The following is a 57,671-nucleotide window of genomic DNA, read 5'->3' on the forward strand; positions in this document are numbered from 1 at the left end:
GAAAGATGTCATTAATTCCATCTCTGTTAGGCGAAAAGGCGGTGGGGATAAACAACGAATGCCGCTTATCTACATATACTGTCACAGTATCTGATTTGATACAGTTTAATCCATTCATCGTAAAGACAACATAGGTCGTACTCTCCGTCGGTTGTGCAATCGTGGTCGGACAATCCGTACAACTCAGTCCACCGCCCGGATGCCAGAAATAGTCAACTGCATTGATGGCATGCAGTTCTATCTTTTCTCCCAGTGCGATAGTAGTATCGTGGTTTGTAATTCTAACGGGAGGAACATCCACGTTATTGAGCGTTACAGCGTCACTGGCGGTACAGCCATTGGCATCTGTAATGGTAGCGGCGTAGTCTCCTGCCTGCAGATTTCTCACATCGGCGGAGGTTACAGGCTCGCCATTGACCTCATAAGAATAAGGTGTGGTACCGCCTGTCCCGGTCAGCTTCAGCGAGCCATTCTGTATACCGCAGGTCTCATGTCCGGCGGTGATGTCCAATGTAACGGCGGCTGGTGCTACAATGGTGACTTCGGTACTATCAATACAGCCCCCTGCTTTTCCGTAAATAGTGTAAGTCCCTTCGGGAATATCCTGGAAATCGTTGCCTGTCTGATATGGACCATCTCCCAGCGCAAACTGGAATGGTGGTAGACCGCCTGTTGCTGTCACTTTGATCTCACCATCAGAAAGCCCGTTACAGGTGGGCCCTGCTGCCGCAACAACAAAGTCAAAGTAGGTATTCGGATCCACAGTAATATCGACCAGGTCAGATACGGCACAACCGATAGAGTCGATCACTCCAATGTTATATGTGCCTGCATGCAACTGCCGGTAGGTGCTGAATCTGCTGGTATCGGTGCCATTCAACGTGTAGGTAAACGGTGGTATACCTCCCGCCGGCTTTATCATTACCTGTCCGTCTCTGTTCTGACAATCTATCTTCGTGATGTCGAAAGCAGGGTTTATTGGCTTACTGATTCTTACATCAATATCACTTCTGGCTGCACAACCGCCGCCGTTGGTAACAGTTACCGAATATCTTCCACTGGTATCAACGTTATGGGTTTTACCACCGGAGCGATCTGACCACTCATAAGTACTGAAACCATTGCCTGCATCCAATACTACAGGTACGCCATTACAACTGTACAGCGGTCCTGTTCCCAGATTTACGACGGGCGGCGGTACTACTACTATCTGCTGACAAGCAGCCCGCTGGTACGGTGTACCCTCATCCATCACCATATCTATTGTGTATGTACCTGGTTGCGTATATCTGTATGTTGGCGGAGTATTCTGTATAGAAGAAGGGATCTTGCCGGTGCAGGCGCTGAACTTCAGCCTGACTACTGTATTATTAAACGCATTCGGCACAAAAGTTACCAGGTCATCGCCGACGCGGAATACTCCGGAAAAGCCATGAGGATACCTCAATGCGCTACTGGTATTACCATAAGAAGTGGCGGTAACTGCACCTGTAATACTGCCTCCGTCGAAGTTCAGACGTAGAATATCATCTCCATCCCCGTTGGCTACCAGTCCGAATACGCCGTTACAATCATTCACTACATGGATGTCACGTGGCCGGTTCAATAAACCACCCACATTACCCAGGTTCACTGCCGTAGGGGTATTCAGTAAAGAATTACCAAAATCAAGACGGGTGATAGTATTACCCTCACTATTAGTAACAAACATATACCAGCTGTCATTGTTATTAAGCACAAAAAGACCAGTGGGGAAATCGAGGTTACCCAGGTTACCAAGATTAACGCCGGTAGGCACATTCGCCAGTGAACTACCAAAGTTTAACCGGGTAATTGTACTGCTTTCGGCATTGGTCGTAAAAGCATAATAATTGCCATCTTCCTCGAATGTGTAGATATCCGTAGGATAGGCCATTGCTCCAGGTCCTCCCCTGTTCGTACAGATCGGGGTATTAGCCAGACTGGTACCAAAATACAGTACTGCCACACTAGGATTGCCAGAACCGGCGTTACCACCAACTACTACCATGTGCCACCCATGGGCATCCTCCACAATCTGGAGTCCCTCTGTAAGCGGTGGAAGCTGTCCGCCGAAATTGCCCAGGTCTTCTGACGTGGGGGCGTTGAGCAGGCTATTCCCGAAGTTAAGACGTACAAGGCTTTGTGCATTTGTCGTTACAAAGCCGTAATAATTCTGGCCATCTTTTGCTATCTCGATGAAGACGGGAACATTCAGCATACCATTGAAATTACCAAGATTCTCGCCTGAAGGAGGCTGATAAAGTTCTCCTGAACAGAAGTTCCAATAATAAGATGTACCACCCGCAGATGTATTAGTGAGGTTAACGGGTTCGTTGACACATACGGTGTCAGGGGCTGTAAAAGCTGCTTGTTGCGCCAATACCGGTAAACCGCGGAGTAGGGTAAACAACACGCAGACCTGCATGAAAAGTCGTCGCATAGAAAAGTCGAAAAAACCTAAATAATCAAATAAACCTGCCGGAGGGGTTTGGGTCTAACGGCCAATAAGAAAATTGTCTAAAATGCGTTTATCTGATAGGAAGCTGGCAAAATTATGCCGGTAAGTTAAGGAATGATATTTAATTTGAGATATCTCATATTAGTAGGTCTCGACACTTTTTCAGATTCGTAACATCCAAATAATTATAACATCGTACCTTTTCAATAAAAATAAGCTGACAAGCAGTAATTTACCTTTCAAACTAGAACCTTGCGCAATTTTACCCTTTTTATCCTCGTCCTCCTCTATGTTATACCAGCATCAGGCCAACGTAAATGCGGTACAGAAGAAGCTATGCAACAATTTATAGCTGAGCACCCGGCATTTCAGAAAGTACGTGACCGAAAAGAGAATGTATTGCAGGAGATGACCCGTTCTGTTAAACAATTAAGGGCGCAGTCCCGTACCACATATCCGGTTGTAACAATACCCGTTGTTGTACATATCGTATTAAGAAATCCTGAACAGGTAACTGACGCACAGGTCCAGTCACAGATAGATGCCCTTAACCGGGACTATGCGGCCAGCGCTCCAGACATCGCTAACCTCCCTGCGGCATGGCGGGCAAGACTCGGCCAGGCTAACATACAGTTCTGCCTCGCTCAGCGAACTCCCGATAACAATCCTACCAATGGTATCGAAAGAATTACCACCAACCGTACCTCTTTCTCTATCTCCAATTCTGCCTCCTCAGTGAAACACGCTGCTACCGGTGGCATAGAATCCTGGAACCCGGCTAATTACCTTAATATATGGGTATGTACCCTGTCTGATAATTACCTGGGTATCGCTACCTTCCCGGATGGCTTTGCCGGAGATGAACAGGGTGTTGTCATCACACATACTGCCTTCGGCACTACCGGAAGCGCTGTTGCACCTTTCAATGTAGGCCGTACTACTGTACATGAGATAGGACACTTCTTTTCCCTGCGCCACATCTGGGGTGATGAATCTGCCTGCGCTGCCGATGATGGTATAGACGATACCCCCCTTCAAGGTACGTTCACCTATAATTGTCCGCGGTTCCCACTTACTGACAGATGTACGGTTGACTCACCGGGTATCATGTTTAACAACTTCATGGACTACTCTGATGATGCCTGTATGCTGCTGTTTACCTCCGATCAGGTAGACAGAATGCGCCTCACCCTTGAGAATGACAGATCTTCCCTCCTCTTTTCTGACGCGTGTACGCCGGTAAACCTGCAGGAGAATGATGCCTCTGTGCTGACGGTACTGTCTCCTGCCGGACAGATATGTGAGAACAATATCGTACCGCGCATTGTCCTGAAAAACCAGGGCAAGAACAGACTGACTGCCGTAAAGATCTATTACACAGTGGATAACGGACCAGTTCTTACCTACAACTGGACGGGTAACCTCGCGGCATTAAAGAATGATACACTGAGCCTTCCGGGCAGCACGCCAGGTGAAGGCCTCCATCTGCTGAAGGCCTATACCGGTTCTCCTAATAATATAGAGACGGACGGAGATCCTTCCAATGACACGGCCTGGTCAGCCTTTCAATACTACAGAGACGCTATCGCCCCATATACAGAAGGCTTTGAAGGCAACACCTTCCCTCCGGAAGGCTGGGAAATCAAAAACTATGATAACAGCTTTAGCTGGGAACAGACCTCCGACGCAGCCAAATCAGGCAGCAAATCTATTGTGATGCGCAACCTGGCCTATAATACCAACGATGCTATTGATGATATACTGACGCCTACCTTCGATCCTACAGGTAAAGACTCTGTCTTCCTGTTCTTTGATGTCGCAGCGGCAGCCTACTCCAATCTGAACGGATCGAATACCGTGTGGGATAGCCTGCAGGTACTGACCACGTCTGACTGCGGTGTAACCTTCGACAGCCTCTATAAGAAAGGAGGCGAATCTCTCCTTACCCGCAGACAGCCAGTTACCACAGACTATATACCTACAGCCTCCGAGTGGCGCAGAGACTCTATCAACCTTACTCCCATTATCAAAAAAGGACGTTTCAGAGTCGTATTCAGAAATATCAGTAATGCTGAGAACAATATCTACCTGGATAACATCAATATCGTTACGAAGAACACCCTCCCTTATCTGAAGGAAAAAGGAGTGGTAATAGGGCCGGTTCCTACATCCAATCAATTATACATCACCTTCCTTGAGGTACCTAACGATCTCGACTTCATAGCCATCTTTAATACTGCCGGACAACTGGTCGCAAGACAGCCTGGCTCATCAATCAACAATAGCAACCGTTTTATCTTTGATTTGGTAAATGAGCCAAATGGTATTTATTTTGTAAAATTAATATACAGGAATAACGTCAAGACTATTAAGATAACTAAAGTGAATTAAGCGAGATGACGACCAGAAATGACCATCCTGCGATAGCAACGCTGTTACAGGACACAAGATTGGATAAAGGGTTGAAAACCATTGGTGAGAAAGTATTATCAGCAGAAAGACTAACGCCGGAAGATGGTTTGCTTTTATTTGAAAAAGGAGAGCTTGGATTCGTGGGCGCCCTTGCCAATGCTGTGAGAGTTCGCTTGCATGGTGACAAAACCTATTTCAACCGGAACTTCCATATAGAGCCTACCAACGTCTGTGTTTTTACATGCAGATTCTGCTCCTACTCCAAATTATACAAGAACCGGGAAGAAGGCTGGGAACTCAGTATCGATCAGATGCTCGATATTGTAAAGAAGTATGACGGTCAACCCGTTACAGAGGTACACATCGTTGGAGGTGTACACCCTAAGATGAACCTGGACTTCTTCGTAGAGCTGCTTCAGAAGATAAGAGCGCATCGCCCTGATCTGCATCTGAAAGGTTTTACCGCAGTAGAGCTGGACTATATGTTCCGCAAAGCCAAAGTAAGCGTAGAAGAAGGTATGCGCATCCTGCACGACGCCGGACTGCAATCCATGCCAGGCGGTGGTGCAGAGATCTTCCACCCTGATATCCGTGCCAAGATCTGTCATGACAAGGTAGATGCGGATGGCTGGCTGCACATCCACAAAACAGCTCACCTCTTGGGTATGCACACGAATGCAACTATGCTGTACGGTCACCTGGAAGAGTTCTGGCACCGTGTAGATCATATGGAGCGTTTACGCAGTCTGCAGGACCAGACCAGGGGTTTCAACACCTTTATTCCACTGAAATTCCGCAACGGAGACAACGAAATGTCTCATATTCCGGAGGTTTCTGTAGTGGAAGACCTAAGATTATACGCTATTGCCCGTCTATACATGGATAACTTCCCCCACCTGAAAGCCTACTGGCCGATGCTGGGTAGAAATACCGCACAACTGACCCTGTCCTTTGGTGTAAATGACCTGGATGGTACTATTGATGATACTACCAAGATCTACTCCATGGCTGGTGCAGAGGAACAAAATCCTTCCATGAATACAGCGCAACTGGCTATGCTGATCAAACAGGCAGGCAGAAGACCAGTAGAAAGAGATACCGTGTATAATGAAATCAAAGATTATACGGATGTCGTATTCTCCGAAGAGGAATTGATGGCCCGTTAAAAACAAGTGTCTTATGGCAGTGTCACGATGGTTTATATTCAATGCAGGACTCATTCTTTATGTAACCGGCTGTCATACCAAAAACAGTCAGCCGGCAGCAAACAGTAATAGTGGCTCCGACGGGAATACCATCAGTGCCACTGCTGATAGCGGCCCTCCTTTCAAAAAAGAAGGTGTACTGTACTTCCTCAGTAAGGTAAATAACGACACTATACGGCAGATTGATATTGAATTTGCAGATACTGACGAAGAACGCGCCAATGGACTGATGAACCGTCGGTCTATGCAGGATTCGCAAGGTATGCTGTTCATCTTTCCGGCAGCAGAAGAACAGTCCTTCTGGATGAAGAACACTTACATTTCTCTGGATATCATCTATCTGAATGAACAGAAAGAGATTATCTCCGTCCAGAAGTATACAACGCCATTATCAGAGGAAAGCCTCCCGTCTTTCAAAAAAGCGCAATATGCACTGGAGGTAAATGCTGGATTCTGCGATAAGTATCATGTAGCATATGGCGACAAAATTGCATACACGAAGCGTGAAGATTAAGGTAGTCTGACGCGGGCATCCGCCGACAACTAAAAGCCTTTTGTATGACAGCTGCTATCGGAGTGCAAATTGAAAACAACAGGAAGTACAGGTGCTGTAATATGAAACAGCCGGCCACTTAAACAGAAAGGGATAACTGTGGATGAGCAGTGCCGACTGGCATCCTTTTATAACAGTTATACTGTTGATTGAATAAACAGGCTACTTATATAATATATTGAACCGTTCCGGGTAACCGGGGCGGTTTTTTTGTTTTAACAACACCTGATCTCCCATTCCTAAGCTGTTCCTTTCATTTAGCTGCTAATATCTATTGCCGGCATTTCGCCCTCCGGGATATGGTAAGGTGTCGTCTTGATAGGCATATTTACACTACACTATAAGGTCACTAAGAGGTCACTTGAATATCCCGGGGATATTCAAGTGACCTCTTAGTGACCTTATAATGATGGGATCATGTAAAAGATAAGACGATACCAGATCCTGTCAAAGTGAAGAAAATAACCGCCTTTCAAGATGAAGTGGCAGGGATGTTTACCTGAAAATTGATGACAAATTGAGTGGGAGCGGCGGGCGAAACTATCGTTTCCGACTTATAATTAGTACGAAAATGACGACCTAATACACACTATAAGATATTTTTTACTAAATATTGATTTTTAATCACTTACCATTAATTATCTATAGTGACGCATGAAGCAAATAGACGGTTTTAGGGTACATTGAGCACCTACAGATTGAACAATTACTTACAGCTGGCTGTTTGTTGATAACGGGCCTAAAAGCTTACCGCGTCCAACAAGTGAAAATGAATACGCAAATGATATGACAGATGTTTATATGGCCTTGAAAATGAACGTGGAATGGAGGCTCAATTCTTTTTGGTTAGACACAATATTTCGATACCTTTATGGCAGCCATAACATCTGACACCGTCTGAAAGGCTGCCAACAAATGCAAACTTTATTGGCCGTCTGATAATATACCAACACCTTCCTCCCCATTTATCCCGAGCCAACAGTCACTACTTAGTTTAAGTAATAATGTTCGTATCTCTTTAAGGAACTTATATTATTCATCTCTTAATCTTAACACGTGAAAACTATCCTGATTGTCGATGATGAGATCCAGATCTGCACCTTGCTGACTAAAATTCTCAGTAAAGAAGGGTATGAAGTTGACCATAGTGTGTCGGGTACCGGTGCCCTGAAGATGCTGAAAGATAAGACCTATGATGCTGTATTTTGTGATTACCGCCTTAAAGACAAAGAAATAGACGGCAGTGTGCTCTCTCTGAAGATCCGGGAATTAAGTCCGGCGACCGGTGTCATTGTCATGACCGGCTATCCTGATGTAAGAATTGCCATTCAGCTGATCAAACAAGGCATCTACGATTATGTGGTGAAGCCATTGAGTGCGACGCAGGTTATTCTGCTGGCGCAAAAGGTGATATTGCATCAGACCCTCTCATCCAAAGAAAAAAGTATTGAACATACCCCTCCGGCAGAAACGCCTGTATCTACGCTGGTGTCTCCCAAGGGGCAGCTTAGCCAGTTCGTTTATGGCAACAGCAATGCATCCAGGGAATTACATGTGCAGATTAAACTGATTGCGCCAACCGATTATAGTGTCGTTATTCTCGGAGAAACCGGGACGGGTAAAGAGTCTGTTGCGCATCTGATACATACCCAAAGTAAACGTAAGAACAAGCCTTTCGTAGCTATTGATTGTGGTAGTCTGTCAAGAGAACTGGCTACCAGTGAATTGTTCGGACACGAGAAAGGTGCATTCACAGGCGCAATACAGGCCAAGATCGGTGCATTCCAGGAGGCGGAAGGGGGCACATTATTCCTCGACGAAATCGGTAACCTGTCTTACGATGTGCAGACTACTCTTCTACGGGTGATCCAGGAAAGGGTGGTCAGGCCGGTAGGTACGACGAAAGAAATACCGGTGGATATCCGGATCGTTGTAGCCTCTAATGAAGACCTGCAACAGGCGGTACTCAACGGGCGTTTCCGGGACGATCTGTATTACCGGCTCAATGAATTTACCGTTAATGTTCCTTCATTGCGGCAGCGCACAGAAGATCTGCCATTATTTGTAGCGGCATTCAAGCAACTGGTGGAGACAGAGTTAGGAAGAAGCTGCGGAGATATCACGGAGGAAGTATACCAGGTGTTTTGTCATTATGCCTGGCCGGGGAATATCCGGGAGCTGAAGAATGTCATGCGCAGACTATATCTGTTGTCTACCGACAATGCCCCTGTTACCACGGCACATCTGCCCGAAGAACTACAACCGGCGCAGCTGCAAAGCAGTAGTTTTATACCGGGTAATGAGGCAGACCTTAAAAATGTCTCGCGTCAGGCAGAATATAAGAAGATCCTTGATGTGCTGCAGCAGGTAAGATTTAACAAGTCTGAGGCAGCGAGATTGATGAACATAGACCGGAAAACACTTTATAATAAACTCCATACCCTCAATATCTTATTATAGGTCCGGCCAGCCGGAACAGGACAGCGCCACAGCTATTTATGCTGAAAGCAGCTGTATGCTAATTACCTGATTCTCTTTTTACAAGGGTAGAAAGGCAGTTGCTTTTATTTTGGGCAGCTGATAGGTTTAACATATATATTTGATACCTTTGGTGAAGTCATAGAAATTTAATCTTTCTCATGGACTGCGCCAATGCTCTTCTTTTCTTCATCTTCGCAGTCGTATTGTTTCAGGTTTTGCTTTTATTTCTCTTCTATTCATTCCTACCCCAGTCATTTAATCGAGTCATATTATGATCTTTCGATCTTTTTTATAGCCCGCTGATATCTGACATTGTTCATTGAACAAGGTTGCTTATACATTACAGCAGCCCAAACTCAAAGCACTTAATTATTCAATTTTATAAATTAATCAACATGACACTTTACGTATCAAATCTTATGTCCAATATAAACGAAGATGATCTGTACGCCTCTTTTTCTCCATTTGGCAGCATCATTTCATGCAAAGTCATCAGAGATAAATATACCGGCAGTTCGAGAGGTTTCGCTTTCATTGATATGGAAGAAGAGGAAGGACAGAAAGCTATCAGCGGTATGGACAGACAGGAGATCAATGGTCGCCCTGTAAACGTTTCTGTAGCGCGTGAGCGTGCGCCAAGACCTAGCGACAGACGTTACTAATAGTTTCCGTTTCCGCTTCTTCTATTGTTTACCTCATAATCCGCACATATGCAATCGATCCTTGTCATAGATGACGAAATCAATATCTGTACGCTGCTGTCCACCATACTCGGCAAAGAAGGGTATCATGTGGAATACAGCCTTTCCGGCGCTAACGCGTTGAAAATGATGAAAGAAAGGTCTTTTGATCTTGTTTTCTGCGACTACCGGTTAAAAGACAAGGAGATTGATGGCAGTATGATCGCGCGTAAAGTATCGGAGGAACATCCTTCTACCAGCGTGATCATCATGACCGGGTATCCGGATGTAAGAATTGCGATACAGCTGATCAAAAGCGGTATTTCGGATTATGTAAGTAAACCATTTAACGCGGGCCAGCTGGTACTATTGGCTAAAAAGACATTGATGCGGCAGCAGACAGCTGCTGCATCTACCCCCTCACTTCCTTCCAACTTCCCTCCTGCAGCACCTGCCCCTCATCCGGTAGTGAAAAAAGCACCCGTTAATACTTTCATATATGGAGACAGCCGGGCGTCCAAAGACCTGCATGAGCAGATCAGACTGATAGCCTCGACAGATTACAGCGTCATCATTATGGGAGAAACCGGTACCGGCAAAGAGTCGGTGGCTCACCTCATCCACAGTCAGAGTAAACGCAAAGACAAACCTTTTATAGCTATAGACTGCGGCTGCCTATCCAGAGAACTGGGATCCAGCGAGCTGTTTGGTCATGAAAAAGGCGCATTTACAGGAGCAATAGCCGCTAAAACCGGCGCTTTTGTCGAAGCAAATGGCGGTACCCTCTTTCTGGATGAAATAGGTAATCTTACGCATGATGTGCAAACTACCCTGCTCCGTGCGATCCAGGAAAGGCTTGTGAGAGCGGTTGGAAGTACCCAGGAAATCCGGGTAGATATCCGTATCATCGTTGCTTCTAATGAAGATCTTCAACAGAATGTACTGACCGGTAAATTCCGGGAAGACCTGTATTACCGCCTGAATGAGTTTACGGTAAATGTTCCTCCGTTACGGGAACGGCAGGAAGACATGCCGCTTTTTACGCAGCTTTTCAAGCAGATGGTAGAACAGGAGCTGAGTAAGACATGCGGCGACTTCCAGGAAGAGCTGCTGGAAGCACTTTATAGATACCCATGGCCTGGAAATATCAGAGAACTTAAAAATGTTATCAGGCGTCTGTGTCTGCTGGCTGGATCGGGCGAGATCATTTCATGTCGCCACCTGCCGGAGGAGATGCAGGAGAAAGCGCTGGCACCTGTGGCTGTACAGGAAGCCCCGTTTGACCATAACGTCAACCTTAAAGAGGCTTCCAGGTTAGCTGAGTACAACAAGATCATCTCCGTATTACAGAAGGTGCGGTACAACAAATCGGCCGCCGCCAGGGCGATGAATATAGACCGTAAGACGTTATATAATAAACTTCAGTCGCTTAATATATTATTATAGTCTGGCTATTGCAGCTCAGCCATTGTAAATGACTTCTGTCTGCCCTTATAACGTTTCCTGACATCCTGGATATCTTTTTCTGTTACTTTGCCGGCGCGGTTGCTCCATGCCCCCCGGATATAACTGATTACTTCCGCAATATCCTTATCTGAAAACTCGTCGTTACTGCCAATACCTGGCATGTCGCCACTGATCTCAGGCGCTTTATAGTGTTTGCCGGCAACAGTTACCGGCCCGGTAAGTCCGAATAATACGATGGCCGTCAGCCTATACTTATCTCCCGTTACTATTTCTGACTGATTCAGCGGAGGCGCGAGTGACTGTATACCATCTCCATCTGCACCATGGCAGGTCTGGCACACAGTCTTAAATAACATGGCCCCTCTGGGATAAGTCTTCTGCAGACTTTCATCCATACTAGCCTTTCTGTGATTCTCTATATCCTTCATCACACGTTTCAATCGTTTAGCCAGGACCAGCGTTGTATCCGGGTTCAAACTTTTCAGCTGCTGCTGCAACTGGGTTTCTTTACCTGCCATAGCCGCAATCACCGCATCAGCAACATATGGATCATTGGGATATCTGGTCATCAGCTGCTTCTTCAGTGGCTCCGCATCTTTATATAGCTGAGGCGGTAAAGCAGGCAGTAGTAGCGCTACATAAGGTGCCAGGAACACGTTTTCTTCCATACGGGCCAGTTCATCTATTGCCTCTTTACCATTGGCAACATTGATGACAGATGGCAAAGCCGCCAGGCCCTGAGCCTGTAAGTAGGGATTTGCCTGCCGCAGCAATACCATCACGTCTGACAACTGTAATGCACCAAGACCTTCCAGCGTCCAGAGCGCATGAATCTGTGCGTACAGGCTATCTTTCTGTTGCAATAACGAACGTAAAGCCGGAACCAGCGATATATGCCGGTGATCTATTATCATCTGCTGCGCTTTATCTCTGAGCCAGCCATTGTTGTTGCTAAGTAATGCCAGCAATACAGCCGGGTTGTTGTCGATTTTTACCGGTAAAGGGTGTGTGCCGGCGGGTACAATCCGGTATATACGTCCGCAGTTCAGGGGGTTAGTGAGGTTACGGCTCTTTATTTCATTCTTCAGATAGGGCGTCAGGTAGGTCTTATGCTGGATGATACCCCGGTACATATCGACAATATATAAAGCCCCATCGGGACCGTCGTATAGACTTACAGGTCTGAAGCGCTCGTCTGTACTGGACAGAAATTCTTTATTTGGATAAGCCTGATGGCCTTTTACGATGTATCCGCTGTCTTTGACGATATTCCTTTTAATGAGGTTGGCGGAAGGTTCAGCCACGAAGATGTTATTGTCTAAGTCTTTCCCGAGGAGGCCGCCACGGTATACCAATGGACTACAGGCAGCAGTCATTTTGACGAGGCGGAGGCTGTCATTGAGCGTACCTTTCATATATCCCCTGTTGACACCGGTAGTTGCCCTGGCAGGATATACCCGGTTATCAGGTACGATCTTCTCATCATAGCCTGACACATTTTTCTGTTCGGTGTTATTAGCGCCAAGTCCTGGAGGGAAGTAATCACCGATTACATTTTCAGAGTTGTTATTGTAATAAAGTCTGCCGAAGTTATCCTGGGAAATCCCCCACTGTCCGCGGAAGTGAGTCTGCTGTTTTAGCCATTTGTCTCCAACTCTGCGATAGCGTTTATCAGACTTGGCATTATATATCCAGTTATCTACAGCGCGTAGTAGTCCGTTGGGCTGATGCTCTACATTACCGCCTTCTGTGTATTTGTTATCCACCAGGGTCCGTTTACCTGGCTGGTCATTGTTGATTTCCACGAACCAGAGTCTGGGCGGTTCTGCCACCAGGATACCATTTTCTACCAGGCAGATAGCCCTTGGCAGCACGAGGGAATCCATGAATACAGTACGTTTATCTGCTTTCCCATCCTGATTGGTATCTTCCAGTATCACAATTTTGCCATTGGGTATATCTTCTCCTGTTCCCAGCGTATCAGGCATATAACCCGTCATCTCGACAACCCACATACGTCCTTTTTCGTCAAATGTCATGGCCACCGGAACAGTAACTAACGGTTCGGCGGCGACGAGTTGTACTTCCAGGCCTTTGTCTACCGCCATATGGGAAATAGCAGTAGTAGCATCCAGCACAGCGGATACAGCATACTTTTCACGTATTGCCAGAGAGTCAGATTGTTTGTCCGGCGTCTTACTTGTATCTGTGTGACATGCTGAGAGCCATAAGCCGATCGCTAGAAGATATAACCTGGAATACATGATGAATGAGAAATTAGGAATTAGGAATGGGGCAAATATAAGAGTCGGACAGGGAAAGTGGTAGCCATTCGTGTAAAGAAGACAGTAAATTTGCAAATTGAGAATTAACCCTCTTGCCTATCTGTTTCTGCGAGGGTTCAAATTCTGATTTACTAAGTCCTAATTCCTAATTGTTCTTTATCTTCGTTGTTTACAACCACTTTTATCGCGCTTATGGGACGTTTCCAAGGACTGATCGGGATAGTATTTATTCTCGGGCTGGCTTATTTAGTGTCAAACAACAAGAAGAAGATCAATTTCAGGCTGGTACTCAGTGGCATCGGCTTACAGGTATTGATTGCCTTACTTATATTTAAGGTAGGATTCGTGTTTCGCTTTTTCCAGGGAGTGGGTAAAGCGATGGGTAAACTGGAAGATTTTGCACGTCAGGGAGCGGCCTTCGTATATGGGGGCATTGCAGTAGAGTCCAAGCCGGGCACCGTTGTTAACTTTCTGAATGGCGGGTTTGTATTTGCATTTAACATCACAGCAGCTATTATATTGGTTTGTTCGTTGGTAGCCATTCTGTATCACTATGGGGTGATGCAGCGGATTGTGGCGGTTATTGCCAGAGCGATGAACGTGATTATGCGCGTGAGCGGCGCGGAGGCATTGAGTAATGTGGCGAGTGCATTTGTAGGGCAGATTGAGGCCCAGGTAATGATCAGACCCTACCTTCCTTACATGACACGCAGTGAACTGCTGGCGTCGATGAGCGGTAGTCTGGCGTGTATTGCTGGGGGTATACTGGTAGTATATTCCAATATGGGCAAGGCGGCAGGTATGGACCTCGCCCCTATGCTGATTACAGCGAGCCTGATGGCAGCGCCCGGAGCATTGGTGATTTCCAAGATTGTATTCCCCGAAACGGAGGAGTCACAAACGATGGGCAAAGTAAAACTGGAGGTTAAGAGCCAGTATGTGAATGTGATCGATGCGATTACACATGGTGCAGGCGACGGCTTCAAGATAGCTATGAACGTAATTGCGATGATCATCGGCTTTATAGCGCTGATCGCATTCCTCGACTGGGGACTGGGAAAGATAGGTTTATTGTTCAACCTGGATTTTACGTTAAGTCTGAACTGGATATTCGGGAAATTGTTCTACCCGATAGCCTGGGCAATGGGGGTACCTACTACAGATGTAAATAGTGTAGCAACCTTATTGGGACAGAAGCTGACAATCAATGAGTTCATAGCGTTTAAAAACCTGACTGATAAGACTGTTCCGGTAGTAACAGAAAGGGGGCTGCTGATTGTAAGTATTGCAGTGTGTGGTTTTGCAAACTTCAGCAGTGTAGGAATGCAGATTGGTGGTATAGGTGTGTTAGCTCCGGAGAGACGTGCGGATCTGGCATCGCTGGGATTGAAGGCGTTGTTTTGCGGTACGCTGGCTTCTTATTTGTCAGCTACTATTGCCGGCATACTCATTTAAGTAATTACATATATATAGCAACAAAATCCGCCTTATCTTCTACCGGGTACCGGTAAGAGGATAAGGCGGAGCTCTTTTATAGTTGGTTTAAGCTAAACGCTTAAATGCTTAATCTTTTAACAAGGTCAGCCAGTACAGCATCCCAGCTTTCATACTGTCCTTCTTCGGTTCTTACATCTTTCATTTCAGATGTAACGCGGATCTTTTCTACAACAGCTACTGCCAGTTTACGGAGAGCCGGAGTGGCCAGCAGGTTGAGTGAATCCAGGTTATCCAGCGGATCTTCCGGAAAGTCATCGCTTGCTTTACCGGCGAGGGCTGCAACTACTTCAGCAGCGGCCAGTGCGTCTTCGCATTCGGATGTATCCAGTACGCCATCCTTGTTTAAGGAGAACTGAAGCGTGTCGGCAACCATGCCGCCATCTTTGTTGTCCATCATTTCAAATACCCAGTCTTGAGAGCCATCATTTTCGAAGTTTCTGGTACCCCATGTGCCCATGATATGTATTTTTTTGGTTTGCTTTATTGATTAACTTAGTTAAGGCTTCTGAAATCCACAGGTACCAGTTTACTTACACCCGGTTCCTGCATGGTTACCCCGTAGATCACATCCACAGCTGCCATTGTTTGCTTATTATGCGTAACAATAATGAACTGGGAATTATCAGAGAACTTACGGATCATGTTGGTAAATTTCCCTACGTTGGCATCATCCAGCGGAGCGTCTACCTCATCCAGGATACAGAACGGCGCAGGTTTGATCAGGTAAATTGCAAACAACAAAGCGGTTGCAGTAAGTGTCTTTTCTCCACCGCTCAGCTGTGTGATGGCAGCCGGACGTTTACCCTTTGGTTTGGCAATGATTTCGATACCAGTATCAGCCAGGTTTTCCGGATCATTCAGTATCATATCACACTGGTCTTCTTCGGTGAACAATGCCTTAAATACACGTACGAAGTTTTCTTTTACCTGGTTGAATGTATCCAGAAATTTCTGATTAGCAGTCGCTTCCACTTCCTGGATGGTGGCCATGAGGGATTCTTTGGCTGTAACCAGATCTGTCTTTTGCTCAAGGATAAACTCGTATCGTTTCTTCATTTCCATGAAGGCCTCGATAGCTGTAGGGTTGATTTCACCCATATTTTCCAGCCGTTTCTTGAGTCTTTCCGCACTACCCTGTAATTCGTCTACCGGCAGGGCTGAGCTGCGCTGTTCGTCAATAATCTCATCCAGGTTCACTTTGAACTCCACGCTTAGTCTTTCCTTCATGGAAGCCAGTTGCAGTTTAAGCTCATTCACCTTGTCTTTGATGACGTTCAGGGACTGTTCCAGCTCCTGTTTAGCGCGTTGGCGGGCACGAAGCGTGGTCTCTTTCTCCTGCAACTGATTCCGGAAGTTATAATATTCCTGATCTTTTTCGTTCAGTTCTTTCTCTTCTTCCTGTTTTCTGCGGAACAGGTCAATCAGACCTTCTTCTGCGTTACCCAGTTTGTCTTCGGCAGCAGCGATATTGGCAACCGCGTCTTCTAACTGGGATTTATTACTGGTGATCTGCGTATGCAGGTCAGATAATTGCTTGCGTTTGAAGTCCAGTTCCTGTCTGAGGGCCTGTACTTTACTCTGCTGACGCGTTTGCTGCAGGTTCTGGTTATTGAACTGTACATTGGCCTGATTGTACTGGTTTTCTGCATCTGTGGCTGCTCTTTCGGCAGCTGCGATACTATCGTGCAGGGCATATACCTTTTCATTCAGCTCCTCCAGCTCTTCCCTGACGCCTTTAATACTTTCCTGGTTAGCTTCCAGAGAGTCCTGCATTTCGAGCAGGCGCTTCTCCCCGGCTTCTACAAGGTGACGGAAGTTCTCAATACGGTTCTGCAAGCCGAACACCTGGTTGTTTAACTGGTTGATCTTCTCACGGGCTGCATTGATCTTATTTTCATTCAGCTGGCTATTATAACCAAGTACCTGGTTATGTTTCTCCTGGATCTGGTGACGGAGGGTGGCTACTGTTTCTTCCAGTAACTTGATCTCTTCATCCAGCTTTTCCAGGTTTTTAGCACGACCCAGTTTCTTACCTTCAAACAAGCCGACTGAACCACCACTAAAACTGTACCGGCCACGGTTCATGCGGCCGCTTTTTTCTATAAGCAGCACATCCTTGTCGGTCAGCTCTTCAAACTGCACAGTGCTGACGTCATCTGCAATAAAGACTTTACCCAGCAGGTAATACCCAAGACCTTTATAACGTTCTTCTAACTCTACAACATCGAGGGCCGGTATAGTACCTGGAGGTGTAGCAGGAACCGCTGGTTGCTGATTGAACTGATCAAGGATAAAGAAATTAGCCTTTCCTTTTTTGTTCTCGTCCAGCAGGCGTATCGCTTGAACGGCTTCCGCCGCATTATTTACAACATAGTAGTTCAGATAAGGTTCAAGCAGGTTCTCTACGCAGGTTCGGTATTCTTCCCTACAGAAAAAGATGTCGCTGAGGATAGGCGCGGCATTATTCCACTCGTTGTTCTTTTTGAGGAATTTGATACTTTCCGGGTAACCTTCCAGGCTGTCAACCAGAGATTTCAGCAGATCGTATTCATTCTTTTTCTGGTCGAGCGTACGGTTCTGATCAACCAATCTGTCGCGGAGCCCTTCTATCTCACCCTGAGTAGCTAGGATCTTGCCTTTGGTCTCCTCCTGGAAAGCAATCATGTCTTCCAGATCGGCCTTTTGGTCCTGCACGGTTTCCTGCAATACCACCCGTTCCTCTTCCAGCTGCGTGATCTGCTGCTGACGACCGGCTTTTTCTTCCTGTAACTGCTGGATACTACGCTGTAGGTTCTGTACGGAGGTATCGGCTACCGCTACCTTCTTTTCCGCTTCAAACTGCTGGCGTTGCCATTGCTGCTGATCGCGGCGCAGGGTTTCCAGGGACAGTTTCTTCTGATTAAAGGCTTCTTTCTTCTCGTCCACCATATCCTGCAGTCCCTCCAGTTGATCCCGCAGGGTTTCAAAAGCTTCCTGTTCTTCCTCTACCTGGGTTTCGGTAAAAGCGATGGAATCAGTCAGTCCCTGTAGCTGTCCTTCAGCATTGGTAAGGAAATGGCTGATGTTCCGCTCCCTTTCTTTGAGGTAGGTCAGCTGCTGGGTAGCCAGGTTTTTATCGTTCTCTTTGGTACGGATAGTGGAAACGAGTTCGTTGAAAGACTTCTGCAGGACCTGCAGTTCTCTTTCTTTTGCGACGAAGTGGAGTTTATCTTCCTCAACACTGGCTTCGGCGGTGGTAATCTCTGTTTCCAGGGCCAATTTCTTATCGCTTTCTGCCTGTTGTTCGTCAGTGAGTTCCTTGAAGGTGACGTTAAATCCTTCGAGGGCTGCTTTTGCCAGTTCGATGCTGACTTCGCGGTACTCTTTTTTCACCTCATAGAAGCGTTCCGCCTTACGGGCCTGGGCTTCAAGAGTCTTTAAGTTATTGTTTATCTCAAAAAGCAGGTCCTCAATACGGTTCAGGTCTCCTTCAGTAGCTTCGAGCTTGGACTTTGCTTCTTTTTTACGGGTTTTATATATAGAGATGCCGGCAGCCTGTTCAAGCATTCTGCGGCGGCTGTTTTCTTTGTCTTTGATGATATCGTCCACCATGCCCAATTCGATGATGGCATAGGAATCTGTACTGACACCGGTGTCCATGAAGAGGTTATGGATATCTTTCAGGCGGCAGGCCACATCGTTCAGGCGGTATTCGCTATCGCCATTTTTGTAAAACTTACGGGTAATAGTTACAGTGGTAAACTCAGTTGGCAGGACGTTGCGGGTGTTCTCGAAGGTAAGACTAACTTCCGCCATACCACTTGCAGAGCGTGTTTTAGAGCCATTGAAGACAAGACCGGACTGATTCTCTGAACGCAGGTTACTGATCTTATGCTCCCCGATCACCCAGCGAATGGAGTCGATAATATTACTTTTGCCACATCCGTTGGGGCCTATAACCCCGGTTACCCCTTCGTCGAAGTGTAATACGGTTTTGTCAGCAAAACTTTTGAAGCCTTTTATTTCTAATGTTTTTAAACGCACAATTGCTCTGCTTTGTTTTTTTAAGCCGTCAAAGATAACTATGATTTCTTTGATTTATGCCCCGGATTTGCCTTATCATACTATAATAATGCATTTTTACCAGATTATTTATCTCCGGATTCTGATTTCCAGCATTTTACCTGGACGGCTATCTTTATTTTTCCAAAGAAAACAGTAATTTTTAAGAACACCATGTACCTGTAAAAATTTAATTATACACAGTTGTGTATAAATTACAATATGGACATAGCATAGTGAATGGAACTGCTGTAACCCCGGCGGCAATCCTAGAATATGGGGAGAGACCTATAAATACCACCTACTACCTGATGCTGAGGCTAATAAGGGCATTACTCCAGCGGAAGATTTGCTGTGCATCAGGAGTAAATATTGTATCACGGACAGGAAATAGCATTCTTTTTGCTTATCAGCGATTTGAATAACTTTGCATATATTAAAATTTCCAGATGCGGCATTGGATTCAGGAAGTCAGGAATTTCATCTATAGTTACCATTTCAGTACCGGGTTACGTACGACCATCAGTGTGGTGGTACCCTCAGTCGTGTTTTCGATGATGGGCGACCTGCCGATGGGTATTGTGGCATCTCTGGGCGCGCTGGCCACGGCACTGTCTGACGTACCAGGTACAGCACTCCATAAACGTAACGGTATACTCACGGCGATCGCGTTTATATTCCTGACAGCACTGGGCACCTCCCTGATAGCCCCCTATCCCCTGCTAATGACCGCCTGGATACTAGCCTGCTGCTTTGCCAACGGTATGCTGCTGGTATATGGAAACCGGGGCGGCAATATAGGAATTGCCTGTATGCTGGTAATGGTATCTATACTAGGGGAAACACCAGTTGGTCCGGCGGAAGCCCTTGTACACTGCCTGGTGATACTGGGCGGTAGTCTCTGGTATGGCTTCCTGGCACTATTGCTCTGGCAGATACGCCCTTATCTGAGCGTACAGCAGATGTTGTCAGAATGTATTATGGAAACTGCGCGCTACCTGGAGGAAAGAGCCGCATTTTATGAGAAAGGCGCAGATAAAGATTTCAATGACATCTATAAGTCAGTACTGGCACAGCAGGTAATTGTCAGCGAGAAGCAGGAAGCAGTACGCGAATTGCTGCTCAAACGCCGGTCAGCCCAACAGGGATCTACCAGTATCAACAAAAGTATGGTATTGATCTTCCTTGACATCACAGACCTGCAGGAGCAGATCATGGCATCTCAGACAGATTACTTTGCCCTACAAAAGGATTTCGGAGACATGGAGATTTTGGAGAAGTTCCATGCGCTGATAATGGAATTTGCAGGAGAAGTGGCCCTGATCGGTACCGCAGTCGCCGCCGGACAAAGATCCTTGCCTAAAGCTAATTTACGCCACGAAATAGACAAGGTACAACATGCCCTTACAGCAATACATAACTCATTACCAACCCTAAGAGAGCGGACAAAACTAATCACCCTGACTAATATCCTGCATAACCTGCAGGACATGACGCAGCGTATCTATAACCTCCATCGCCTGACCAGACTGGAAAGGGTAAAGGATGAAGTGATAGATCCGCGGTTACAACTGGCCAGCTTCACTACCCGTAACCGGTATGACCTGGAAACGCTGATGAACAACCTGACGTTTGAGTCCCATATCTTCCGTCATGCGTTACGTGTAAGTATAGCAGCCGTAACCGGCTACCTCGTAGGGCAAGTCTTCCACCTGAACAGGGTATACTGGATCCTGCTTACTATCGTGGTAATTCTGAAGCCAGGCTTTGGCGTCAGCAAAACACGCAGTTACCAGCGTATTATCGGTACCATCACCGGAGCCTTGTTTGCGGCCGGCGTATTATTCCTCACTACCAATACTACTATCATTTTTATCATAATGCTGCTATGCATACTAGGTGCATATAGTTTTATGACGCAACAATATACATTGAGCGTGTTTTTTGTGACACCTTTTGTTATTTTCCTGCTACACTTCCTGCACCCTGCCCATTTGCAGAATGCAGAGCTTCGGGTATTGGACACATTTATCGGCGTTACTATTGCTTTTACAGCCAATCTGTTACTATGGCCAAGCTGGGAGCATAACTACCTTCCCAGTCATATGGCTAAAATGGTAAAAGACAACGCCCGCTACCTGGATCATGTCATGCGGCTGTTTACCAGCAAAGAGTTTGTCATGAATGACTATAAGCTGGCCAGAAAGGATACTAATGTGAGTGCGGCAAACCTGATGTCGGCTTTTCAGCGTATGCTCTCAGAGCCTAAAAGTAAACAGATTCACGGGTCAGAGGTCTATCACTTTGTGGTATTGAACCATTCTCTGATGTCACATACAGCGGCCCTGGCTAATTATGGGTTACTGCATGGTATACAGTACCCCAAAGCTGAGTATACACAACTCAATGATTATCTGCAGATATACTTTAATTGTATTGCGGAGCTGATAGAGGATCCGAAAGCTACGCCGACGCCGCCACCTCCCACCCTGGATGCGCTGGAAGCCTTGGATGGTACATTGGAGAAACTTTATCAACGCAGGCAGGAAGAAATCAATAATGGAAAGGGCGATACACCCGTGCGGGAGGAAATGCTCGAGACCAAAATGGTGCGGGACCAGATGCATGCAATATTCTCCTTACTGAAGGATATGAAGAAGACAATTGACAAAATGGGAGATATAGATGCATAAATGACTAAGGCTGTATCTACTCGTATTAGGAGATACAGCCTTAATTAGATGATAGCGTTCGGTATCCTGGGTATATCCAGAATACTTCAACAATTAGTCTTTCTGATAAATGATCCCGAATTGGTCTGACAATGGGTCCATATTTTCCAGTATAAGATCAAAAAACGCAGGCCCCATGCTAATGTACCACGGCATGAAGTTCTCCTTCCGTTCCTGAAGAGAGTGGGCTGGGAACAACTTTGCTTTCAGCGCACGAATCTGCTCTGATTGCCAGGTAAATTTCTTCTTCTCAGCACGGAGGAATTTATGCTCCAGCTTACCGATAGATTTAACCGCCCGGGTACGTTCTGCACCGACAGAAGCCTCCAGCGTTACATCAATACTGGTAGCTTTTCTTACCAGATCATCAAAGAGCTTTTCGATAGCCGCATACTCATCTTTCAATACCAGTTCTGCATTGGTGTGTTCTTGCACGAAACGGTTAATCAGCACTTCTGTATCTTCAAAGAGATCGGTAATGGTTAGTCCCAGTTTGTTTAACCGTTGCAGGGAATTATTGTCTGTCAGCAGGAAGGAATTACGCAGTATCAATACCGGATAAGGTACTCTATAGTGCTCAAACAGCTGCTGTAGCTCCAGCCAGTAAGCAATCTCTCCCCCACCACCTATAAAGGCGATATTAGGTAATATGGTCTCCTGAAGCATACCGCGCAGGATCACATTGGGACTGAAGCGCTCCGGGTGATCTGCTAACTCTCTTTCCAGGGCATCAGCAGTAAACTCAATACTGGAGTGTAGTACCTTCCAGACATCTCCTACTCTTACAATGCGCTCCCGGGAGGTATCTGTAAGATAGAACAGGTTGATTTCCCGAGGGTTAGCCTGTACCTTATGGTGCTTTGAGATAGCTGCAATCGTATCATTGACAATACCGAAGGAACGCTGATGCAACAATTCATCCCGCATTACCGGCACAAACAGCTTTTTCAACATGGCAGAATCAGGTACCAATATCACCAGGCCATAGCGGCCAAACAGTTCATTTACAAGATATAATGTTGCTTCCTGGATGTTATTATGTTCAAGGTATGCTTTCTGCAACAATGCAATCAGCTCCTCCGCATAGGGGCCATAACCCAGGGCTTGCTTAACCTGTTCGATCAGCTCTTCAAAACCTTCAGGGCGCATCTTACCTACTGCCCCTTGCTGATCGGTGGGCCAGTTTATTGTCTTCCCGTCAATATATACATGTCCCAGTTCATCCAGGTCAGCGTCTTCACTACCCATATAATATACGGGTACAAAGTTATACTTCGGATATTGTGACTGCAGCTTATCTGCTAACTTGATGGTTTGTAATATCTTATAAGCAAAATACAGGTAGCCGGTGAAGATGTTCGGCTGGTGTGCTGTGGTGATCGTGAAGGTCTGCTGATCCAACAGACTTTCGATATTATGCTTGACTTTGTCTGTGATTTCCAATCCCTTATACTGTTCCCGCAGGGCAGCTACCAGTGTTTCCCTTTGCTGGGGAAATGCCTTTTTGGCTGTTATAGCTTCCTCGAAATCAGGCGTTACGGGAGAATGTTTATAGAAGGGACGAAGACTTGGATGCCCGGCCAAAAAATCTATGACCAATTGATTGAAATACCCGGTTTTACAATACGGGATACTACTTACAGGTTGCTCCATACGCTAAGCTCTGATTCTTTTAGATGCACGAAGGTAGGGAATGAATCAGGAATGATCAATTAGGAATTACGAATGGTAAAAAAGCAGTATTAATCAGAGGTTAATTAATTAGAAAGGAGGAGTCTTCCGGAAGGGAGAAGCTGAATAAAACTATGCGGCGGAAGCACTTCTTTCAATAAAAAAGGCGCTCCGGTAACCGAAGCGCCTTCTGAAATAGTCAATCAATTAGATTACAAAGCCATCTGGCAGTACCATGCCATTTTTGATAACCACGATGCCATCCTTCACTGCATATACTTCATGATCGCCATCTGGTAACGGATCTCCTACGTTAATCTGTACATTGTTGCCGATGCTACAGTTCTTGTCGATGATCGCGTTATTGATACGGCAGTTGTCGCCGATACCCATTGGCGGATGACCCTTACCTTTTGCTCTATCCAGGTCTTCCAGCGTCTGATAGAAATCACTACCCATCACATAACTGTTGGTAATGACAGAGTTACGCCCTATCCTGGTTCTGATACCTACTACACAACGTTCCAGGTGACTATCGAGGATGATACTACCGTCTGAGATAATGGTATTTTTTAATGTACCAGATATCTTCGCCGGCGGCAGCATACGAGCGCGGGAGTAGATAATATGAGACTCGTCGAAGAGGTTGAACTTCGGAATTTCATCTGTCAGTCCGAGGTTAGCTTCCCAGAATGAGCTGATATTTCCGATATCTGTCCAGTAGCCGGTATATTGGTAGCTTACTACCTTCATATCTGCATTGATTGCGTAAGGGATCAGTTCTTTACCGAAGTCGGTTGAGGACTGCTGCCCATTCAGCAGGTCATACAGGGTTTTTCTGCTGAAGATATAGATACCCATGCTAGCCAGGTAGATCCTGCCTTCCGCCTGCATTTCGTCACTCACCGGAGAAGCCCATGGCGCAAGTACATCCTGTTTCGGCTTTTCTGTGAAGGAAGTGATCAGGCCTTCATTATCCGTTTTAAGGATACCGAAGTCAGATGCATCTTTCGCATTCACCGGGATGGTGGCAATAGATACTTCTGCCTGGCTTTCTATATGGTGCTGCAGCATCTCGCGGAAGTCCATCTGATACAGCTGGTCACCGGATAGGATGAGCACATATTCAAATTCATAATTATCAATATGATGCAGACACTGACGTACGGCATCGGCGGTACCCTGATACCAGGTCGGGTTATCCGGTGTCTGTTCAGCGGCCAGAATATCTACAAAAGCTTTACTAAAGTGGCTGAAATGGTAAGTATTTTTGATATGCTTGTTTAACGAAGCCGAGTTAAACTGGGTCAGCACAAAGATACGGTTCATGTCAGCGTTCAGACAGTTGGAGATAGGAATATCCACGAGGCGGTATTTACCTGCAACTGGCACGGCTGGCTTTGAACGCTTGCGCGTTAGGGGGTAAAGGCGGGTACCTGATCCGCCACCTAAGATAAGGGAGATGACTGCGTTAGACATATATTACGATTCTTTGTTTCAGTTTTTGGGTTTAATCAGCGAACTACGATTGAGCTATATAATTGCAGATATTCAGCAGCTGCACTATCCCATGAATGATCCAGCTGCATCATTGTTTTAATAATAGCCTGCAATTTCGCAGTATCCTTATAAAGTGTTACAGCGCGTTCCACGGCCTGGCATGCGTCCCATGCTGCTGCATGAACAAAACGGATTCCGAAACCTCCGGGATCACCGAAATCTGTTACTGTATCTTTTAATCCGCCCACACTACGTACAATCGGAACAGTACCATACCGAAGGGCATACATCTGGTTCAATCCACACGGCTCAACCCGGCTCGGCATCAATAGGAAGTCACTACCTGCATATATTCTATGCGAAAGCGCTTCGTCATAACCAAACTGCACATTAAAGTTAGGCGCTGTTAACAGTTTTGTTTGTTGCAATGACCATTCCACATGTGGATCACCACTACCCAACAAGAGAAAATTCAGTTGCTGTTTCTGGTCAAAGATAGACCTGCCAATGATTTCAGGCAGCAGATCTGCTCCCTTCTCTCCTACCAGACGTCCAATGAAAGATATTAAAGGAAGTGACGGATCGAGGTTATATTGCTCACAAAGTTGTTGCTTTATGTCGCGTTTTGCTTTTGCGAACGTCTTTTGATTATAGTTAACAGGCAACATAGGATCTGTTGCAGGATCCCATACTTTGGTATCTATACCATTCAGTATACCAACGCCTTTCCCCTTTTCGTAATTCATCAGGGCTTCCAGTCCGGCAGCACTGCTATACATTTCTTCCAGGTAACTTGGCGATACGGTAGTAAACCGCCACGCACATTTGATACCTGCTGCCAATGGATTAATGGCACCTTCCCAGCCAAGCAGACCAGCCTTCCAGAGATCAAATCCTGGCAGCTGATACAGTCGGTCCCAGCCAAACTGTCCCTGGTATTGTCCGTTATGAATCGTTAAAACTGAAGCTATATTCCGGAGACGCTCATACTTGTAAGCGTGTGTCATCATAAACGGTATGAGCGCCGTATGATAATCATGGACATGCACCACATCCGGCTGGTGCTGCCATTCATTCAGCCAATCCAGTACAGCTATCTGGAACGTCAGGAAACGGTCAGTATCGTTGTGATAACCATATACCCTTTCCGTATCCAGTAAGCCTGGAATATCAATCAGGTAAAGGTCAAACCCAAGCAGGTTTGTCACCTCTCTCCATACATTGAAATGCCGCCAGGTATGTCCTAACCAGCAACCGCCCTGGTGTACCAGTTCGAATTCCTGTGAATGAAAGAACCGGGTGTTGTAAGCGGGCATCACGACCTTGGCTATATGCCCCGCCTGATACTGGTACTTGGGCAATGCCCCTACCACATCTGCCAGACCTCCTACCTTTGCTATAGGGTAACATTCCGCGCTAACGTGTAAAATCTCCATGCTAAAGAATTAAAACTGTTTCTTTCAAATTACCTTGGAAAAAGCATATTACAAAGGAATGTCCAAACTTTATTTAGAGCCCGAATCCTGCTTATCCCCGTTCATCTAAAACCCTGAGTATAGTGTAATTTAAACCAATCTCATTATATATCAGCATTTATTCCTATTCCTTTTTTAATGCATCCGTAACAGTTAGCTTTTCGCCTAGTTGTCCAATTATACCCCTAAGTGGGGCAGAGAAACCCCGGAACGCGGAAAACCCTTTGTAAATACGGAATGTATTACCTTCGGACAAAACCTCAATAGACGTTAAATATGGACTTTGGTCGTGTTGATCCGGCAATGCTGGATGAAATTGATTTTAAATTGCCTGCTGAACCAACATTTAATAAAACTGTACTCAAAGGCAAAGCACTGAAAAAACCGAAGATATACCTGGGCTGTGCTAAATGGGGCCGCAAGGAATGGGTCGGCAAAATTTACCCAAAAGGTACCAAAGAAGCCAACTTCCTCGACGAATACGTACACCACTACAACAGTATAGAACTGAATGCTACCCATTATAAGATCTATAGCCCAGCCGATATCGCTAAATGGGATGCCCGTGCTACCGGTAAGCACTTTAAGTTCTGCCCTAAAGTCCCACAGACTATCAGTCACTACAGCAGCCTTATAAATGCGGGTGCAAAGACCACCGCTTTCCTTGAAGGCGTTCTTGCCTTTGGCAAACACCTCGGTCCAATATTCCTGCAACTGAGCGACAGATACTCTCCTAAAAGGAAAGATAATCTCTACCAATACCTTGAAAGCCTCCCGCAAGACCTGCAATTCTTCCTGGAGGTACGGCATTCCGACTGGTTCAGTGACAACAAAATCAGAGAAGAGCTGTTCAGTACCTTACGTAAACTTAATATCGGCGCTGTCATCACCGACACTGCCGGCCGCCGTGACTGCGCGCATATGCACCTGCCGGTAAGGAAAGCCTTTATCAGATACGTAGGTAATAGCCTCCATCCTACTGACTACGTACGGGCAGATGACTGGGTACATCGCATCCACTATTGGTTGCAACATGGCCTGCAGGAAGTCTACTTCTTCATGCATATGCATAACGAGGAGTTCTCGCCCGAGCTGACCGTCTATATGGTCGATAAGATAAAAGCGGTCTGCGGCATCGAACTGCAAAAACCAACCTTCCTCAAAGGGTGATTGCTGAGTTCCTATCCGCCATATCGTCTGTTCCTGATTCCCCGATCCTGATTTTTAACCGCCAGGCTATATTGCATTTAGCATATCTTATCCTTACTTTTACCCTCTGAACAGGGAAGTTTAATAAATTATGCGAGATAAGCTCAGGGTATTGGCCCGTAATCTGACGGGTACTCTATACGATGATGATACGATGCGTACCTTGTATGCAACCGATGCATCTGCCTACAGGGAAATGCCATTGGCAGTAGCCATCCCGGCAAACGAAGAGGATATCAAAACATTGATTGCCTTCGCACGCGCCAATAAAACATCACTGATACCCCGTACTGCCGGCACCTCTCTTGCCGGACAGGTTGTAGGGAACGGCATTATTGTCGATGTTTCAAGAACCTTCACTAAGATACTGGAAATCAATACTGAAGAACATTGGGTAAGGGTACAGCCGGGTGTGATCAGGGACGAACTGAACATGTTCCTGAAGCCACACGGGTTTTACTTTGGTCCGGAAACCTCTACTGCCAACAGGGCTATGATCGGTGGTATGGTGGGTAACAACTCCTGTGGCTCCAACTCAGTAGTTTACGGCAGTACCCGTGAACACCTGCTGGAGGTAAAGGCCATCCTCAGCGACGGATCAGACGTGGTATTCAAAGCCATCTCTGCCGATGAGTTCCATGCCCGCTGTGAGCGTAACGATAACAGTCTCGAAACGACCGTATACCGTCAGCTGCGTACCATGTTGGGCAACCATTCCAATCAGGAAGAGATCCGCAGGGAGTTCCCCAAGCCAAGCATTACCCGCCGTAACACCGGATATGCGGTGGATATGTTACTGGAAACAGCACCCTTTACTGCGGGAAAAGAAGATTTCAACTTCTGTAAACTCATAGCCGGTTCTGAAGGAACACTGGCTTTCCTCACTGAAATAAAACTCAACGTATCTCCCCTGCCTCCGAAGGAGACCGGGCTGCTGTGCGTTCACTTCAATAACATCGACGAGTCCCTGCGCGCCAATATTATCGCGATGCGGTATAAACCAAGCGCCAGCGAACTGATAGACCATTACATCCTGGAATGTACCAAGGATAACATCCAGCAAAGTAAGAACCGCTTCTTTGTACAGGGTGACCCAGGCGCTATCCTCGTAGTAGAATTTTGCCGCGACAACCGTGAAGCAATCACCGAAATCGCCAATGAGCTGATCACCGAGCTACAGGCTGCGGGTCTTGGCTACCACTTCCCTCTCCTGTTCGGGGAAGACACTAAAAAGATCTGGACCTTACGTAAAGCAGGTCTGGGCCTGCTCAGTAACCTGCCAGGTGATGAGAAAGCTGTTCCGGTAATTGAAGATACTGCTATTGATATCGAAGACCTGCCGGCCTATATCCGCGACTTTAACGATATCCTGAAGCAATACGGGCTATATTCTGTTCACTATGCCCATGCGGGCAGCGGCGAGATCCACCTGCGTCCTATCATCAACCTGAAAACGGAAGAAGGTAATCAGCTGTTCCGGAAGATCGCCGAAGAAATTGCGACCCTCGTGAAGAAATACCAGGGCTCCCTCAGTGGTGAACATGGCGATGGCCGTCTACGCGGTGAATTTATCCGCCAGATGATCGGGGAAAAGAATTACTCGCTGCTGCGCGAACTAAAGTATACCTGGGATCCGGAGAATATTTTCAATCCGAATAAGATCGTCGATACGCCCAGTATGAACAGCATGCTGCGTTATACTCCCGGGCAGAAAACACCGCCGCTGAAGACCGTCTTCCACTTCCCTGAGCAGACCATCCTGCAACATGCAGAGCAATGCAACGGCTCGGGCGACTGTCGTAAAACTGAGAAAAGCGGTGGTACCATGTGCCCAAGTTATATGGCTACCCGCAATGAAAAGGATACTACCCGCGCCAGGGCTAACATCCTGCGCGAGTTCCTGACTCATTCCAACAAGGAAAACAGATTCGATCATAAGGAGATCTACGAAGTACTGGACCTTTGCCTGGCCTGCAAAGGCTGCAAGTCTGAATGTCCGTCTAACGTAGATATGGCCAAACTGAAGATGGAGTTTCTCCAGCATTATCACGATGCAAATGGAGTACCCTTCCGGGCAAAACTTATCAGCAACTTCACCCGGCTGAACGGACTGGCAACTATTGCACCAGGCATTTACAACTGGATGATCAATACTCCGCTGACCAGTAACCTGATTAAGAAGACTTCGGGCTTTGCACTCAAACGCTCGCTGCCGGAACTGCAGGCCACTACGCTGAGAAGCTGGTTTAAAAAGCAATGGCCGCAGGAGAAATCCACGCTGCCGGCCGCAAAACATACGGTGTACCTCTTCTGCGATGAGTTCACCAATTTCAACGACACACATATCGGTATCAAGGCGGTGAAGCTATTGCATCGTCTGGGCTATGACGTGAAGATGATCGAACATCAGGAAAGTGCACGTGCCTGGATGTCGAAAGGCTTACTGCGTAAAGCGCGCACCTTCGCAGAAGAGAATGTGCGGATCTTCAGCGATATCATCAACGACCAGGTGCCACTACTTGGTGTAGAACCGTCTGCTATCCTGAGTTTCCGTGATGAATACCCGGATCTGGTGCGTGAAGACCTGAGAGAGAAAGCGCAATTGCTTGCACCTAATGTATTCCTGGTAGATGAATTTCTGAGCCGGGAAGCCGCCGCTGGCCATATCTCTTCCTCATTGTTTACCACAGAGAAAAAGCAGGTCAAATTACATGGTCATTGTCAGCAGAAGGCCCTGTCAACGCCCATCCACAGCAAAAATATCCTTTCGTTACCTGCCAACTACGCCGTAGAGATCATACCTTCAGGCTGTTGCGGGATGGCTGGTTCCTTTGGTTATGAGGCAGAGCACTACGACCTGTCTATGCAGATCGGTGAAATGGTACTATTTCCGGCCGTGCGGAATGCATCCGAAGAAACCATCATTGCCGCTCCTGGGACGAGCTGCAGGCACCAGGTGAAAGATGGTACTGGCAAAAAGGCAAAACATCCGATAGAAGTGGTGTTTGAAGCATTGGTCTAAACCCCGCACATCAGCAAGGCCGGATCAGTACATAGTATCTAACCGAGACCGGAAAACGGGGGTATGCACATCAGGTGGATGGAGTAAAAAACAAAAAGAAGGTGCACGTACTAAAGGGATTTGGTATGCTGACCGTAATATAAAAGCGTAAGGGCTCACCATGGATGGTGGGCCCTTACGCTTTATAAGTAGCTGGCAGTGTTGCCAGTCATTGGATACGATATATTTTACTATGAGCGGCATATGGCCGAACAAGTCTTCGCGCTTACAGCCTGATCATGTCGGGCAGGTACTTAGCAATCAGCCCTTCGTAGTAAGGCTTCAGTTCACTGATTACCGGCGGTTTCGGACTCTTTGAGTAAAGATCATAAGGATTGAATTTCTTTACCCATTCAAACATCTCCCTGTCATGATCGTTCATGAGGTGCGCATAGGCGTCTTCCCGGTGTTGGGCATAGAAAGAGTGATAGCGAATCATATATAACGCCGGCTCAGGCAAATGGTCTTTCATCATCTGGTAAAGGTATTCATCATGCCCCCAGGAAAGATCGACCTCATTCAGGCCACAGTTCGGGCTATAGATACCATATTTTGTATTGTAACGTTCATCCTGCTCATCAGGATTGGCAGCAAAAAACTCAGGATAAACTATTTTGTCAGAGAATTTGCAGCCTACAGGGAAAGTATCTCCTACTACCGCCCATTGCGGCTCTCCGAAGAGACACAATACTTTACCCATGTCGTGAATAAACCCGGTGAGTACGAACCAGTCGGGATGACCATCCGCCCTGATAGCCTCGGCGGTCTGCAGCAGGTGTTGCAGTTGATCGAGTTCAATATCAGGATCTGAATCGTCTACCAGGGTATTCAGAAACTCCATTGCGCCCCAAACCGGCATTTCCTTCCGGCTGAAACTCAGAAATTCCTTCTTCTTTTGCTGGACAAAGTCATAAGTCTGGTATTGATGGTTCAGGCGGTAAAACTCCCTTACAGTATCACGACCCGGATTATCGTAGTTACGGTATTCCTCTTTGGACTTATCTGTTTCAGGAACTGCTGGTTCCGGATAGCGCAATAGTACGTCATCTTCCCATTGCTCAATGCTATGTAATGGATTCAATTCTTCGTTGGAAAAGTTGTTTGAGCTCATAGTTCGTGGAAATTGAAATGGAGAAAATAAGATGTTAGTCTGCTCATCTAATTTACTGATTTCAATCGATTTCCGGAAAAAAACATGGGAAAATCGATGCATGTTGGATGGAGTGTTGTATCCGTGGTGGTGGCAGTAAATATGCCGTACGTGGTCCTGATTTGAACATGTCAGGGGTATGTCAGGGGTGTGTTGACCGCATACCCGCTCCCAGTAAGGCATTAGCACGCTTTGGGTTGGCTATTAGTCCGCATCAAGTCCACCTCTAGTCCACCCCTAGTTCGTACCTTATATACCCTTAGTCCGTACCGAGTTCACATCTTGTCTGCATCGTGTTCAATGCTATTCCTGGGCTACTTCCCTATTCATTTCATTCCAGTCTATCTCCTGGCTGCATCGGATGTACTACCAGTTCATATTGAGTTCATCCCGGGTCTGCCGGAAACGTCATTCCTCCTTGCTCCGGCGGTACTCCGACGAAGCTGCGGTTTTGTATACCGACTGACGGATACTCATTATAGAAAAAAGGGCGTCCTGTTGGTTTAACAGGGCGCCCTTTTATTGTTATCAGGGGATCTACCTAATTACTAATTTATTGATTACCAGAATACTGTGTACAAAACTACCAGTATACCCGTAATGATAGCACTACCTACCAGGAATGCTGGTGTAGTACGGAACATAGAAGTATCGATCTCAATGATGCGTTTCTGATCTTTGCTGCGCTTGTCTGCCAATGTCACTACAATCATCAGTACTACCAGGAAGACAAAGACGATGGTCATACGGTCCAGGAAAGGATAGTCCGGGAATGCACCGTTCGTCCAGGCTGGCAGGAAATTAAGCAGGGCTGATAATGGGATGGTCAGTATTGCCGCCAGCAACGCTGCCAGCGAGGTAGTGCGTCTCCAGAAGAAACCCAGCAGGAATATCGCCAGGATGCCTGGTGAGATATATCCTACACAATCCTGGATAAACTGGTACGCCTGATCCAGTGTAGTCAGTGCAGGCGCTACTATACAAGCGATCAGCATGGAAACAATGACAGCGATACGGCCTACTCTTACCAGGTGTTTTTCACTGGCATTTTTATTAAAATACTTATGGTAAATATCCAGGGAGAAGATAGTGGAAATACTATTCAGTTTACCCGCCAGCGAAGCCACGATAGCGGCAGTCAGCGCTGCAAATGCGAGTCCTTTAAGCCCCACAGGCAGCAGGTTCATCAAAGTGGGGTAAGCCAGGTCTGGTTTTACTACGCCGGCCGCATTTTTCAACTCATCATTGAATACACCTTCTTTGAACAGCACGTAGGCGGTAATGCCGGGAATGACTGCAATCACCGGTATGATCAGTTTCAGGAATGCCGCGAACAGGATCCCATTCCGCGCCGTCTTCAGATCAGCGCCGAGGGCACGCTGGATGATGTATTGGTTACATCCCCAGTAGTTCAGGTTATTGATCCACATACCACCGATCAGTACAGAAAGTCCGGGCAGGTCTTTATAGTAAGGATGGTCGGAGGAGAATATCATATGGAAATGGGTATCAGCTTTTTCTCTTACGATGGTGATCCCTTTCAGGATATTATCCCCATAACCAAAGTGATTGGATACCAGGTTCAGGGCCAGGTAAGTTGTTGCCAATCCACCGACAATCAGCACGAACACCTGGATGACATCCGTATAACCGATCACCTTCATTCCGCCGAGCGTTACCAGCAATGCGAAGATGGCCAGGCCGATGATACACCAGAAGAATGGTATACCTGAGATGGCGGTGATAGCCAGTGCACCGAGATAGATGATAGATGTAAGGTTTACCAGCACGTAGACAATCAGCCAGAAAATGGCCATGATCGTACTTACCGTCGCGTTATAACGTTCCAGCAGGAACTGCGGCATGGTGTAGATCTTGTTCTTGAGGTAAATAGGTATGAAGAAGATAGCCACAATGATGAGCGTGGCGGCAGCAATCCATTCGTAAGACGAGATAGCCAGTCCGAGCGCGAAGCCTGAACCTGACTGTCCGATGAAGTGTTCTGCCGAGATATTAGAGGCAATCAGCGACGCGCCGATGGCCCACCAGGTCAGAGAACCTTCTGCCAGGAAGAAGTCTTTGGTGCTGGCAGTTTTTGATCGCTTGCGTTGAAATACATAATAACCGAACCCGGCTACAATGATAAAATAGATAAAGAAAACCAGGTAATCCCAGTTCTGTAAGTGGTGCGTATCAGCTATTTGGTTCATATCAGGGATTTAAAGGCCCGCTCACAAGCTGTTTTCAGACCGTAGCATTAAGTTTGATAAGTAAAAAAGCGGGTCAAGATACTTAAATAAACATTATTTCAATAGCCCGCATTGTTTTTACGTTATATTTACCCTGTATGTTAGAAGTAGATAAAAAGGAAGCGTACCTCCTGCAGCGGGCGGTGCGTCAATGGGAATCCGAAAACCTTATTACCCCTGAGCAGGCTAGCCGTATGAAAGATTCCTGGCGGGTGAGGCAGGGTGACTGGCAGGCGGTGACCCTCTATATCTTTATTGCGGCTATTTCATGTGCATTGATGGCTTTCGGTTCACTGGTGCTGGATGAAAAATGGATTGAGGTATTTCGTCTGAAGTATTCGCTTACTGACGGAATAATATCCGCACTATTTGCCGGGCTAACAGTGTTTCTATGTCTGCACGGTTACCGCCGTCAGCAGAAACAACCTGCTTACTCGCTCAACAGGGAATTGTTCTGGTTATTGCCGATCCTGAGTATAGGCGTCAGTGTCGTGTACCTGGGTAAGTCGGTACAGTACCTGAATGGTAATCATGGCGCGTTCTGGCTGCTGGCCACAGTGGCATACGGAGTGATTGGTGTGTTGCTGGGTTCCAGGTTGATGTGGACAGCAACCCTGCTATGCCTGATACCAGCTTACGTAAAGCTTACTTACTATCTTTCTGAGGACAGTTCTTTTTTCTGGGGAATGAACCTCCCGTGCCGCATGGTATTGCTGGCAGTGCTGATGATTGGTATCCATTCGTTGTTCCGTAAGAATCGTTTATACTCAGCGGTGAAGCACATTACCTGGGCCGGCAGCTGGCTGTTACTAATGGTTTCAGGCTGGATGATCTCTATATTTGGCAATACTGCGTCTTTTGAAGAGTGGCAGCAGGTAAGGCAGGTACATCTGCTATGGTGGGTAGCGGGATTTACGATATTGTGTGTACTGGTATTGTTGTGGGGTATTAAAACACACGATACGATGGTCAGGGATATGGCAGTGTTGTTTTTACTGCTGGACCTGTATACCAGGTATTTTGAGTACTTGTGGGACCGCACGCATAAGGGCGTATTCTTTACAGTGCTGGCCTTGTCGTTCTGGTGGCTGGGTAAGATGATAGAGAAGAAACTAAGAACCCGGACATAGATTTATAGATATGAAATGCAGCGAAGACCGGCCTGCATATACATCAGGTTTGGCCTGTGATATGCGCTGATCTTCGCTGCATGATTAAGGTCGGGTTGAGACTTCCCGATTCCTCTTTTTCAAATTTACCTGGCTACGCCAACTTCCACTTCCCTGTTTACATATCTTCCGGTATCGTGAAAGCTCCAGTCGTAATTGGCTGTGATCCAGGAGCGCAGTACTGACAGGAATCTTTCCAGTTCAGCGTCTACTTCGGCTCCAAAGGATGGCAGCAGTTTTTCGAGTGCGGTAAAGAGTTTGACTTCTTCGTCGTGCATCCTGGCGGTTTCGTTGACAGCTTCCTGGAGGGAGATATTGCGTTCATGATGTAATACGAGAACGAGATTATGGACATCTCCCTGTTTAGCTTCTTTTGCACAGGAGAAGATGTCATTGGCCCAGCACACGATATTATTGCAGGCCAGTACCAGTCGCTGTACGATGAAGTGCTGCAGAATATGTGACGGCAGATAGACTTTTTCTATGATCTCGATAGCTTCGACATCAGCAAACAATGCACCGGTGTAAGGCCGCATCGTTACATATTCAGCTACAGTAGGCGTGCTGCCGGCGGCTCTGTTACCTGCTTCCCAATGGCAGGAAGTGAAGTATTCTTCCATACTTCTGATAAAACGGGTCTGCCATGCAGTATCGCCCAGTGCCTGCATACGTTCCCATATGTCAGTAAAACTTCTTCCCAATACGGTATCAACAGGCTTATTATGCTTCAGGATATCCATAAAGCCGTCAGTAACGTGTTCCAGGTAAACAGCTTTTTTCCCGAGTTGGGCTTCATCGCACTGATCATCCAGCATAAACAGCCAGGTGTTAAAGTTAGCGATGGTGCAGAGTTCATGAAAACCTGCCTGTGGAAATGCTCTGGCAGCCAGCCAGGCAAAGCGGGACTTGTCAAAACGGGCCATTGCTTCAGGAGTGGTAATGAAGCCGAAGTCAGCCACCCATTGACGGTTCTGTTCGTGCGCTGCTGTTACGTATTGGTTAATAAGGGAGGGGAACGGATAGATTATCCGAGGCAAGGTGATCGTTGGCATAGTAAAAAGTGGGTTAAGTGGGTTAAAGGGACATCATTCCCTTAATTGATCAATTACTTTTGGAAAGGCCAGTCTGAACCAACTGGTGAATTGCTCAGGAGTTGCCGTAAGCTGCCGTAGGATTTCATCTATTGGTAAATAATGAAATGCGTGTACTTCAATGGGATCTGGGTGGATCTCTCCGTTATAGAAGCCTACCCATACGTGGTCGTATTCATGTTCAATCAGACCGTTGTCAAATTCTGTGCGGTAAGTAAACTGGAATAGTTCGCGTAACGGGCAATCAAAGCCCATTTCTTCTGCAAGACGCCGGTGTGTGGCGGCTTCCACGGTTTCGCCCGGGAGGGGATGACTACAGCAGGCGTTGGTCCACAAGCCTCCGGAATGATATTTATCGAGTGCGCGCTGTTGTAGCAACATCTCTCCTTTATCATTCAAAACAAAAACTGAAAAGGCCCTGTGCAGGAGACCTTTTTCGTGTGCTTCCATTTTTTCCATCAATCCTGTTTCCTCATCGTGCTCATTCACCAATATTACCTGTGCTTTCATACAATGACAAATATATGGTTCATATTTTATGTAAACGAATCCCGGCTAACATAAGCATCCTTATAGCAATAACAGGCCGTTACCCGGCGGGGAGTGAATAGTCATCATAACAGGTGTCTTTTAAAGTAACGTTTACAAATTCTGGCTGATGGATTTTCAATAGGGACATTGCTGACGGCAGCTATGGGTTAAAACTTATGATTCCAAATTACGTATTTATTTGTTCATTTTATCTTTTCGGTTTGTTCATTTTATCTTTCCCCTGCAGTGGTTTTGCATAGCTCCCTTCAAGTTTCACTATATTTGCAATTATGGCAGAAGATCTGAGTATCATTAAAGGCGACAAGACCGCAGAATATCAATCTATTATTCCGCAGATTGATGCACTCATTACGGGGGAACCCGATCTGATTGCAAACCTGGCAAATACGGTCGCTGCACTCAAAGAGCAGTTTAACTGGTTCTGGGTAGGTTTTTATCTTGTAAAAGGCGACGAGCTGGTATTAGGCCCTTTTCAGGGGCCGGTAGCTTGTACCCGTATTAAAAAGGGGCGCGGTGTATGCGGCGCAAGCTGGGCAGCGGCGAAGACCCTTGTTGTTCCTGATGTGGAGGCATTCCCTGGCCATATTGCCTGCAGCAGCCTGTCAAAGTCAGAAATAGTAGTCCCTGTAATCCGCAATGGCGTGGTTATTGGTGTATTAGACGTAGACAGCGAACTACTGAATCATTTCGATGAAACTGATCAAAAGTACCTCGAACAGATTGTAGCTTCCCTCGATTTTGAAGCATAACTTCATATACCAGACCCGTTAAAATGATGTTTTTTTTCCGCAAGAAGTCTGATACCACCAATGCAAATATTCCGTTCCTTGCCGGAATAGAGACTGATATCCATTCCCACCTGGTACCGGCAGTAGATGATGGCGTGCAGGATGTGGATACCTCTGTCCGTTTTATTGAAACATTGCATGAATTAGGCATTCAGAAGGTTATCACTACACCGCATATTATTATTGACCGCTATCCAAATTCTGCCGAGACCATCAGCGCTCCTTTCCAGTCAGTAAAAGAAGCACTGCTGGCCAAAGGTTCTACTGTCAGCCTGCATCATGCGGCAGAGTATTATATGGATGAATACTTTGAGGAGCTGATGAAATCTTCCAGGCTGCTGACATTGAACGGAGAGCTGCTGCTGGTAGAGATATCTTTCATGTGTGCACCTCCGCAGCTGCATCAGTGGCTGTTTGATCTGGCCGCATTAGGCTACCGGCCTATACTGGCACATCCGGAACGTTACAATTACTACCACCAGCAAACGGAGGAATACCGGACTTTTAAACAGCGCGGGTGCCACCTTCAGGTCAACCTGCTGTCGCTGACAGGGTACTACGGCCGCCATATACAAAAAGCGGCAGAATGGCTGATTGACCAGGAGCTGGTAGACTTTATCGGAACCGATCTGCACCATGACAAACATCTGCAGGCGATTAAATCGATTGCGAAAGACAAAAAACTGGTCAAACTACTCGAGCACTACCCTTTTAAAAATAAGACGCTGACGACCGCCGCACAGGTGATCAAGTAATATATTCGACATGATAGCAGTAATCGGCCTTGGCTACGTGGGCCTGCCCCTTGCGATTGAATTTGCCAGGAAGTACGACGTACTGGGATTTGACATTAATGAAACACGCGTACAGGAATTGTGCAACGGGCAGGATAAAACCAGGGAAGCGGATATTGATGCACTGCATACCGTACTGGCAGCCGGCAAACAATCCACTGCCGGCAAAGGATTGCGTTTTTCCTTCGATACGGAGGATCTGAAAGCACACCAGATATTTATTGTTACAGTTCCTACGCCAATAGACGAGTTTAAGTCGCCCGACCTGACCTACCTGCTGGCAGCATCTGCTATGCTGGGCGGTATTCTGAAGCGGGGGGATATCGTTGTATATGAATCCACCGTATACCCGGGATGTACAGAAGAGGACTGTGTGCCGGTACTGGAGCAACACTCCGGACTACGTTACAACCAGGATTTCTTTGTGGGCTATTCACCGGAAAGGATCAATCCAGGGGATAAGATCAATACCCTTACCCGCATCAAAAAGGTAACCAGTGGCTCTACCCCTGAAATTGCAACCCGTATTGATGAATTGTATGCGTCTATTATTACGGCAGGTACGCATAAAGCCCCTAGTATCAAAGTGGCTGAAGCGTCAAAAGCAATAGAAAATGCGCAGCGGGATGTGAATATATCTTTTGTAAACGAACTGGCACTGATATTTGACCGTATCGGTATTGATACGAATGACGTGATTGAGGCCGCGTCTACAAAATGGAACTTCCTGCGATATAAACCTGGACTGGTTGGGGGTCATTGCATCGGAGTCGATCCGTACTATCTGGCGCACAAAGCGGAATCACTTGGTTACCATCCCCAGGTTATATTGTCAGGAAGAAGGGTGAATGACCAGATGGGCTACTTTGTAGCGAACAAGGTAGTGAAGCTGATGATAGAAAAGGACCATAAGATCAAAGGTGCCCGCGCCCTGATTATGGGTATTACCTTTAAGGAGAATTGTCCGGATGTACGTAATACGCGGGTAGTAGACATCCATCATGAACTGCAGCAATACGGCCTGGATGTAACGGTGTATGATCCATGGGCCGATGCAGCAGAGGTGAAAAGAGAGTATGGTATCACTATTACAAACAAGCTGGAAGGTCATGAAGTGTTTGACGCGATGGTGATAGCGGTGGCACATAACGAGTTCCTGACCTTTGATTTTAAGAAGTTCAGCAGCCGGAATGCCGTTATTTTCGACACCAAGGCTTGTATTGACCGTGACCTGGTAGATGGGCGGTTATAGCACTGTGAAGTATGCTGCTTACTGCCAGGGCAATATCGTCAGGATATTGCCTTTTTTATCTACAAAATCAATTAGTTGCAATAAATTCATTAACTTTATTTCAGCACGCTGCTTTTATTTAAAAGAGAAAAAATCCCATATCTTTCTTCCAAAGCCTTACTACTTGTTATTATTCTAATTACCCTTGTCATGTAAGGCATAAAAGCCTGGCCGGATTTAATAGCCATTAACAGCCGAATATTAACCTAATAAAGCATTCCTGGAAGAACCGGGAATAAACCATGTACCATGAATACACCTTATCTGGCTACCTCCAGCCTACAGGAGGCCCCTCATTCTAAAATCCTGCTGGTAACAGGAGATATTGCTATTCTCAGGAAGTTCCGCCAGCTATTGATGCCTAGTTATGACGTTCTAACAGCCAATACGGTTGCAGAAGCAGTTCACGTTGCCGGCATGCAGCAACCTGACCTGATCGTATGTGATGTATTAGTCACTGATGCCTCGGGCTACCAGTTTCTGATCTTGCTACGGGATGATCCTTCACTGAAACATCTGCCGTTCATTCTCTTCAACCGGCTGAATGTATCCTCCAACATCCGGAAGGGTATGAACCTTGGTGCAGATGACTACCTGGTATTCCCTTTCACCGGGGAAGAGTTGCTGAAGAGTATCCAGTCCCGTCTGAACCGGTATCATCATATCCGGGAGACTGGTGTGGTCAGGGAGACCTTGATACGTCAGCTGCCTGTGGAAGGCAGGTATCCTATTAACGAGCGGTTGAGCAAGACGGAAGCAAAGATCCTTGACATGATTGCCAGGGGTATGAGCAGCCGGGATATTGCTTCCTACAAATGCATCAGTGTACGCACAGTGGACAATCACCGGCATAACATCACCAAAAAGCTGCAGTTATCCGGTCCCAATGCGCTGGTAAAATTTGCGATTGGCTATGGGGGGCATTATGAGTAAATAATAGCACCTAACGCACGATATGCTCCTTTACGATACCCAGTTTTTTCATCCTGGCTTCCAGGGTGGTGGGTTTTATGTCCAATAGGTCAGCGGCACCCTGCGGCCCTCTGATTCTTCCATTGGAATAGCGTAACGCCCGTATGATGGTCTGCCGTTCAGTCTCCGCTAAGGTAAGCAGCGGAGAACCAGCGCCATCCTCCATTGGCAGCGCTTTATTCCCTGTAGGGACATCAATCGTGATCAGTGGAGTATCATTAGCGATTACTGCCCTTTCTACCATGTGTTCCATTTCCCGGATATTGCCTGGCCAATGGTAATCAACCAGCGCCATGACGGAGGCAGGTGCAATTGGACGTATAGGTTTACCATACTTTCTGGCAGCGTTGCGTGCGAAGTGTTGCAATAACAGCGCAATATCTTCGCGACGCTCTCTTAATGCCGGCAGATGTATAGGGAATACGTAGAGGCGGTAATACAGGTCCTGGCGAAATCGGCCGAGCTGTATTTCATCCTCCAGCCGTCTGTTAGTAGCAGCGATGATACGTACATTTACAGGAATGGTATCACTGCCCCCTATACGTTCGATCTCCTTCTCCTGGATTACCCGGAGCAGTTTTGCCTGCATATCGAGGGGAAGTTCGCCAATTTCATCGAGGAACAATGTACCACCATCAGCCATCTCAATCTTACCGATGCGGCGGTGGAAAGCGCCGGTAAAGGCACCTTTCTCATGACCGAATAGTTCAGATTCTATCAATTGTGGCGGTAGTGCAGCGCAGTTTATTTTTACAAATGCCTTGTGCCGGCGAAGAGACGATAGATGAATAGCTTCTGCGAACAGCTCTTTACCAGTACCTGTTTCGCCAGTCAATAAGACAGTGGCGTCGGTGGGGGCTACTTGTCTGACTTGCTTTATTGCGGGGCGCAGTGCGATACCGCTGACTAATTTGGCCGGTAGCAGTTCGTTGTGCACGAAGAGTTCCTGTTCGTCCCCGTCATTCATGTCCTCTTCTTCGAGCCATTGGGGTAGTGCCTCGCGCAATAACAGTTTTAATGTAGCTGCGGCGAACAATCCGGCGTAGCGGTTTACCGCGATCTGCAACGATTTGGGGAATGTGTTATGATGTTTAGCCAGAATACACAAAAAACCGAAGCTACTGGTATGGTTGCGAAGCGGTACCATTAACATTTCTCTAACACCGCTGTTAAAGAGGGTTGTCTGCAAGGCCGATCTTCTGTCAGGCGCGTACATTTCCAGTACACCTGAGATGTTGTCCTGCATGAAATGTTCACTCACTTTTCTGGGTAGTGGCAACAATGTTAATCCGTCCGTTTTGCGCCACCAGTGGCTGATATGCCCATTTACATCCGCCACGCCGATTAGCAGCGAGAGGGTATGCAGATAGGGTTGCAATACACTACTTATAAATGCAAACAGGTCATCTTCATTTTTGATATTGCCTATTGCTTCTTTCCATTCTATTCTTCCATTCTGTGACTGTACTTCCGGCAAGGTCCCTTCCGGTAATAACAGTTCGATCAAAGCTAACAAATCCATAGTTCCATTACAATTACATGAATAGATCCCCCGAGTCACTATATTTGTGATCCGGGCTACAGCTCCAGTATTTCGTATATGCGGTTATAGTTCTCCAATATATTGGAGCATAGTTTTTTTGTAAAAATGCTCCATATAGTTGGTTTACAAATAATTACTCTACTGGCATAGTGGTTGAGTCTTTGATGGTTAACTATGGGACAAGAAAGATAGAAACTTACTCTGTCACTGTTGGCTTTTCATAGAATGCAGATTATCTTAGCAACTATCGGCTGCTTTTACAAAAACGATACCATATTAGTTTTGGTATAAGCGGCAGCAGACACCCCGGTTAACCATATTATTAAAAATCATGCATTAACGTTAAAAAACATTTTAACGAACCGAATACCATTATTAAAAACCATCTGGACATTTTGCCGGTACGTTTTTAGATTCTTTATTGAAAAATCAGTTTTAATGATGTCTTTTAATGTTGTGACCATTTATGATAACAGGCGGTGGGACCGTTTCGTAAGAAACGCTCACATGTCTGACTTCCATCATACCTGGCACTATCACAGCACGGCTGCAGATGGCGAGCCGTTGCTGTTAGTCTATGAAGAAGAAACCGAATTCATTGCGTTACCCGTTATCAGAAAGAACGAAGGAGAGTCCAATGGCGTACGTCAGTACTCCCTTCACAGTTATGCAGGTCCGCTGTGCAGCACGAATTTCGCATTGCTGAACAGCGGTATGCAGGAGCGTTTTGAAAGTGTGTTGAGGGTTTTTATTGAGCAGCATACGATCATCAGTGTAACAGTACGATTACATCCTTTAATCCATAAGAACTTTAAACCTATAAATCTGGGCGTGTTGCGTAAGCATGCTGAAAGCCTGCTCTTGCAGGTGGGCGATGCAGTAGAAATGCGCAGGGAACATTTCGGAGAAGGCTTTAGCAACCATGTATCGCAGTTGAAACGCAAGGGATATACAGTTCGGCAGGCGGTGGCCATCCAGGATGTTGATGATTTTGGCGCTATCTTTCGCCGCAACATGGCAGCCCTTAATCCTGGTTCTGCTGATCATTATGATAAAGCCTGGTTCAGACAGATGCTACGTCCCGGAGGCTTTGATACCAGTTTATTACTGGCAGGTCAGGGTGCGCAGACCACAGGCGGTGCATTGCTCACCTTCTGTAATGACTTGATGCAGTTGCACCTGGCGGCAACACATGAGAACTTCCTTTTTGATGGTCCGTTACGACTATTATTACATGAAGCGTTACTGCTAGGCAGATCATTAGGAATGCAACATTTGTTATTAGAAGGACTGGGAGGTAAACCGGAGGTTTTATTTGCCTGTAAGGCTTATAGCCCTGATCTGTATCCTGGGTTTACTACCTGGCAGATAGCTGTTAGTGAAGCCGGCAGTCGGGATGCCAGGGCTTGTAAGCTAAGGCAGCCTTTATCAGTAGCCGTTTAAGAAGTACCTATCCAAATAGAAAGAGCGTTCAAATTGAACGCTCTTTTGTTTATGCAGAGGAGATTATTACAAAAAAAAACGGCCAACCATGAATGGAAAGCCGGTCTTTCATCCATTGTTTGTTAACCCCAGTTGTCGAATCCTATTTGGCAACTGGGGCTACCCTCACACGGATTGTTAATGCAATATTAAGACTTTGCTAATTAGAAAGTTGTTAATCCTTGGTTAACGAAAATTTATTGTTACTGCAAGCGGACGGTGTAGGCTGACACGTTTGTTGTATGTATAAATACGCAGTTAAAGCATTGCGTAAACATGCATAAAAATATTTCAGCACATTTACAGGGCATTTATTGGATTTGCTCATAAGAAACCGTTTGGTGTCATTTTCAGTCAATACATTCTTCGTATGATTTTTCAGGTGATAAAAAATGTCTCAGATTCTCTTAAAAAGTTTCCGCAAAGAGGAAAACTGACAATTCAATGACATAAAAAGACGCTGATTATAGCCCAGAAGCCCAGAAAATTGCATTTTTAAAGAGCTGCAGATAGGCTTTATTCTGGAAAAGATCCGGCGAATGACCCATAAAGATGTAAATGTTTCTGGATTTGTAGGCAGGGTTGGTCCAAATTACCGGGTGGTCGCCCATTATTTTGTCGGACGGAGGGTTGTAGGATTGTTCGTCTACCCTGGCAAGCACCTTTACCTGTGGCCGCGGACTTTTATCATAGGTATACCACTCCTCGGTCTGTACCGTAAAAACAGCCGGCAATCCTTTCATGACGGGGTGAACCGTATCTTCGACCCATACGTGTCCCGTTGCAAAATCAGGGATATAGTCTTTAAACCGGATCTGGCCCATAAACGCATAAAACCATGGCCAGATACTATAACCATCAAACTCGCCTAGTAAAGTGGCATGATGGAAACCGACCCAGCCTCCCCTACCCTCGTTTATGTATTGCTCAAAGGCCTTAACCGCCCGTTCCGTCCATCCATAAGGTGGGTAATCCAGCTGAATGAACAATTGGTAATCTGACAGAAAAGCACTGTCAATACGGTCTGTATTGTCGATGTAGTCAATGGTGAAGTTGCTGTCAGCTGCCAATTGATTCAGCCATACGCGTGCAGCCTTTGAATAGGATAAATGATGACCGCCCTTCTCAGCCAGGGCAAGCGCACGAAAACGGGGTTTAGCTGGCTGGTGAGCCTGAAGAAAAGCACATATCAGGAAAATGAAGATCAGGTGGGTATTTTTTAGGAGTGGGTACAGATACATAGCGTTGGAAGATGTACCTCTAAAATAATACATCCTAACCGACTATACCATGTGGGACTTTAACCAAATGGGTGTTTTGACCCGATCCATGTTCCATCTATAAAATGTCTGACAGCGCTGTTAAGATAGGCACTGATCTGGCTATTAGTCTGAAATATGCCAAAGGCTCCTTGCGAAGTATTATGCGTATCACGAATCACGAATGCATATTTCGGACCGTCGGAGCAGTGTATGACGAAGCGGTAGACACCAGGGAACTGGATAGTCCGCGGACTTAGCACCATAGTATGGAAATCAGTAAATGGAATGTATTTACGCTTTCTGCGGAACAGGTTGTATATAATGATATACCCTTCTTCCAGGTATACAGCATGGTAACCGCGGGAATACTCCACGATACGCCAGGCTATTACGATCCATCCCAGCACAGCCAGCAGGAGGTATGGTATTTCGACCAGATAGATAATGAAGCCCAATGCAGCCAAAAGGGCAGCACAGATGCCTAATTGATATATTGGAGTATCCTCATTGAGTATCATTTGTTTAACAGGCGAAGGTGTCATTGGTAAAGGATGTATATATTTTTCAGACTAATATTACGAAGGTAGAATAATTATTCTACCAGTTTCACTGCCAAAAGCCGTTAAAACCCAAACGGGGCATAGTATTTGGTGTTGCGTTGGGTATTACAATCATAAAAAAGGTTTACAATGCCTACTTCAAAACAAACAACAGCAAAACCAGCAGCAAAAACCACTAAAGCAGCCCCAGCGAAAGAATCAGGTGGAAAAGGCCTTAAAGCCCCTCTGACTCCAAGTGCGGAACTGGCAGCTGTTATTGGTAGTGATCCGCTGCCAAGGACCGAGATCACTAAAAAGATCTGGGACTACATTAAAGAACATAATTTACAGGATGCACAGAACAAACGTCTGATCAACGCAGATGAGAAACTGAAGAAAGTATTCAACGGAAAAGACCAGATCTCCATGTTCGAGCTGGCTAAAGAAATGAATCAGCATGTAAAATAAGTTAGCCTCTTTACCTTATTTACAACAAGCAATATGTACAAGGGTTGTTGCCGGAATGGCCACAACCCTTGTGCGTTCAGGCATTTTGCAATCTATGCTACCGTACCAGCACAAGTGTGCCTTTTTGCTGTATTTCCTGCAGCTTACTGTCCGTATAGGTTACTACCCATAAGTAGCTACCTGCCGGTAATCCTGAACCTCTTTCAGTACCATCCCAACCTACATTCGGATTACGGCTTTCAAAGATCAATTGTCCCCATCTGCCATAAACGGCCATTCTGAACTCAGTGACAGCATCATGTACTTTTGCACGGAATATATCATTCATACCGTCGCCATTCGGACTGAAGGCATTTGGCATAAAGACCGCACAGTCCCGCCACTCCTTATTGATAACCGTCTCTCCTTCTACATAACAGTTATGCTGATCGTAAACGCGGTAGATATAATCACCGGCGTCAAGCCCGGAAACCACATTGTCATATCCCCTGGACTGCCCTGATATTTCATAGATATAAGGACTTACCCCACCAGTCACCAACAGTTCCACACTGCCATTTTTTACGCTGCTACAACTAACTGCACTGGCATTAGCAGCAGTGATTTCCATTGGTTCTGGTTCAGTGATGGTAAAGTTATTTACGTTCAGTATGCAGTTAAAGCCATCTTTCACTTCAATGTCATAATTGCCTGCCTTCAAATGTTCAAAGAGGGGTTCATCCTGATAGGATACTCCTCCGTCAATACTGAATGCATAGGGACTTACGCCACCTGATATATTCAGCTTGATAATACCATTTGTATCACCATGACAAATAGGTGCCGAAGAGGTCACATCTGCAGTCAGCTCGTTCTCTCCAATAGCAACAAAGGTAGTTGCCGCAGCGCCGTTCGCCCCTGTAACTGTTACCTTATAAGTTCCCTTCTCCAGGTTCTTTACAATTGAATCGCTGAAGTTACCAGGTTCCCACCTGTATCTGTACGGTGGTTGACCAGCTTTTACCCGCACAGTGGCACTACCTGTTTGCTCGCCCTTGCAGCTGTTACGGGCCTGTACAATAATCTGGGGCACCTCGCGCATATAAGGCGAAAAATCGTCTAACAACACTGCCCGATAGGCGTTGTGACAGATAGTATCCATATATGGGCCAGTAATGAAGTACTTGTAAGCTTTAGTAGTTGAAAATACAGCAGTGTATGGCTTCCAATCCTGGTGCATTATGGCAGGTGATTTCCATAAGATCTCTCCTTTCTCGGTCAATTCGTTAGCGCCGTAGATAGCGAATGATCCGCTGCATACCGAGGAAGAAAAGTATTCAGGTGGATATGCAAGCTTAAAGGATACAGTATACGTCTTATTTGCTTGCAAAGGAGTTACCAGTTCCTGTACAATGCGCTCACTCCAGTCGGGACTGGCCATCATGCCGATATAAGTGTTTCCTGCATACGGAGATTGGGTGATACCACATGCACCCGGCTGTACGTCTGGAGATTGTTCAAACCTCTTCCAGCCATCGGGTAGCATCGATGATAATACTTTCGTTTCTAACGACGGATTTTTCAGTTCTATATCCTGTGCGCTTACCCGATAAAGGCCTGACAACGATAGGCAAAAACAGAGCAATAAGGCACAGACATGCTTAGTAGCTACCTTATATAGGCGGCTGCACTCTGGCTTGTTCATAGGATTGTTAAATAGTCAGGTTAGTCAATGCATCTCATGACCGGGCAACTGCCAGAAGCCCGGATACTGATAAAGATATGTAAAAAATACTTATTCGTAATAATATTAACGTGAGAAAATAGTAATATTACTACCATGTAGAACATAGTTAACTATTCGACTGACAATCAATTGCTATGGCTTTCCGGTCTTTTAATTCGTCTTCATATAAAAGTATGGTGTTACTGCTCAGTACGCATTAATGAATATTCGTATCCTAATGGTGAAATGTAAAATATTCTGTAGTTATATTTATTCAGCAATGCTACTGACTCTTCTGTATCAGCTACTGAAATATTATCAAAGAAGTGATGATATTCGACGAGAATTTGCTCAATTTTTATGCCTGACTCCAGGATGTCTTTCAATACAGGGTACTCTGCCCCTTCTATATCTATCTTGAGTATGTCTATATGGTCATGACCATTTTCTTTCATGATGGTTTGCAGACGTTTTGCCGGCACTTCGAGGTATGCATTCCGATTATTAATCTCCACACTAGAGTGGGATATATAATCAGGATTTGCGGGTTTGTAGAACTTTATATGGCCATCATTGTCTGATAGTGCTACATCATTATAAAGGAATTGGGACGGTAACTGCTGTGCTGCCAACCAATCTCTTACTTCCGGTGTAGGATCGTACGCGTGCACCTTTACGCCATACTTATCGATAACGGAAAGATCAAATGTAATATCATTGCCGATCCCTACTGAATAAATGATACTGTCATGGTTAACAGAGCCTGCTTTTATTACCCATCCACCATAGTCAGAGCCGTGTCTTTCCCTGTGCAACCGCAGTTGTACCCGTGTCCTGGGAGATTTCCCTGAACGCATATGCAGTTCACGCTTTAACGATCTCAGATAATCTTTTATTTTCATCATAACCGGAATTTTTCCTGGAATTAACAATCGACCAATTTTTCTTCAGGTTGCTGATTATCGAAATGAAAGGTACATTAGAGTAACCCTTACCTTCAAATCATAACATCATATAACAACACGGTTGGGAGGCACATCAGTCCATGGAGGGACAACTGCATTGCGCATCACAATAGTGCCGGCACCGATGTTTGCCCCTTCCCCAATGACGGCGCCACCGCCTATATACACCTTTGGACCAACATGTACAAATGCACCAATCTGTACTTCATGATCTACTGCGCTGCCAATATTGAGGATGCAATGCGGACCTATCTGCACATCTGCCTGAATAACCGAACCAGGCATTACCACGGTACCTTTACCTATATACACAGTCTTGCTGATAATAGCTGATTGATCTTTCAGCGTGCAGTACCGATGTGCAACTATTGCTGCAATTCGCTTTCTTGCTGCGTTGTTGCCTATAGCAATAATTACCGGACACTCATGATTGAACATACTGTCATATTTCAGAACCATCCTATCCCTGTACTGCTGCTGTACCTTTACATTATCATCGAAGTAGGCAATCAGCCGGTATCCTTCCTTAATGGCCAGTTCTTCCACTGTCAATGCATGTCCGCCTGTACCATATATTAGACACGTTTCCATCATATTCTATTTTAAACGGGGCTGCATCAGCTTACCTTTTAACCCTACGTAAATGAGTACCAGTGGCAGCAGTATTGTGAGTCCCTTTATCCATTGCTGCCCTAGCGCCAACTGACCATTAATCAGTAAAATAATAATCAACGCCTGTATCAAAGCATATCCTGTAGAAACTACCAGATGAGGCACTTTCTGCTCATTAGCAAGTATCTGGTAGAAATGCAGGCGGTGGGCCTTGAATATATTTTGTTGTAAGAGCAACCTATGTATTATCGTCAATATTGAATCGACACCATATACACTGAGAAACAATATATACAGCCAGTCACCGGTTGTCAATATCAGATCCAGCAACAAAAGCACTATCCAGAAAGCAATGGTGACACTACCTACATCACCTGCAAAGCAGACTGCCTTCCTGCGGAAATTAAAGAAGAGAAACACTACTGACGCTATCATGGGTAACCATATCATATCCGGCGCTATAAATGCGGCCTGCTGCAGATTAACGAATTGAAGTCCGCCCAACACTACCAGACTATACAACCCGGTGATTCCATTAATGCCATCCATAAAATTGTATGCATTGATGATACCAATCACAAGTATATATAGCATTATTACTACCAGCAGCGGTAAAGACAATACATGAAGGTATAAGAACAACAACGTTACCGCTACCAAGTGTACAAGCAATCTTACCTTATTAGGCAAAGTATAAATATCATCAAGGAAACTTATTACGCCGATAAGCACTATGCCCAGCACGGGTAGCCAGAACTCAGTAAAATGCTGTCCCACAGCAACCAGGGCTGCTATAATGAAGATAATGCCGCCGCCACGGATGGTAACGTTAGCATGCGAGCTTCTTTCATTTGGCTTGTCGATAATGTTATACCTGTCGGCTATTTTGAAATAGGCTATCAGCAACAGGAAAAACATTACAGCATATACTAAATACATCATAATACAGACGATAACTTGTCAATAACCCTCGACGGATGCCAGTTTAATGCTTTTCGGGCTTTCGCATCATCGAATGTCAGCGTTGCGGTAATCTTGCGCAGTTTATCACCATTTACAGGTGCCCGTTTCCCTAGCCAATCGCCTATGCGTGCAATCATCCTGGCCATCTTCATAGACATAGCTGCCGGTGTCTTTTTCTTGAGCGCCGTTGCGATAGCGATTTCCAATTCCCTGAAGCTGGGATGATACCCATCTGTCAGATTATATATACCACCTATACGCATTGCAGCAGGCAGAATAGCAGCTACATCTGCCCCCCATACGACGCTCTTGCGTGCGGAACCATCTCCGATGCTCAGGTATCTTCCCGATGCGATTCCTCTGATCATCGCTCCCAGATTTCCGGGGGGATGTGGACCTGCTATGAGTGGCAATCTAAGTATTAGCAGTTGCACATCCCGCTCACCACACCATTCTATGAGGAAACGTTCTGCCCGTATCTTACTTTTTGCATAAGGCGTATCTCCATTTAAAGCATGATGCTCTGTTATTCCAACTCCTTCATCTACTCCGTACACAGCCACGGTACTGATAAAGATGAAATAAACAGGTATTGCATCCGAAGATTCCAGCGAATTACATAGATGAACCGTTCCATGAAAGTTCACCTGGTAAAAATCATCCGCTTCTTCAGGCGTAGCAGGTACCATGTGCGCCTTTCCGGCACAATGGATGACTATCTGTGATGCCGGCAGCTGATCTGTCCTTTCCCGGGATAGGTCAATCTGAATGTGCGGTTCAGGCCCTTTTGCTATTCCCCTCCCTATCGTGGTGAATGAGTAAGCGGGCCGCAGCGTCTGCAATAATTGCTGCCCCAAAAAGCCTGACGCTCCTGTTAACAGTACGCTTTCCTTCATGTCACAGTTAATATTTGCGTGTACCTGTTCAGTATCCTTTCTTTTGAATAAACATTCACCGCCAGACTTCTGGCCCTATGCCCCTTCATTTCCAAATCTGCCAGCGAAGCATGTGAGAAGGAGTTAAAGAATGAGAGTAAAGCCTCCCGTTCTGTCAGCCTGAAGCACCAACCAACTTCATGCTCTTCCACCATCTGGCCGATCTCTCCCGTACGGTCTCCTATGTAGAGAATAGGCTTGCCCGCCGCCAATATGTTGTATGATTTAGAAGGTACGCCCAGCCCTACCATTCCATCCTGTAGTGAGACAATGCCTACATCTGCTGCATTTAGAAAATCCTGCTGCTTGCTTCTTGGAAAAGAGTCGAGGATCGTTACATGGTGCAGCTGATGCTGCTGTATGTAACCCTGGAGTTCTTTCTTACAAGCGCCTTCACCAATAAACATGAAATGCAGCAGGGGATTATCAACTTCCTTGATAATAGCAAATAGTTCCTGCAATCCCTGTACTCGCCCCAGGTTACCAGCAAACTGGAAAATGATCTTGTCGCTAATTTTCAGTCCTTGCACGAGGGCGTTGCCCGTTTTCAACTCCGGACTGACTATCTCAATATCCGCCCAGTTTTCAATAATATGTATGTCTGGCCGTTTGCGGTAGTCAGCCAGTTTCTCTTCAAATAGTGCTTTCATATCCCTGCCCAATACCAGCAATATGGACATCCTGCTATAGGCAGCATTAAATATGCTTCTTAATATTCGGTAAGAGAGGCTGGCAGGTTTAATCAGTTTTGCCACTACAAGGTTTTCCGGGAACACATCATGTACAATGGTATAACTTTTCAATCCCTTCCATCTGCAGATCCTGGCAGCAAGTAATAGCAGCGGGGCCGGATTGGTAACCAGTAGTACATCGTCTCCCTTTTTTGCCTTACGGAATAAGGCAACCGCCAGTCTGAGACTAATCGTGATCAGACGCCAGGTGCGTTGCAACAGCTTATCTTTATTGAGACCACCTGCCTTAACGCGAGTAATTTGAATGTTCTCCAGCTGCTCATTTTCCGCAATGATATTCGACTGCTGATAAGCAGCCGGTCCGCACAATACATGCACTTTCCGCTTTCCCGCTACCTGCTGGCTTATCTTCGTCATAATATAAGCCGTAGAGGTCTCCTCCGGAAAGAATAGCTCTGTCACTACCCAGAAGGTTTTTTCCCTGTTCATATTACTGGTTTTTGCTCCATACTGTTCTATTGACATAATCGGTATAGGACAGGATGATACGCACTACCTTTTCTGACACGTTCGGCATACTGTAATCTCCTACCAGTCTCAACGTACGGGCTTCCGCTCTTGCCTGAGAAGCCAGTTCTTCCAGTCCCTGCATAATACGTTCCGGATTTAACCCGACCATCATCACTGCTGCTTCCTCCATAGCTTCCGGACGCTCATGTGCTTCTCTGATATTGAGTGCAGGAAAATTGAGAATAGACGACTCTTCGGAGATCGTTCCACTGTCAGATAATACAGCTTTTGCATGTAACTGTAATGCTATATAGTCGCTCAGCCCCATTGGCTTCATCAGCCTGACCAGCGGATCAAACGTAATTCCTTTGCCTTCAATCATCTTCCTGGTACGTGGGTGTGCAGATACGATAATTGGCAGACCAAATCTGGTGGCAATGCTGTTCAGTGTCACTACCAGGTTATCAAAGTTTCTATCCGAATTGATATTCTCTTCCCGGTGTGCGGATACCACGAAGTACTGTTGAGCAGACAAACCCAGGCTGATCAGAATACCTGATTGCTGCACCCTGGGCATATAATAATGTAAGACTTCGTACATCGGGCTGCCCGTCTTAATAACCCTGTCAGGTGGCAGCCCTTCCCGCAGCAGGTACTCTCTTGCGATGTCAGAGTAGGTCAGGTTAATATCACTGATATGATCTACTATCTTACGGTTGGTCTCTTCCGGCACACGCTGATCAAAGCAACGGTTACCAGCCTCCATATGAAAGATAGGTATCCGCCTCTTTTTAGCGGGGATGGCACAAAGGCAGCTGTTAGTATCACCCAGCACCAGGAAGGCATCAGGTTGCTCTGCCTCTAATATAGGATCGATTTTTATCAGTATCTGTCCGATAGTCTCTGTTGCCGTTTTGCCTGCGGCTTCAAGAAAATGATCGGGCTTGCGCAGTCCAAGGTCTTCAAAGAAGATCTGGTTCAATTCATAATCATAATTTTGTCCTGTGTGCACCAATACATGTTCAATAGCTTCTGATGCGTCCAACCTGGCCAGCACACGGGCCAGTCGTATAATCTCCGGGCGGGTTCCTACAACAGTCAATACTTTCAGTTTTTTAATTGTATCGCTCATAACTGGTATATACTTAGCTTTTATACTACTTCAAAATAGGTGTCAGCATCCTGGGGATCAAAAAACTCATTGATCCAGAATACGGTGTATAACTCATCTGTGCCGATGTTTTTAATGTTGTGGGTATACCATATGGGCATATCTACGTAGGATGGTTGGTTCCCATCCAATTCAAAGCGCAGCACCTCTGTTGTATTGTACTTCCTCAGTTCAATCAGCGCCTTGCCTTTTATTACAAGGAAACGTTCAATTTTCCTGGTATGAAAGTGATTGCCTCTTGTTATGCCAGGCAATGTGGTGGAAAAGGACACCTGTCCTCCCTGATGCAGTTTGATCATCTCTACAAATACGCCTCTGTTATCTGCATGTTGTTTTAATTGATAAGGGAAATAGTCCGCAAGGTTGATGAAACTGCGGAAGGTGTTAAACAGCTGCTGACTGAACTTGTCAGGCAATGCCGGGAATATGCCATTTTCAAGATACTGGTGCCGGTATGCCTGTAGCTTCTCCAGTATTTCTGATACATAACTTTCACTGGTATGTGGTACCAATAGTAAAGAATGATCCTGTTCTTCCCTGATGGCGGCAATAATGACATCCGCCAGTTCATCAACATAGATCAGCTTCAGTAACCCGTCGTTGTCAATATGCGGCTGTTCACCATTACACAACTGATAGCAAAACGTCGCTACTACCGAATTGTAAAACGGCTTCCCAAAAGGACCAAATACATTCGGGATCACCATACCCGTAAAGGGTGCGCCATGTTCAGCCGCCCATTCCCGCAGGAGTACCCTTCCTTCCTTTTTGGATTTTCCGTAGGGATTCTCGCGCTCTTCCTGGGTAGATGAGGAAAAGATTACATGGGGAGCAGATGGAGCCTTTTCGAGGGCTTCCAATAGCTTCAATACTAAATCCAGGTTGGTATCATGAACTACCTGCGGATCCGGATGGCGGTTCATGGCTGCCAGGTGTATTATTACATCACATTGTGACACCCACTGTGTAAGCGCAATCGTATCTTCAAAATACGCCCGTCTGAAGGGTACCAGCGTAAACTCTTCTTTTAGCAGACTAATCCTGTTAAAGAGATAACTGCCAACAAATCCAAACTGTCCTGTTATTCCTATGCGCTTCATGCTGTAATTGTGTTTATGGACATCTGCTGCCAGTCAAACCATAAATGCTGATCAAATGACCAACGGTCTGCTGCAGATGCTTCCAGGCTAAGATTAGAATATACCATCAGTATCGAGTCTGGATCCAATGCTTTTATACCATTGGCAAAACCAGCTGGTATATGTAGTACTGCCGGCACATGCTCTTCTAATACAGTATATGCTGCTGACAGGTCTGCCGATGGACGTTCCCAGTCGTCAATTTCCACCCAGGCTATTACAAACCGGCCTTTCACCACATAAAACGACTTTTCTTCCACCTGATGCCCCTGCCATGCGCGTACCACCGATGTATCCGGATGCGTGATCTGGTAAAAGCGTTTTGTGTCCGGAAACGAAAACTCATTTACAAACTGCAAGGATCCACGATGGTCTGTAAAGCGATCACCTTTTATATAATTCACCTTCGCCGGCATAACTATTTGTTAATTGTTCTTGTACATAGTCGAGTTTCAGCAACATCTCCCGTAATTCTTCATCAGATAGACGATAGGTGTTATGGGAGTGATAGTCCTGCGCTTCCGCGATCTTTTCATTCCCTTCAGAGAAATACTTGGCATAATTCAGGTCCCTATCGTCCGCCGCGATGCGGTAGAACTCACCCATATCTTCTGCCTTGCCAAATTCCTCCCTGGTGAGCAGGGTCTCATACAACTTCTCACCGTGCCTGGTGCCTATTACATTGATCTCGCTTTTGGACTCAAAAAGGTCTATCAGCACACGTGCCAGCTGACCAATAGTAGCTGCCGGCGCTTTCTGCACGAAGATGTCTCCGGGATTCGCATTCTTATAGGCAAACAATACCAATTCTACTGCGTTGTCCAGTGACATCATAAAACGCGTCATTTTAGGATCAGTAATGGTCAGTGGTTTACCGCTCTTAATCTGTGAGATGAATAGCGGAATCACTGAACCCCTGCTCGCCATAACATTGCCGTAACGGGTACAGGTGATGAGGGGTTTACTATGCAGGCGGGCTTTTGAAATAGCCACTTTCTCCATCATTGCCTTGGATATGCCCATGGCGTTAATCGGATAAACGGCTTTGTCGGTACCTAAGCATATCAGTTTTTCAATACGGTGCTTGATGGCGGCTTCTACTACGTTCTCTGTACCCAATACATTGGTACGTACTGCTTCCATCGGATAAAACTCACAGGAAGGCACCTGCTTTAATGCGGCGGCATGGAACACATAATCTACTCCGTCCATTGCGTTATCAATACTCCGGAAGTCGCGCACATCTCCCATGAAGAACTTCACCTTGTCACTACGCAACAGGTTACGCATGTCGTCCTGTTTCTTCTCATCACGGCTGAAGATCCGGATCTCCCGGATGTCGGTATGCAGGAACCGTTTTAGCACAGCGTTGCCAAAGGAACCTGTACCGCCGGTAATAAGTAGACATTTCTCTTTAAACATGATAACTTATTTAGCTATTTTCAAAATGCTGGTATCGATAAACTTCCCGATATCATCCCATGTTTTTGCCTGTTGCATCAGTTCCTTTCCGCGAATCACTTTGTTTTTCATCTTCTGTGGATCATTGAATGCTTCGATGATCACGCTCGTTATATCCTCGGGGTTATCAGGGTCGAAATAATAAGCTGCATCCTTGCACACTTCCCTGGCAAAATCCATATTGCTGGTGAATATAGGTCTGCCAAAATGCATCGCCTCTATGTAGGTCCCTGAAAAAGACTCCAAAAATGTAGGCAGTAATAATCCGTCATGCTGACCATAGACAGCCGGTATATCTTCTAACGGCACATTTCCCTGGTTCACTATAACACTGGCTAGTCCCAATTCCTCAATCCGCTCCAGGAACCTGCGGCTACCATCGTTCTCTGTCTTATCAATGGTAACCGTTATACGCAACGGCAACTGTTTAGCAATAATCACTTTCCCCACTTCGTATAGTATTTCAAAGTTCTTATGCGGATAATATTTGCTCAGAAAAAGCAAACGTATATCCTGCTCATCTGCACGTCTTTCACTATCTGAATCTACAGATACGCTGGTAAACGATACTGCATTAGGAATGACTACTATCCGCTGCTCAGGTATCCGGTACAGCCGGCTCAGTCTTTTTTTCATGGCTTCAGTCTGTACACCAAGTACAGACACATAACGAAGATTTGCCTTTATCAGCCGCAGCATATTGGTAATATACCGGTAGAATGGTGGATCATCTTCACGTATCCTTTTCCAGACTGCACTCTCCGGATATGCCAGATATGGCTGATGTACCAGCAGAAATTGCGCTCTTCCTGTAGGGATAGCCACATTCCCCAGACTCAGGATATAATCAGGTCTGGACACTGCCAGCTGTACTGGTAACACCAGGTAATTGGAAACAATCTTAAATAAAGATCTATTGAATAACCTATTAAATACGACCAGTTTCACCTTTCCATGTCCGGCAAAACGCTCATAACCACAACCTTCCGGAACTGCCACTACCAGTGAAGACACTTCCGGGTGAGAAGCATAATAGTTGATAATATTAAACCCTACTGTCCTGCCTCCTCCAAATCTTAGATTATGCGCGTTGATAAATAACTTCATAGTCGTCAACTGACCTATTTAATAAATCTTTCTGCTATAATCTTCCAGGACATTTCATTCATAATCAGTTCCCGTCCGCGCTTGCCCATCGCAACCCGCTCTTCGTCATTCCTGATCAGGAAGTCAAATGCCTTCGCCAGATCGTCAATATCATCCTCTTTAATAGGAATACCATTGTTGTTTTTATACCGTTCCGTCAGGAAGTCACAACAGACTATTGCTACTTCACAACTGGATGCTTCTATCATAGACATTGATCCCTGTCTTGGCCATACAGCTATATCACTGGCTGAATAAATATCTACCAGTTCTT

At 45.9% G+C, this 57,671-nt stretch carries 43 protein-coding genes (2 of these 43 cut by a window edge); 17 read left to right on the forward strand and 26 right to left on the reverse strand.

Annotated elements, in window-relative coordinates:
• Positions 1 to 2,461, reverse strand: the 5' portion of a protein-coding gene (locus tag K1Y79_RS23460; protein ID WP_220252630.1) for a T9SS type B sorting domain-containing protein. 218 nt of this gene lie to the left of the window's left edge; the window shows 2,461 of its 2,679 coding nt (coding positions 1–2,461); its start codon is at positions 2,459 to 2,461; its stop codon lies beyond the left edge, outside the window.
• A 354-nt stretch (positions 2,462 to 2,815) separates the two neighbouring features.
• On the opposite strand from K1Y79_RS23460, the gene K1Y79_RS23465 reads away from it, so the two are divergent.
• The 6 genes from K1Y79_RS23465 to K1Y79_RS23490 all read left to right on the forward strand — a co-directional run bounded on the left by K1Y79_RS23465 (position 2,816) and on the right by K1Y79_RS23490 (position 11,256).
• Complete coding sequence (locus K1Y79_RS23465) at positions 2,816 to 4,870, forward strand: M43 family zinc metalloprotease (RefSeq protein WP_220252631.1); 2,055 nt, start codon at positions 2,816 to 2,818, stop codon at positions 4,868 to 4,870.
• A gap of 5 nt (positions 4,871 to 4,875) precedes the next feature.
• On the forward strand, positions 4,876 to 6,057 hold the full coding sequence (gene mqnE / locus K1Y79_RS23470; protein ID WP_236059783.1) for an aminofutalosine synthase MqnE: 1,182 nt from the start codon (positions 4,876 to 4,878) through the stop codon (positions 6,055 to 6,057).
• A gap of 13 nt (positions 6,058 to 6,070) precedes the next feature.
• Entirely contained in the window at positions 6,071 to 6,610 is a 540-nt protein-coding gene (locus K1Y79_RS23475; protein WP_220252632.1) for a DUF192 domain-containing protein, read from the forward strand.
• Between the two features lie 1,095 nt (positions 6,611 to 7,705).
• A complete protein-coding gene (locus tag K1Y79_RS23480) occupies positions 7,706 to 9,109 on the forward strand; it encodes a sigma-54-dependent transcriptional regulator (protein ID WP_220252633.1) in 1,404 nt (467 codons plus the stop codon).
• Positions 9,110 to 9,525: 416 nt separating this feature from the next.
• A complete protein-coding gene (locus K1Y79_RS23485; RefSeq protein WP_262903187.1) occupies positions 9,526 to 9,792 on the forward strand; it encodes an RNA recognition motif domain-containing protein in 267 nt (88 codons plus the stop codon).
• Positions 9,793 to 9,840: 48 nt separating this feature from the next.
• The gene (locus K1Y79_RS23490) at positions 9,841 to 11,256 is read left to right on the forward strand and encodes a sigma-54-dependent transcriptional regulator (protein WP_220252635.1); all 1,416 of its coding nucleotides are present in this window, start codon (positions 9,841 to 9,843) and stop codon (positions 11,254 to 11,256) included.
• 5 nt (positions 11,257 to 11,261) lie between these two features.
• Here the strand turns inward: K1Y79_RS23490 and K1Y79_RS23495 are convergent, their stop codons facing one another.
• Positions 11,262 to 13,541, reverse strand: a complete 2,280-nt coding sequence (locus tag K1Y79_RS23495; protein WP_220252636.1) for a DUF7133 domain-containing protein — start codon at positions 13,539 to 13,541, stop codon at positions 11,262 to 11,264.
• Between the two features lie 213 nt (positions 13,542 to 13,754).
• Here K1Y79_RS23495 and K1Y79_RS23500 point away from each other — a divergent pair, with 213 nt between their 5' ends.
• Positions 13,755 to 15,017 (forward strand): NupC/NupG family nucleoside CNT transporter, encoded by a 1,263-nt coding sequence (locus K1Y79_RS23500; protein ID WP_220252637.1) that lies wholly within the window; start codon positions 13,755 to 13,757, stop codon positions 15,015 to 15,017.
• A 100-nt stretch (positions 15,018 to 15,117) separates the two neighbouring features.
• Here the strand turns inward: K1Y79_RS23500 and K1Y79_RS23505 are convergent, their stop codons facing one another.
• Positions 15,118 to 15,516: a DUF4259 domain-containing protein gene (locus tag K1Y79_RS23505; protein ID WP_220252638.1), complete on the reverse strand. Its 399-nt coding sequence runs from the start codon at positions 15,514 to 15,516 to the stop codon at positions 15,118 to 15,120.
• 35 nt (positions 15,517 to 15,551) lie between these two features.
• The gene (smc, locus tag K1Y79_RS23510) at positions 15,552 to 19,082 is read right to left on the reverse strand and encodes a chromosome segregation protein SMC (protein WP_220252639.1); all 3,531 of its coding nucleotides are present in this window, start codon (positions 19,080 to 19,082) and stop codon (positions 15,552 to 15,554) included.
• 467 nt (positions 19,083 to 19,549) lie between these two features.
• Between smc and K1Y79_RS23515 the strand changes: the two genes are divergently transcribed.
• Complete coding sequence (locus K1Y79_RS23515; RefSeq protein WP_220252640.1) at positions 19,550 to 21,793, forward strand: FUSC family membrane protein; 2,244 nt, start codon at positions 19,550 to 19,552, stop codon at positions 21,791 to 21,793.
• A 93-nt stretch (positions 21,794 to 21,886) separates the two neighbouring features.
• On the opposite strand, the gene bshC is transcribed toward K1Y79_RS23515, so the two are convergent.
• The 3 genes from bshC to K1Y79_RS23530 form a co-directional block, all read right to left on the reverse strand.
• Entirely contained in the window at positions 21,887 to 23,485 is a 1,599-nt protein-coding gene (gene bshC / locus K1Y79_RS23520) for a bacillithiol biosynthesis cysteine-adding enzyme BshC (protein ID WP_220252641.1), read from the reverse strand.
• A gap of 225 nt (positions 23,486 to 23,710) precedes the next feature.
• On the reverse strand, positions 23,711 to 24,982 hold the full coding sequence (locus K1Y79_RS23525) for a glucose-1-phosphate adenylyltransferase (RefSeq protein WP_220252642.1): 1,272 nt from the start codon (positions 24,980 to 24,982) through the stop codon (positions 23,711 to 23,713).
• Positions 24,983 to 25,017: 35 nt separating this feature from the next.
• The gene (locus K1Y79_RS23530; protein ID WP_220252643.1) at positions 25,018 to 26,439 is read right to left on the reverse strand and encodes a glycogen synthase; all 1,422 of its coding nucleotides are present in this window, start codon (positions 26,437 to 26,439) and stop codon (positions 25,018 to 25,020) included.
• A gap of 315 nt (positions 26,440 to 26,754) precedes the next feature.
• Here K1Y79_RS23530 and K1Y79_RS23535 point away from each other — a divergent pair, with 315 nt between their 5' ends.
• Together K1Y79_RS23535 and K1Y79_RS23540 are read left to right on the forward strand one after the other, a co-directional pair.
• Entirely contained in the window at positions 26,755 to 27,648 is an 894-nt protein-coding gene (locus tag K1Y79_RS23535; protein ID WP_220252644.1) for a DUF72 domain-containing protein, read from the forward strand.
• A 130-nt stretch (positions 27,649 to 27,778) separates the two neighbouring features.
• A complete protein-coding gene (locus tag K1Y79_RS23540; protein WP_220252645.1) occupies positions 27,779 to 30,709 on the forward strand; it encodes an FAD-binding and (Fe-S)-binding domain-containing protein in 2,931 nt (976 codons plus the stop codon).
• 265 nt (positions 30,710 to 30,974) lie between these two features.
• On the opposite strand, the gene K1Y79_RS23545 is transcribed toward K1Y79_RS23540, so the two are convergent.
• Together K1Y79_RS23545 and K1Y79_RS23550 are read right to left on the reverse strand one after the other, a co-directional pair.
• Complete coding sequence (locus tag K1Y79_RS23545; protein ID WP_220252646.1) at positions 30,975 to 31,859, reverse strand: inositol oxygenase; 885 nt, start codon at positions 31,857 to 31,859, stop codon at positions 30,975 to 30,977.
• Between the two features lie 599 nt (positions 31,860 to 32,458).
• On the reverse strand, positions 32,459 to 34,108 hold the full coding sequence (locus tag K1Y79_RS23550) for a sodium/sugar symporter (protein WP_220252647.1): 1,650 nt from the start codon (positions 34,106 to 34,108) through the stop codon (positions 32,459 to 32,461).
• Between the two features lie 137 nt (positions 34,109 to 34,245).
• Here K1Y79_RS23550 and K1Y79_RS23555 point away from each other — a divergent pair, with 137 nt between their 5' ends.
• Positions 34,246 to 35,277: a hypothetical protein gene (locus K1Y79_RS23555; protein WP_220252648.1), complete on the forward strand. Its 1,032-nt coding sequence runs from the start codon at positions 34,246 to 34,248 to the stop codon at positions 35,275 to 35,277.
• Between the two features lie 125 nt (positions 35,278 to 35,402).
• Here the strand turns inward: K1Y79_RS23555 and K1Y79_RS23560 are convergent, their stop codons facing one another.
• Together K1Y79_RS23560 and idi are read right to left on the reverse strand one after the other, a co-directional pair.
• Entirely contained in the window at positions 35,403 to 36,368 is a 966-nt protein-coding gene (locus K1Y79_RS23560; protein WP_220252649.1) for a (-)-gamma-cadinene synthase, read from the reverse strand.
• Positions 36,369 to 36,401: 33 nt separating this feature from the next.
• The gene (gene idi / locus K1Y79_RS23565; RefSeq protein ID WP_220252650.1) at positions 36,402 to 36,917 is read right to left on the reverse strand and encodes an isopentenyl-diphosphate Delta-isomerase; all 516 of its coding nucleotides are present in this window, start codon (positions 36,915 to 36,917) and stop codon (positions 36,402 to 36,404) included.
• Positions 36,918 to 37,228: 311 nt separating this feature from the next.
• Between idi and K1Y79_RS23570 the strand changes: the two genes are divergently transcribed.
• The 4 genes from K1Y79_RS23570 to K1Y79_RS23585 all read left to right on the forward strand — a co-directional run bounded on the left by K1Y79_RS23570 (position 37,229) and on the right by K1Y79_RS23585 (position 40,765).
• The gene (locus K1Y79_RS23570; RefSeq protein ID WP_220252651.1) at positions 37,229 to 37,708 is read left to right on the forward strand and encodes a GAF domain-containing protein; all 480 of its coding nucleotides are present in this window, start codon (positions 37,229 to 37,231) and stop codon (positions 37,706 to 37,708) included.
• Positions 37,709 to 37,731: 23 nt separating this feature from the next.
• Positions 37,732 to 38,502, forward strand: coding sequence for a tyrosine-protein phosphatase (locus tag K1Y79_RS23575; RefSeq protein WP_220252652.1), 771 nt, complete (start codon positions 37,732 to 37,734; stop codon positions 38,500 to 38,502).
• A 10-nt stretch (positions 38,503 to 38,512) separates the two neighbouring features.
• Positions 38,513 to 39,793, forward strand: coding sequence for a nucleotide sugar dehydrogenase (locus tag K1Y79_RS23580; RefSeq protein WP_220252653.1), 1,281 nt, complete (start codon positions 38,513 to 38,515; stop codon positions 39,791 to 39,793).
• Between the two features lie 288 nt (positions 39,794 to 40,081).
• Complete coding sequence (locus K1Y79_RS23585) at positions 40,082 to 40,765, forward strand: response regulator transcription factor (protein WP_220252654.1); 684 nt, start codon at positions 40,082 to 40,084, stop codon at positions 40,763 to 40,765.
• Between the two features lie 10 nt (positions 40,766 to 40,775).
• On the opposite strand, the gene K1Y79_RS23590 is transcribed toward K1Y79_RS23585, so the two are convergent.
• Positions 40,776 to 42,326, reverse strand: coding sequence for a sigma-54 interaction domain-containing protein (locus tag K1Y79_RS23590; RefSeq protein ID WP_220252655.1), 1,551 nt, complete (start codon positions 42,324 to 42,326; stop codon positions 40,776 to 40,778).
• Between the two features lie 459 nt (positions 42,327 to 42,785).
• Between K1Y79_RS23590 and K1Y79_RS23595 the strand changes: the two genes are divergently transcribed.
• Positions 42,786 to 43,790: a hypothetical protein gene (locus K1Y79_RS23595; protein ID WP_220252656.1), complete on the forward strand. Its 1,005-nt coding sequence runs from the start codon at positions 42,786 to 42,788 to the stop codon at positions 43,788 to 43,790.
• Between the two features lie 503 nt (positions 43,791 to 44,293).
• On the opposite strand, the gene K1Y79_RS23600 is transcribed toward K1Y79_RS23595, so the two are convergent.
• Together K1Y79_RS23600 and K1Y79_RS23605 are read right to left on the reverse strand one after the other, a co-directional pair.
• Positions 44,294 to 45,103, reverse strand: a complete 810-nt coding sequence (locus tag K1Y79_RS23600) for a ThuA domain-containing protein (protein ID WP_236059784.1) — start codon at positions 45,101 to 45,103, stop codon at positions 44,294 to 44,296.
• Between the two features lie 26 nt (positions 45,104 to 45,129).
• Positions 45,130 to 45,609, reverse strand: a complete 480-nt coding sequence (locus K1Y79_RS23605) for a hypothetical protein (protein WP_220252657.1) — start codon at positions 45,607 to 45,609, stop codon at positions 45,130 to 45,132.
• A gap of 171 nt (positions 45,610 to 45,780) precedes the next feature.
• Between K1Y79_RS23605 and K1Y79_RS23610 the strand changes: the two genes are divergently transcribed.
• Positions 45,781 to 46,098, forward strand: coding sequence for an SWIB/MDM2 domain-containing protein (locus K1Y79_RS23610; protein ID WP_220252658.1), 318 nt, complete (start codon positions 45,781 to 45,783; stop codon positions 46,096 to 46,098).
• Between the two features lie 97 nt (positions 46,099 to 46,195).
• Here K1Y79_RS23610 and K1Y79_RS23615 read toward each other — a convergent pair whose 3' ends face one another.
• The 12 genes from K1Y79_RS23615 to K1Y79_RS23670 form a co-directional block, all read right to left on the reverse strand.
• A complete protein-coding gene (locus K1Y79_RS23615; RefSeq protein WP_220252659.1) occupies positions 46,196 to 47,782 on the reverse strand; it encodes a T9SS type B sorting domain-containing protein in 1,587 nt (528 codons plus the stop codon).
• A gap of 221 nt (positions 47,783 to 48,003) precedes the next feature.
• Positions 48,004 to 48,708, reverse strand: coding sequence for an FkbM family methyltransferase (locus K1Y79_RS23620; RefSeq protein WP_220252660.1), 705 nt, complete (start codon positions 48,706 to 48,708; stop codon positions 48,004 to 48,006).
• A gap of 105 nt (positions 48,709 to 48,813) precedes the next feature.
• Entirely contained in the window at positions 48,814 to 49,359 is a 546-nt protein-coding gene (locus K1Y79_RS23625) for a PglD-related sugar-binding protein (protein ID WP_220252661.1), read from the reverse strand.
• A 6-nt stretch (positions 49,360 to 49,365) separates the two neighbouring features.
• Positions 49,366 to 50,322 (reverse strand): MraY family glycosyltransferase, encoded by a 957-nt coding sequence (locus K1Y79_RS23630; RefSeq protein ID WP_220252662.1) that lies wholly within the window; start codon positions 50,320 to 50,322, stop codon positions 49,366 to 49,368.
• Positions 50,319 to 51,239, reverse strand: a complete 921-nt coding sequence (locus tag K1Y79_RS23635) for an NAD-dependent epimerase/dehydratase family protein (protein WP_220252663.1) — start codon at positions 51,237 to 51,239, stop codon at positions 50,319 to 50,321. Before K1Y79_RS23635 ends, K1Y79_RS23630 begins: the two co-directional genes overlap by 4 nt.
• Complete coding sequence (locus K1Y79_RS23640; RefSeq protein WP_220252664.1) at positions 51,236 to 52,459, reverse strand: glycosyltransferase family 4 protein; 1,224 nt, start codon at positions 52,457 to 52,459, stop codon at positions 51,236 to 51,238. Before K1Y79_RS23640 ends, K1Y79_RS23635 begins: the two co-directional genes overlap by 4 nt.
• Before the next feature lies 1 nt (position 52,460).
• Positions 52,461 to 53,612 (reverse strand): non-hydrolyzing UDP-N-acetylglucosamine 2-epimerase, encoded by a 1,152-nt coding sequence (gene wecB / locus K1Y79_RS23645; protein ID WP_236059785.1) that lies wholly within the window; start codon positions 53,610 to 53,612, stop codon positions 52,461 to 52,463.
• Between the two features lie 20 nt (positions 53,613 to 53,632).
• Entirely contained in the window at positions 53,633 to 54,751 is a 1,119-nt protein-coding gene (locus K1Y79_RS23650; protein ID WP_220252665.1) for a polysaccharide biosynthesis C-terminal domain-containing protein, read from the reverse strand.
• A complete protein-coding gene (locus K1Y79_RS23655) occupies positions 54,748 to 55,206 on the reverse strand; it encodes a cupin domain-containing protein (RefSeq protein ID WP_220252666.1) in 459 nt (152 codons plus the stop codon). The genes K1Y79_RS23650 and K1Y79_RS23655 overlap by 4 nt, the downstream gene beginning before the upstream one ends.
• On the reverse strand, positions 55,175 to 56,212 hold the full coding sequence (locus K1Y79_RS23660) for a polysaccharide biosynthesis protein (protein WP_220252667.1): 1,038 nt from the start codon (positions 56,210 to 56,212) through the stop codon (positions 55,175 to 55,177). Before K1Y79_RS23660 ends, K1Y79_RS23655 begins: the two co-directional genes overlap by 32 nt.
• A gap of 6 nt (positions 56,213 to 56,218) precedes the next feature.
• The gene (locus tag K1Y79_RS23665) at positions 56,219 to 57,358 is read right to left on the reverse strand and encodes a glycosyltransferase (protein ID WP_220252668.1); all 1,140 of its coding nucleotides are present in this window, start codon (positions 57,356 to 57,358) and stop codon (positions 56,219 to 56,221) included.
• Positions 57,359 to 57,372: 14 nt separating this feature from the next.
• A protein-coding gene (locus K1Y79_RS23670; protein ID WP_220252669.1) for a glycosyltransferase family 4 protein crosses the window boundary here: on the reverse strand, positions 57,373 to 57,671 show its 3' end. It continues 859 nt past the right edge of the window; 299 of the gene's 1,158 nt are visible here — the last part of the coding sequence; the start codon falls outside the window, past its right edge; the stop codon is at positions 57,373 to 57,375.

The sequence above is a fragment of the Chitinophaga rhizophila genome, from assembly GCF_019492185.1.
Classification (GTDB): Bacteria; Bacteroidota; Bacteroidia; order Chitinophagales; family Chitinophagaceae; genus Chitinophaga; species Chitinophaga rhizophila.

Coding starts and splice junctions, on each gene's coding strand:
- K1Y79_RS23475 (WP_220252632.1), top strand. CDS start 6,071: ATGGCAGTGTCACGATGGTTTATATTCAATGCAGGACTCATTCTTTAT.
- K1Y79_RS23575 (WP_220252652.1), top strand. CDS start 37,732: ATGATGTTTTTTTTCCGCAAGAAGTCTGATACCACCAATGCAAATATT.
- K1Y79_RS23485 (WP_262903187.1), top strand. CDS start 9,526: ATGACACTTTACGTATCAAATCTTATGTCCAATATAAACGAAGATGAT.
- K1Y79_RS23555 (WP_220252648.1), top strand. CDS start 34,246: ATGTTAGAAGTAGATAAAAAGGAAGCGTACCTCCTGCAGCGGGCGGTG.
- K1Y79_RS23615 (WP_220252659.1), bottom strand. CDS start 47,782: ATGAACAAGCCAGAGTGCAGCCGCCTATATAAGGTAGCTACTAAGCAT.
- mqnE (WP_236059783.1), top strand. CDS start 4,876: ATGACGACCAGAAATGACCATCCTGCGATAGCAACGCTGTTACAGGAC.
- K1Y79_RS23605 (WP_220252657.1), bottom strand. CDS start 45,609: ATGATACTCAATGAGGATACTCCAATATATCAATTAGGCATCTGTGCT.
- K1Y79_RS23525 (WP_220252642.1), bottom strand. CDS start 24,982: ATGTCTAACGCAGTCATCTCCCTTATCTTAGGTGGCGGATCAGGTACC.
- K1Y79_RS23540 (WP_220252645.1), top strand. CDS start 27,779: ATGCGAGATAAGCTCAGGGTATTGGCCCGTAATCTGACGGGTACTCTA.
- K1Y79_RS23595 (WP_220252656.1), top strand. CDS start 42,786: ATGATGTCTTTTAATGTTGTGACCATTTATGATAACAGGCGGTGGGAC.
- K1Y79_RS23545 (WP_220252646.1), bottom strand. CDS start 31,859: ATGAGCTCAAACAACTTTTCCAACGAAGAATTGAATCCATTACATAGC.
- K1Y79_RS23610 (WP_220252658.1), top strand. CDS start 45,781: ATGCCTACTTCAAAACAAACAACAGCAAAACCAGCAGCAAAAACCACT.
- K1Y79_RS23465 (WP_220252631.1), top strand. CDS start 2,816: ATGCAACAATTTATAGCTGAGCACCCGGCATTTCAGAAAGTACGTGAC.
- K1Y79_RS23635 (WP_220252663.1), bottom strand. CDS start 51,239: ATGAAGGAAAGCGTACTGTTAACAGGAGCGTCAGGCTTTTTGGGGCAG.
- K1Y79_RS23660 (WP_220252667.1), bottom strand. CDS start 56,212: ATGTTTAAAGAGAAATGTCTACTTATTACCGGCGGTACAGGTTCCTTT.
- K1Y79_RS23505 (WP_220252638.1), bottom strand. CDS start 15,516: ATGGGCACATGGGGTACCAGAAACTTCGAAAATGATGGCTCTCAAGAC.
- K1Y79_RS23630 (WP_220252662.1), bottom strand. CDS start 50,322: ATGATGTATTTAGTATATGCTGTAATGTTTTTCCTGTTGCTGATAGCC.
- K1Y79_RS23535 (WP_220252644.1), top strand. CDS start 26,755: ATGGACTTTGGTCGTGTTGATCCGGCAATGCTGGATGAAATTGATTTT.
- K1Y79_RS23625 (WP_220252661.1), bottom strand. CDS start 49,359: ATGGAAACGTGTCTAATATATGGTACAGGCGGACATGCATTGACAGTG.
- K1Y79_RS23600 (WP_236059784.1), bottom strand. CDS start 45,103: ATGTATTATTTTAGAGGTACATCTTCCAACGCTATGTATCTGTACCCA.
- bshC (WP_220252641.1), bottom strand. CDS start 23,485: ATGGAGCAACCTGTAAGTAGTATCCCGTATTGTAAAACCGGGTATTTC.
- K1Y79_RS23490 (WP_220252635.1), top strand. CDS start 9,841: ATGCAATCGATCCTTGTCATAGATGACGAAATCAATATCTGTACGCTG.
- wecB (WP_236059785.1), bottom strand. CDS start 53,612: ATGAGCGATACAATTAAAAAACTGAAAGTATTGACTGTTGTAGGAACC.
- K1Y79_RS23515 (WP_220252640.1), top strand. CDS start 19,550: ATGCGGCATTGGATTCAGGAAGTCAGGAATTTCATCTATAGTTACCAT.
- K1Y79_RS23495 (WP_220252636.1), bottom strand. CDS start 13,541: ATGTATTCCAGGTTATATCTTCTAGCGATCGGCTTATGGCTCTCAGCA.
- K1Y79_RS23530 (WP_220252643.1), bottom strand. CDS start 26,439: ATGGAGATTTTACACGTTAGCGCGGAATGTTACCCTATAGCAAAGGTA.
- K1Y79_RS23550 (WP_220252647.1), bottom strand. CDS start 34,108: ATGAACCAAATAGCTGATACGCACCACTTACAGAACTGGGATTACCTG.
- K1Y79_RS23585 (WP_220252654.1), top strand. CDS start 40,082: ATGAATACACCTTATCTGGCTACCTCCAGCCTACAGGAGGCCCCTCAT.
- K1Y79_RS23570 (WP_220252651.1), top strand. CDS start 37,229: ATGGCAGAAGATCTGAGTATCATTAAAGGCGACAAGACCGCAGAATAT.
- K1Y79_RS23560 (WP_220252649.1), bottom strand. CDS start 36,368: ATGCCAACGATCACCTTGCCTCGGATAATCTATCCGTTCCCCTCCCTT.
- K1Y79_RS23590 (WP_220252655.1), bottom strand. CDS start 42,326: ATGGATTTGTTAGCTTTGATCGAACTGTTATTACCGGAAGGGACCTTG.
- K1Y79_RS23655 (WP_220252666.1), bottom strand. CDS start 55,206: ATGCCGGCGAAGGTGAATTATATAAAAGGTGATCGCTTTACAGACCAT.
- K1Y79_RS23640 (WP_220252664.1), bottom strand. CDS start 52,459: ATGAACAGGGAAAAAACCTTCTGGGTAGTGACAGAGCTATTCTTTCCG.
- K1Y79_RS23650 (WP_220252665.1), bottom strand. CDS start 54,751: ATGAAGCGCATAGGAATAACAGGACAGTTTGGATTTGTTGGCAGTTAT.
- K1Y79_RS23620 (WP_220252660.1), bottom strand. CDS start 48,708: ATGATGAAAATAAAAGATTATCTGAGATCGTTAAAGCGTGAACTGCAT.
- idi (WP_220252650.1), bottom strand. CDS start 36,917: ATGAAAGCACAGGTAATATTGGTGAATGAGCACGATGAGGAAACAGGA.
- K1Y79_RS23500 (WP_220252637.1), top strand. CDS start 13,755: ATGGGACGTTTCCAAGGACTGATCGGGATAGTATTTATTCTCGGGCTG.
- K1Y79_RS23665 (WP_220252668.1), bottom strand. CDS start 57,358: ATGAAGTTATTTATCAACGCGCATAATCTAAGATTTGGAGGAGGCAGG.
- K1Y79_RS23580 (WP_220252653.1), top strand. CDS start 38,513: ATGATAGCAGTAATCGGCCTTGGCTACGTGGGCCTGCCCCTTGCGATT.